Genomic DNA, 57,671 nt, shown 5'->3' on the forward strand with positions numbered 1-57,671 from the left:
CCAAGGTCGCACTCGCCAAGGTGCTGTTGTGCCCGCTCGATAGCAATCTGGTTCACAAGCTCCAGCATTGAAGACGATGCAAGGACGATAAGCCCCCGAGGCTCATCTCATCGGCTCTTGCGCCAGACTTTACTGGTTGGTGGCGACGCTGCCCGACATTCTGAAGGCGTAGCGCGTAGCATTATGCGCTACCCAGGATGAGCGATCCGGCAGGTGCCGCGTTGACGCTGATCCGACGCCGACAGCCAGAGGCACGCATGCCGCGCACCATCGCCCTTGAGGAGCACGTCCAGTTCCAGGCGCTCATCAAGCGGATCGGCCGGGAGCGGATCGAGGCGCAAGGCGTGCCGTCCGGCGGCACCGGCCGCGAGCGCGAGTTGCGGGACATCGGGGCCGAGCGTCTGGCTGCGATGGACGCGGCCGGCATCGACGTGCAGGTCCTGTCCTGCTCCCCGCCCGGCGCCGACCTCGTCGACGGCGAGGAGGGCGTCGCGCTCGCCCGCGACATGAATGATGCGCTCGCCAGTGCCGTGCGCGAGCACCCGAACCGCTTCGCTGCCTTCGCCCACCTGCCCATGCGGGAGCCGAAGGCCGCCGCGGACGAACTGGCGCGCGCGGTGAACGAGCTCGGCTTCCGCGGCGCGATGGTCAACGGCACGACGCGGGACCGCTTCCTGGACGACCCCGCCTTCGCGCCGATCCTGACGCGGGCCGAGGAGCTCGACCTCCCCATCTACCTGCACCCCAGCATGCCCCCAGCCGCGGTGCACCGGACCTACTACGACGGGCTGCCCGGCAAGGCGGGAGCCCTGCTCGCCAGCGCCGCGTTCGGCTGGCATGCCGAGACGGCCATCCACGTCCTGCGGCTGGCGATGGCAGGCACCTTCGAGCGCCACCCGCAGCTTAAGCTCATCATCGGCCATATGGGCGAGATGCTGCCGGTCATGCTCGCCCGCGTCGACGACTTGGCGCGCTCGGATATCGGGCTCGGCCGGTCGCTCGCCGACGTAATCCTCCGGCACGTCCACATCACCACGAGCGGCGTGTTCACCCAGCCGCCCTTCATGGCAGCGCTCATGACCTTCGGCGTCGAGCGCATCCTGTTCAGCGTCGACTATCCCTACAGCGAGAACACAAAGGGCCGCCGGTTCCTGGACGCGCTCGTCGCCTCGCCGGAGGACAAGGCCAAGATCGCGCACGGCAACGCGGAGCGGCTGCTGAAACTCGGCTGTTGAGCCCGGCGGCCTGCTCCGGGATGGTGGTCCTTGGTTTGCGCGGCTTGGCGGTCGCCGAGGGAGGCTCTCGGTCGCCGTGGCCCGCCCGCAGGCGATCCGACACGACCAGTCACGCCGCCCGGGACCGACGCGTCGCCCTAGCGCGCTCCAGCGAGGCAGCCTTGCGGCGTTCCTCCCGAAGCACCTCGATGGTCGGCTGCCACCAACCGCGCGCGGTCTCGGCCGGACCCGCTTCCCCCCGTGCGGACCAAGCCCGGACCAGCTCGTCATGCGTCGGCCTGCGCCGGGTCGCCCAGACCAGCGTCCCTGCCTCGGCCACGATACCCAAGTAGAAGCGTCCGGCGACCGCAGGGTCGACGACCTCGCCGGTGACCGCCTCGAACACCGTGCATCCCTGGTGGGTCTGCAGCACGCGCCCGAGCGGCGGCAGCGCGTCCTCGGGAACGGGGTAGCGGTTGCGGCGGCGCTCGGCGGCCTCGGCCCGCCTGTCCGCATGCTCGGGGGAGGCCCTGCGGCTCGCCTCGCGCTTACGCCGCTCCTCGGGCTCCGCCTGACGGGCGGCATCCTCGATGGCGGGCCAGCGTTGGCGCAGCTCCTCCAGCGACCGGAACGGCACGCGCCATGCCTTCGACTTCGGGTCCCACCTCGCCCAAGGCACCATCCGCAACTCGGCGACGACGGCGCGGGAATACGGCGTCCGGACCACCAAGTCGTCCGCGGCCACCAGGTAGGGGCTCGCGAGCGGCTCGAACGCGAAGGCGTCGCGACCGCGTTCGTCGGCATGGGCCAGGACGCCCGTCCACTCGCGGCCGGACCAGGCGTTCAGGCGCCGCTCCGCCGTGACGCCCGGCACGAACCAGGCGCCTAGGTCGTCGCGCCACCGCGCCCGAGGGAACGCCGCGCGGAACCGCTCCACGGTCATGCGGTCGTAGGGGAAGGCCGCTGTCGCTCCCGGCGGGCCGTCGCCGGCGTCCTGCTGCATCGCGCTGAACTGCACCGCCTCTCCGGCCACCGCTCGACCTCTGTCGTTCCTCGCGCCCGAGCTGTCGTCCCGGACGGATAGTGTGCAAGTTCGAGCATTGGAAAGCGGTTCCCGCACCGACAGCCGCTCGGCAGCCGGCCGTCCCGGAAGGGCGCCGAGCCGGGCATGCGGTTCGTGCCCGGTCTCCTCAGGCCCGACACCCGCGGCGACGCCTGAGACCACAGCCGCGAGGACCGGGCATCCAGGAGCCGGTCTCGCTGCTGCGGTCGGCATGCGCGAGGCGGTAGCGGCGAGCGCCGCAATCCTACGAAAACGGCAAACCCGTCGTTAGGCACGATGCGGTTGAGGGGCCTGTACGACGCCGGGCGAAAGAGCCTGTAAGGGCTTCGGTCGTTAGCAACCGAGCAACGACAACGCTTGGGAGTGCCCGCCGATGGCCCTGCCGCGCCCGCTCGCGCGACGCCTCCGCTCCGCCCGCACCTGGATCGCGCTCGGCGTGCTGGCCCCCGTCGGCATGCTCGTCGTGTCAGGGCTGATGCTGCTCGACTTACGCCAGGATGACTGGGACAAGGCCGAGCAGACCTCGAAGAACCTGCTCCAGGTCATCGAGCGCGACATCGCCCGCAACGTCGAGATCATCGACCTCTCGCTGCAGGCCGTCGTCGAGAACCTTCGCACGCCGGGCCTCGACGCGGTCCGCCCCGAGATGCGCCAGCTCGTGCTGTTCGACCGCGCCGGCACGGCCCGCGACGTGGGCGTCACACTCGTCCTCGACGAGCACGGCGAGATCGCGGCCGATTCCGGCGCTCTGCCGGCGCGCAAGGGCAACTACGCCGATCGGGAATACTTCCGCGTCCACCGGGAGCGGGCAGACCTCGGTCTCTACGTCGGCCGCCCGCTCGTCTCCCGCCTGACCGGCGAACGCATGCTCCCCTTCAGCCGCCGCATCGACAAGCCTGACGGCAGCTTTGGTGGGGTCGCGCTCGGCACCCTCAAACTCGTCTACTTCAGTCGGCTGTTCGACCAACTCGGCCTCGGGCGGGACGGCGCCATAAACCTCTACCTGCGCGACGGCACGCGCATTATGCGCCACCCCTACGAGGAGGCGGACATCGGCGTGAACATCGCCGGCGCACCGACCTTCCGGCGGTTCGTGGGCGCGCGTTCCGGCACCTTCGTCGGCACCTCAGTGCGCGACGGGGTCGAGCGGCACTACGCCTTCACCCAGGTCGGCGACCTGCCGCTGGTGCTCAACGTCGCCCTCTCGACCGCCGACATCGAGGCCGGCTGGCGCGCCAAGGCGTTTGTCATCGGCATGGTCGTGCTCCTGCTGTGCGGCCTGACCGTGTTCCTGTCGTTGTTGTACGGGCGCGACCTGCGCAGGCGTTCCGCGCTACAGGCCGAGCTCGCCCGGCTGTCGCGGACTGATGCCCTGACCGGGCTGGCCAACCGGCGCCAGTTCGAGGAGGAGTTCGAGCGCGCCCGGAAGGGCGCCGGGCGCACCGCCAGGCCGTTGTCGCTGCTCATCGTCGACGCCGACCACTTCAAGCGCTGCAACGACCGCTACGGCCACGCGGTCGGGGACGAGGTGCTGAAGGGCCTCGCCCGCTGTCTCAGGGCGAGCGTGCGCCGGCCCGACGACCTCGTCGCACGCATCGGCGGCGAGGAATTCGCGGTGTTGCTGCCGGAAACCGACGAGGACGGGGCGACGCGCGTCGCCCAGGCCATCCATCGCGCCGTGGCAAAGCTTGCGGTACCAGCGTCTGGCCTCGGCGTCGGCGCCGTCACGGTCAGCGTCGGCCTCGCTGTCGATGCTGCGGGCGAGCTGGGCGACCTTTATCGCCGTGCGGACGCGGCGCTCTACGAGGCCAAGGCTTCCGGGCGGAACAGGACGCAATGCGCGTCGGCCCCGGCGAACCGGACGCGGCGGCGAAGGGCAGCCGCTTAACCGTCCATGCAGGTGCCGGCGACCGGACGCCTCAGGGATGAGAGCCGTCGGGGTCGCATTCGGCAGCCAGGTCCAGCCGCACGGTGCAGAGCCGTGCGCCGCCCTCGTCGCGGACGTAGGCCACGAACGCCCGTCGCCCATCCGCGGGCGGCGCCTCCCGGCCAATGTCGGGCAGGGCCGCAATCGCCGCGTCGCGCGCGGCCTGCAGGTTCTCGTAGTCCTGGCCCTCCTCGTCCTTCAGCCACATCTCACCGTCCTGGAAGTCGAGGTAGTACCGGGGCATCGCGACGCAATGGCATAGAAAGTGGGAAGCGTACGAACCTAGAAATCCGTCGGGCGCCGATGGTTGCATGGGTTAACGCGCGTGTCGGGGAAGACCTGCCAAGCCCATGAAAATGGGCGGCCTTTCGGCGCATATGTGCACTTATGAACAGACAGTCTGTTCAGCGCCGTTGTAGAGCTTGCCGACGAGCCCATCGGACCCGAACCCGCCGCTTCTGACCCATGTCTTCCGACGTCGACGCTCACCTCAGCGGCAACCTGCTCCTCGGCGCTCTGCGCCTACCAGACCAAGCCCTGCTCAAGCCGCACCTGGAGCTGCGGGAGTACCGGCGCGGCGACGTGCTCTTCGACGCGGGCGAGGACGTCGGCCACATCACCTTTCCGCTCGGCCAGTGCGTGGCGGCCCTCCTCATCGGGCTGCGGGACGGACGCGCCGTGGAGACGGCCACGGTCGGGCGCGAGGGCGCAGTCGGCGGCGTGGTGAGCCAGGGCTCCCTGCCGGCCTTCAGCCGGGCCGTGGTGCAGATCCCCGGCTCGGTGCTGCGCATCGAGGCTGCAGTGCTGCAGCAGATCAAGCAGACCTCGCCGGGCCTGCGCAACATGATTACCCGATACTCCGACTGCCTGCTCGCCCAGGTTCTGCAGTCGGTGGCCTGCAACGCCAGCCACACCATCGAGGCGCGCTGCGCCCGCTGGCTGCTCGGCCTGCAGGACCGTCTCGGCAGCGACGTCCTGCCGGTCACCCACGAGGTGCTGGCCGAGCTCCTGGGCGTGCAGCGCTCGTACCTGACGCGCACGCTGCGGACCCTGCAGCAGCAGGGCCTGATCCAGGTCCGGCGCGGGCGCATCATCATCCAGAGCCGCTCCGCGGTGGAGGCGGCGGCCTGTGAGTGCCACGGCGCGGTCAAGCGCCACTTCGAGACCGTGCTGGGCGCGGTGTATAACTCGTCCGGTACGCTGGTGTCCCTGCGACCTACGCCGGCAGGCGACAAGCAGATGTGCCAGGCCGTCTGAGAGGGCGCCGCGCAGATGGAACGGAAAGCGGTTCCCGGGCGACACCCTGCCATGGGGCGGCCCAGCCAAACGACCATCGAGTTCGCGCGCCTGCGGGCGCTTGCCGGCTACGACATCCTCGACACGCCGCGCGAGCGGGAGTTCGACGACGTCGCCGAGTTGGCGGCCGAGATCTGCGGCACGCCCATCGCGGTCGTGAACTTCATCGGGGACGGGCGGCAGTTCTTCAAGGCCGAGGTGGGCCTCAGGGTGCGAGAGACCTCGCCGGAGACCTCGTTCCGCCGCCAGGCCATCCTGCAGAGCGACTTCCTCTACGTGCCCGACGCGGCGCGGGACCCGCGCTTCGCCGGCAACCCGCTCGTGACTGGCGAGCCCGGCCTGCGCTTCTACGCGGGCGCCCTGCTCAGGACCGAGGATGGGTACCCGGTTGGCACCGTCTGCGTGATCCACCTCCCGGCGCGCAAGCCGCTTCCCCCCGCCGTTCGCCGACCCAGAGCCTGATGACCCGCTATCTCGTCACGCGCGCCAACCTCCTGGTCTTCGGCGTTCTCGTCGTCATCCTGGCGCTGGTCGGCGCGGTGACCTGGGAGCGGCTCAACGCGTCGCGTGCAGCTCGCGAGTGGTCGCAGCACAGCTACCGCGTGCTCGGAACCACGAAGGACCTTGCCATCGCCCTGCGCGACGCCGAGCGCGGCCAGCGCGGCTACCTGCTCACCGGCCGGGACGAGTACCTCGGACCCTACAACGCCGCGCGCGACCGCATCGGCCTGCTCCAGGGCGAGCTTCAGAAGCTGACCGCCGACAACGGCGCCCAGCAGGAGCGACTGCGTGCGCTGGCGCCGCTCCTTCAGCACAAGCTGGAGGAGCTCGCCCAGACCGTGCAGGCGCGTCGCGACAGCGGCCTGGAGACGGCCTTGCGCATCGTCAACACCGACACCGGCCGCAACGACATGCGCGAGGCGGAAAACGTGCTCGCCGCCATGCTCGCCGACGAGCAGCGGCTGCTCGACGCCCGCCTCGCCCAGAACGACGCCCGCGCCTGGTGGGTGCACTGGCTCGTCATCGGCGGCTCGGCGCTGGCCGTCTTGACCTTGCTGTGGGCGGCGCGCCTCCTGAACCAGGCTTGGTCGCGCTCCTACCGCACCGAGGCGGAGCAGCGGGCTCTGGCGCTGCGCCTGCGCACCACGCTGGACAGCCTCAGCCAGGGCGTCGCGGTGTTCGGCCCGGACCGCAAGCTCGCGAGCTGGAACGAGTGCTTCCAGGTCCTGCTCGACCTGCCGAAGGCGATGCTCCGGCCAAGCACCACCTACGCCGCCTTCGTCGAGCACACGGGCGAGCCGGGCCGCCCGGCCCTGGAAACCGAGGATCAGATCCGGCACGGCAGCCGCAACCCGCGCGAGGCGGTCACCTACGAGCGCGAGCGCGCCGACGGGCACCACTTGGAGATCCGCCGGACCCCGATGCCGGACGGCGGCTTCGTCCTGACCATCTCCGACATGACCAAGCGCGCCCAGGCCGAGGGCGTGCTGCGCGAGGCCCAGAAGATGCAGGCCATCGGGCAGCTGACCGGCGGCATCGCGCACGACTTCAACAACCTTCTGCAGGTCATCCTCGGGAACCTGGAGTTCGTCCGGGCCAAGCTCGACGGCGACGCCAAGCTGCAGCAGCGGGTCGAGCGCGCGGCCTGGGCGGCCCAGCGCGGTGCGACGCTGACCGGCCAGCTCCTCGCCTTCGCCCGCAAGCAGCCGTTGGCGCCAGCCGCCATCGACCTCGCCGAGACCATGCCGGACCTGATCCCGCTGCTGCGGCGCACGCTCGGCGAGCACATCGAGGTGCGCTACGTGGAGACCGTAGCGCTGTGGCCCGCGATGGCCGACCCGGCGCAGTTGGAAAGCGCGGTCCTGAACCTGGCGCTCAACGCGCGCGACGCCATGCCGGGCGGCGGACGCCTCACCATCGAGCTCGGCAACAAGGTGCTCGACGAGGAGTACGCGCGGCACCACGCCGAGGTCGCGCCCGGCGACTACGCCATGGTGGCGGTCTCCGACACCGGACACGGCATGACGCCGGAGGTGGTCGCGCGCGTGTTCGAGCCGTTCTTCACGACCAAGCCCGACGGCAAGGGCACGGGGCTCGGCCTCGCCATGGTGTTCGGCTTCGTGAAGCAATCGGGCGGACACGTGAAGATCTACTCGGAGCCCGGCGAGGGCACGACGGTGAAGCTCTACCTGCCACGCGCGGTCAGGGCGGCTACCGCCCATCAGCGCACCGGTTCGCCGGTCGAGCTGCCGCGCGGCTCGGGCACGGTTCTGGTCGTCGAGGACGAGGCGACGGTGCGCGAGATCGCCTGCGCAACCCTCTCCGACCTCGGTTACCGCGTCCTTGAGGCTGCCGATGGCGAGGAGGCGCTGCGCGTCTTCGGGCAGAACACGAGCGCTATCGACCTGCTGCTCACCGACGTGGTGCTTCCCGGGCGTGTGCGCGGCCGGGAGCTTTCCGAGCGCGTGCGGGCTGTCCGGCCGGAGGTGCGGGTGCTGTTCATGTCGGGCTACACCGAGAACTCCATCGTGCACCACGGGCGCCTCGACGACGGCGTGCAGCTCATCGGCAAGCCGTTCAAGCGCGAGCAACTCGCCCGCAGGGTCGCCGAGGTGCTCGGCGTTCCTGCCGAGACGAGGGAGCCCGGCAAGGTGGTGGAGCTCAGGCCGAGACGAGACGCCTGACAGGGGTACCGGTGCCGGGCGTCGGCGCCCGGACTGCAACCAGCTAGCCCGGCTGACCCGCCTTCCCCTCAACCTTGGCGAAATACGCCTCGTGCTGGCACTGGAGGTCCCCGAAGGTGCCGAAGAGCGCCTAGACCGGCAGGCCGGTCGCGCGGAGCCGGGTCACGAGCGCGCGTTACTTGGCCACATGCTCGGCACCCTGCCGGACATGTCGCCTGACCATTTCGAGCTCGGTTTCCCTTGCTTCCATCCGGCCAGACTACACGCTTCTAGGTCGGAGGGCGCTAGTGGGCGCCTCGGACAGAAGTCGAAGCGGACGGCCCGTCGGTACGGGCCCGACGCGGCAAACCGACTAGGAACATCGCGCGCGAGGTCGTGTTGCCAGGAGGCGACAAACGGGAGCCATCCATGTCAGCACCGAGCAGCCTCAAGGAAGTCTATCTCGACGAGATGAAGGATCTTTGGTCGGCCAACGACCAGATGATCAAGACCGTGAAGGAACTTGGCGGTCACGCCGGCGACCCGAAGCTCAAGCAGATGCTGGAGCACTCCGTCGGCGGCATCCAGAAGCACACCGACATCCTCAAGGACCTGATCCAGCAGAACGGCGGCGAGGCCGAGCCCGAGTATTGCAAGGGCATGGAAGGATTGGTCACTGAGGCCAAAAAGCATGGCATCCAAGAGGCGCCCAGCGACGCCAAGCTGCGCGACGTTGAGATCATCGCCCAGTACCAGCGCATGTCGCACTACGGACTCGCCGGCTTCGGCTCAGCGGCTGCCTACGCCAAGGCCCTCGGTCGCACCGAGGACGAGCAGAAGCTGAAGCAGGCGGTCGCGGAGATCTACAAGGGCGACGAAATCGCGAGCCAGCTCGCCGAGAGCCTGGAGCAGGTCGCGGCCTGAGCCGTCACGACCGCGGCGAGGCGGACGGCACCGTGAGCGGATACGTTCCTACCCGTCTGCCTCGGTTAGGTGCATGCCGCGGAACGTCGGTCGCCGGCGTTCCGTTGTCGTCCGCTCGGCCCCGACTGGGGCCAGGAACTTGGAGGACTGAATGAGCATCTTCGGGTCGATCATGTCGAAGATCTTCGGCGGCAGCGCGAGCGCCCAGGCTGCGGCCCCGCACGCCTCCGAGACACCGAGCGTGTCGGCCGCGGCGCAGGGCCAGGACGGTCCGACCGGCTCGGCCAGCAGCGCCGCCGCTCCCTCGATGAGCGGGGCGCCGTCGCCGGTCGCGCCCGGACCGTCCGGGGCGGGCCAAGCGAACGTCGACGTCGGCCAGGTGCTCGCCGACCTCGCCTCGAAGAAGGGCCAGAGCCTCGACTACAAGCGCTCCATCGTCGACCTCCTGAAGCTGCTCGACCTCGACAGCAGCCTGCAGGCGCGCAAGCAGCTCGCCGATGAGTTGCACTACACGGGCGACAAGGAGGATTCGGCCTCCATGAACGTCTGGCTGCACAAGCAGGTCGTCCAGAAGCTCGCCGAGAACGGCGGCAAGGTCCCGGACGATCTCAAGCACGCCTGACGGCGCATGGGCGCCGGGCACTCGCCATGGCGCCCCAACAAGCCGGATGCCGCTCAGGGCCGCATGATGCGGGCGACCGGGCGCCCGGGTCCTTCTCGGGACCGCGAGCGGTGCCCGGCACGAAACGCATCAGCAGGACCGCCAGATCATGCTATACAGGACCCTCGTAGCCTTCGCGTTCGCGACCTCTGGCCTCGTCGCGGCACAGGCCGCACCTGCGATGGACCGGGAGACATTGAAGGCGCGCTGCAGCGGCGACTACGCGACGTACTGCGGCGACCTTGCGCCGGATGGCGAGGAGGTCCAAGCCTGCTTCCGCAAGAACATGGCAAACCTCTCGCCGGCCTGCCGCACGGAGATCGACAGGCACGAGAAGGGCGGCAGGAAGGGCTGAGCCTCGCGCTTGCGTGTCCAGCGCCCTTCAGGGGCGTGACGGCGGCAGGGGCATGCGGACGGACACCCGCAGGCCGTCCGAGGCGAAGTTCACGTCCACCTCGGCGCCCGTCTGCGCGGCCAGGACCTTGTTCAGGAGGCGGTGGCCGAAGCCCTCCCGAGTGGGGTACGGGGCGGGCGGCCCGTCGTGCTCCGCCCAATCCCACCGCAGAGCGCGGCCGGCCGAGCCCTCCTCGACCCACCAGGTCACCTGCAGCCGTCCGTTCGGGTCGGCGAGCGACCCGTGCCGTAGTGCGTTCGTGGTCAGCTCGTGCAGGGCCATGCCCACCGGCACGGCGGCCTCCGACGGCAGCGTGACCCGAGGCCCCTCCAGCGATAGGCGCCCACGCTCGTCGTAGGGGCTCAGCTCGGCCCGCAACAGGCCGTCGAATGAGGCGGCCTGGGCGATGTCCTCGGTGATCAGCGCGTGCGTGCGCGCCAGCGAGGCGATGCGGCCCGACAAGGCCCGGGTGAACTCCGGGATGGTGAGCGAGGACCGCACGGTCGCGTTCAGCACGGCCTGGACGGTGGCGAGCGTGTTCTTCACCCGGTGGTGCAGCTCACGCACCAACAAGGCCTGCCGGTCCTCGTAGGCGCGCCGCTCAGTGACGTCGCGCTGGGTCGAGACCCAGTGCGCGATGCGCCCGTCCCCATCGCACACCGGCGTGATCACCCACTCGACCCGGTAGGTCGAGCCGTCCTTGCGGTAGTTGAGCACTTCGTCCCGCACGGCCTCGCCCGCTTTGAGTGCGGCACGCACCCGGTCGAGGGCCGCACGCTCCGTTTCCGCCCCCTGCAGGAGGCGCGGCGAGCGCCCGACGACCTCGTCGAATTCGTAGCCGGTCATGCGGCTGAAGGCCGGGTTTGCGTACTCGATACGCGGGCCCGGCTCGTCGAGCTCGGCGGAGGTGATCAGGATGGCCTCGCCGGACGCCTCGACCGCCGCGCGAAGCAGCCTGAGGTCGACCCGCCCGACCCTCGTCTCGTCCAAGCCCGGCAACGCACCCTCCACCCACGACCGTCATCCGCCCGGCCTGCACGCCCGATGGCGGCCGGGCGTACGCTGCTTAACCTACGACGGTGTGCCGGGTTGCCGCGGACGGCGGCCAGGGCTGCGCCGCATCGTCCCAGGCGGGCCGGTTCGAGAGGATTTGGCGTCCGGTCGCGCGGGTAGGTCGGAACGCAGAGGCCTTCGCTGGTTTGCCGTTCGAAACACAGGAGGCGAGCATGACCGAGAAGAAGGGCCACGGCAGCGCGACGGCCAAGAAGGCGAACGCCAAGGCGAGCCGCGAGGGCAAGTCCAATCCCCGCACCTCGTCGTCGGCCCAGGCCGAGCTCGGCAAGAAGGGCGGCAAGAGCAAGTGAGTGCAGGCCGCGCCCGTCGCGGCGACCCGCAGGCTGTGGGTAAGCCGCTCCGGCCGGCCGCGACACGGAACGCTGCGAAGGCGGCGTCGTTGCCCGAGGCCGCGCCACTTGGTGCGGTTTCGTGGCCATTCGTGTGACATGCGTGCCGAGCTCCGATGCAACTGCCCCGAGATGACACCAGCCATCCCCGAGCCGAAGCCTTCCGAGCCTTCATCCGCGACGCCGGCTTCCCATGCGTCGGCGCCAAGTCGGCCCTGACCAAGGGCCAGATGCGCGTCCTGGTCGCCCGCGACATCACCTCGGCCTGGGACGACATGCGCATCTACCCGGCGCTGATGGCTTTCGCGGCGCGCTATCGGAGGCGGCCCGAGCTCTTCCAGAGCTTCGCCGTCATCTTCGAAGGGCCCGGCGACCTGAACGAAGAGGGCTTCGAGCGACACCTCTGGGACCGCGTGCAATCGCTCGCCGACAAGGACGCTTGGCTCGGGCATCCATGGGACGGGCGCGTCGCCCAGGAGCCGGACAGCCCGCACTTTTCGCTCAGCTTCGCTGGCGAGGCGTTTTTCGTGGTCGGCCTGCACCCGAATGCCAGCCGGCCAGCGCGGCGGTTCTCCTCGCCCGCCTTGGTGTTCAACCTGCACGCTCAGTTCGAGCAACTGCGTGAGGTGGGCCGCTATGAGAAGCTGCGCGCCTCCATCCTGGACCGCGACGAGGCGCTGGCCGGCTCAGCGAACCCGATGCTGACGCGCCACGGCGAAGCGTCCGAGGCGCGTCAGTACAGCGGCCGAGTTGTCGGCGAAGAGTGGCGCTGCCCCTTCCGCCCGCGCGGGGCGAACCCGGATACCCGGATCGGCTCCTGAAGGGAGCGTGGCGGTTCTCGCGGCTTGCACGAACGTCAGCTCGACCTCCTGGCGGCGCGTGCGGCCTTCGCTTGGGCCTTCGCGTCCGCCGCGTCCGCGGCCATCCTCGCATCTTCCAGACGCTCGGTCGGGCGCGGGTCTCCCGGCGCCGCCGAAGCTCGTCGAGTTCCTCTTCTGTGAGGTGCTCGATGCCGATGTAGCGGTTTCGGGCCGCGCTCGTCCGGATGAGCACGTCGAGCTTGGCCTGGATGGCCGCCCCGTCCCGGTTCTGCGAATTCTGGATCAGGAACACCATCAGTAACCGGCTAGGAGAAGGGCGAGCAAGGTCATCGTGGGTGGCCGTAGTCGGGGCCCACTCAACGGCCGGCGGCCAAGGTTCGTCTCCAGACCGGTAGTCTCGGCTGTTGGCACTCGGCAGCTGGCGGAACGCTCCTGGCCATAAGCGGCTTTTGCCCCCGGACCCGTTAGCTGGTCGGGTCGCGCGTGGAGGCATGATGGCGGCCGATCCAAAGCCACTGAAGCTGTGGGACCGCGACAGGGGCAAGACGGTCGAGGAGTTCATGCCCGACCACCAAACCACCTACGAGACGCGCCCGCTGCGGGCACCGGGCCAGTGGCTTCGCGCAACTCCGCTCTTCGACAAGCTCTACGCGCTCTACCAGGACGCGCCTTGGACGCGGCGCAGCATCGAGCCGTTCGTGCGCGAGTACCACATCGACATGAGCGAGTTCGAGCAGCGCCGCTACCGCTCCTATGCCGACTGGTTCGTGCGGGAGTTCAAGCCGGGCAGGCGGCGCTTCCCCGAAGATCCGAGGCAGATGGGTGCTCCCGCCGAGGCGCGCTACTTCGGCTGGGAGCGGTTCGGGCCGGAGCAGCGCATCCCCGTGAAGGGCCAGTCCCTCGCAGCCCCGGACATCCTGGGCAATGCCGAGCGTGCCAAGCCCTTCCTGGGCGGACCGGTCCTGCTCATGCGGCTCTCGCCCGTGGACTACCATCACGTGCACTACCCGGACGACGGGCGGACGTTGGACCACGAGCGACTCGGACGCAGCATCTGGACCGTCGCGTGGACAGCCGTGCAGAACAAGCCGGACATCTACATCCGCAACGAGCGGCAGGTGAACATCCTGGAGACGGAGCACTTCGGGCAGCTCGGCTTCGTGGAGTTCGGTGCCCTCACGGTCGGACGCATCGTGCAGCGCCACTCGCTCGACCAGCCCTTCGTGCGCGGCGCGCAGAAGTCGGTGTTCAAGTTCGGCGGCTCGGCCGTCGCCATCTTCGGCGAGCCGGGTGCCTGGCGCCCGGCCGACGACATCCTGGCACACACGCCGCAAGGCATGGAAACCATCGTGCGCCTAGGCGAGCCGGTCGCTACCAGCCTCCGCGGTGCGTAGGTCGATTGCTGCATCCCGCCTCGTTGGACTTCGTCGCGTATGTCCCTGTCGAAAAAGGTGAAGGTCGGCCTCGACGAGACCCGCATCCTCATCCTTGGCTCGCAGATCCTACTGGGCTTCCAGTTCCAGGGCGCTTTCCGCCCGGCGTTCGAGACGCTGCCCTACCGCGCCGCATTGTCTGGGCGGTGGCGCTCGGCCTGATTACCCTCACCATCGCGCTCCTCATCACGCCCTCGGTCCAGCACCGGATGGTGGAGGGCGGCCGAGATACAAAGCGGCTGCTCGGCGTGATCGGCCACTATGCCGGGCTGTCGCTGGCGCCGTTCGCACTGGCGCTCGGGGCCGACCTATTCCTGGCTGTCGAGCCGGTTCTGGGGCTCGGCCCCGGCTTGGCCGCCGGCATCCTCTTCTGCGGTCTCGCGCTTCTGTTCTGGTACGGACTGGAGGCGCTGAAGGCACGTCGCGTTGGACAAGGGGAGCGCACGATGACCAGCCGGGAGCCTGAGCACGAGCACACCCCTCTTGAGATCAAGATCGAGCAGATGCTGACCGAGGCGCGCGTGGTGCTGCCCGGCGCCCAAGCACTTCTCGGCTTCCAGCTCGTGATCACCTTCTCCGAGGCGTTCGAGAAGTTGGCCCTCGTTTCGAAAGTCGTCCACCTCGTGGCACTCGGCTTTCTGGCTCTCACGGTGGTGTGGCTGATGGCGCCGGCCGCCTTCCATCGCATTGTCTACGCGGGCGAGGATACGCTGGAGTTCCATACTCTGGGCAGCCGCTTCCTGCTCGCGGCGAGTGTAACGCTCGCGCTCGGCATCTCGGCCGATCTCGGCGTCGTCGTCGCAAAGGTCGTCGGGTCGGACGCGGCCGGGATTGTCGCGGCCATCGTGTGTCTCGCCTTGCTTGTCGGGCTCTGGCACGTGCACCCGGCGCTGCTGCGGAGGCGACGCCTGTCGGGCCCAGCCAGTTCTCGGTGAAACGGCCGACTAGCAACGACGGCGTCCGGTTCCCGAGCGCTCAGCTGTCACTGGAACCAGCGGGCCATATCACGGTGCCGGCGCTTCAGGTGCAATTCGATCAGCTCGAACAGGCCGCCCCTATTGTGCGCGCGGTGCACGGGAAGGGCGAGTTCGTGAAGCAGTGCATCCATCGCGGCCCGGCGCGCTCGATAGCCCTGGAACTTGTCTAGGTAGGCGTCCACGACCCGCTCGGCCTTGATGATGGTGCCGGGCTTGTAGGTAGCCGCGAGGGCAAGGATCGAGCGCACGGTGTCGTCGAGCGTATCCATGCAGTAGTAGCAGCGCGTGATCCCCTGCGGTTCCGGTCTGCACACTGCGGGCCAGGCATCCGGCGGAGTACGAACGTCCCGCCGGCTCTGCTCAACACCAAGCGTCTCCCCCCGATAGCCGTGAGGCTCACCGGTGCAGGCATCCACGTCGTGACAAACCTGCCCGACACCGCCTGCTTCGTGCGGGCCGACCGCAGCTTGTTCGAGACCGCGCTCGTCAACATGGCGGTCAACACCCGCGACGCTATGGACGGCGAGGGCACGCTGACCCTGCGGCTGGCCTGCGGGGTTGGCAAGCCCGCCATCCGCGGACACGCCCCTGCACCTGGTCCCTTCGCCGCCGTGTCCCTGACGGACACCGGGTCCGGCATCCCGCCGGAGGTTGTCGGGCGCATCTTCGAGCCGCTCTTCACCACCGAGGACATCGGCAAGGGAACCAGCCTCAGCCTCAGCCAAGTGTTCGGCTTCACCAAGCAGTCGGGCGGCGACGTCGATGTCGTGAGCGCGCCCGGGCGCGGCTCGACCTTCACCCTTTACCTGCCCCAGGCCGGCCCCTGCGCCGCCGAGGAGCCCAGGCCCGCCGGGCCGGAGGCCGCCTCCGGCGGGACGGGTCAGCGCGTCCTGGTCGTCGAGGACAACGTCGAGGTGGGGCGCTTCGCCACTCAGATCCTGGAGGATCTCGGTTACGAGACGACGTGGGCGGCCAACGCGGGGGAGGCGCTTGCGCATCTCGGCTCCGCCGGCTCCGGCTTCGACGCGGTGTTCTCGGACGTGGTGATGCCCGGCATGAACGGTGCCGAGCTCGCGCGAGATCCTGCGCCACTTTCCGGCCTGCCGGTAGTGTTGGCCTCCGGCTACAGCCACGTGCTGGCGAGGAGGGCGGCAGCCACGTGCTGGCGCAGGAGGGCGGCCATGGCTTCGAGCTCCTGCACAAGCCTTACTCGGCTGGGCAGCTCTCGCGCATCCTCCAGCGCCTGCCCCGGGGACTGGGCGGCCCGTGACGGCAGGACCCGAACTCGCCGCCCCCGCCGCGCGGGGCGCCGCAAACTCGCCACCACCACGTATCATGGCCCGCATCGAATCCTCGGCCGGGGAGGAAACCGTTCCGGCCGCCGCGTTCCCAATCCAGGCCCCGCCGCAGAGCATGTCCGAGCCCGTCACGTCCTTGACCGTCGCCTTCCTCTCGGGGGCGGGCAGATGGGCGCGCGCATGCGCGCCCACGACTGGTCGGCCTCGCCGCTCGGACTGCCGGAAACCTGGCCGCAGGCCCTGCGCTCGGTCGCGAGCCTGATGCTCGGTTCCCGGTTCCCCATGTTCGCCGCCTGGGGGCCGGATCTCGCCTTCGTCTACAACGACGCCTACGCGGAGATCCTGGGCGACAAGCACCCGGCCGCCCTCGGGCGCCGCTTCCGCGAGATCTGGCCCGAGATCTGGTCGGACATCGCACCGCTCATCGACAAGGCCTTGGCCGGCGAGGCGACCTGGGCCGAGAATTTACCGCTCACGATGAACCGGCACGGCTACGACGAGCAAACCTGGTTCACCTTCTCCTACTCGCCGATCCGTGACGATGACGGCACGGTCGGCGGCATGTTCTGCTCCTGCACCGAAACCACCGCCAGGGTGAGGGCCGAGGAGGCGCTGCGTGCCAGTGAGGCGCGGGCCTCAGGCGTGCTGGAGGGCATGGGCGAGGGCTTCATGCTCCTCGACCGCGACTTCCGCATCCTGCAGATGAACGCCGAGGGCTTCCGGCTGGAGGAGAGACCGCCGGATCAGGTCGTCGGCCGCTCGCACTGGGAGGTCTACCCGGGCTCCGAGGCCATGCCCATCGGCCAGATGTACCTGCGCGTGATGCGGGATCGCGTCTCCCAGACTCTGGAGCACCGCTACGTCTGGCCGGACGGGCACGCCGCCTGGCTGGAGGTGCGCGCTTACCCGCACCCGGAAGGGCTGGCGCTTTTCTACCGCGACGTGACCGAGCGTCGGGAGCGCGAGGACGCCCTGCGCGAGGCCGAGGCGCGGTTCCAGACCATCGCCAATTCCATCGACCAGATGGTCTGGTCGACGAAGGCCGACGGTTACCACGACTACTACAATCAGCGCTGGTACGACTTCACCGGCGTGTGGGCGGGCTCGACGGACGGCGCGGAGTGGGAGGGCATCGTCCATCCCGACGACAGGGAACGGACCTGGGAGGTGTGGAGCGCGTCCCTCGCCAGCGGCGAGCCCTACCGGATCGAGTACCGGCTGCGCCACCATACCGGGCAGTACCGCTGGACGCTCGGTCGCGCCTTGCCGATGCGCGACGCGACAGGGCAGGTCACGCGCTGGTTCGGCACCTGCACCGACATTCAGGACATCGTCGAGGCGCGGGACGTGCTTGCGCGCTCGCGCGAGGAGCTCGAAGGCCTTGTGGCCGAGCGCACCGCCGACCGCGACCGCATGTGGCGGCTCTCCACCGACGTCATGCTGGTCGCGCGCTACGACGCTGTCATCGAGGCGGTGAACCCAGCGTGGACGACGCTGCTCGGCTGGGGCGAGCGCGACCTCGTCGGCGGCGCCTTCATGGACCTCGTCCATCCGGACGACGTCGCGCCGACGCTGGCCGAGGTCGGCAAGCTCTCGGAGGGCCTGACCACCCTGCGCTTCGAGAACCGCTACCGGCACAGGGACGGCGGCTACCGCTGGCTCTCCTGGACGGCCGTTCCGGCCGAGGATCTCATCCACGCGGTCGGCCGTGACGTCACGGCCGAGAAGGAAGCGGCGCAGGCGCTCGCCGAGACCGAGGAGGCGCTGCGCCAGTCGCAGAAGATGGAGGCCGTTGGCCAACTCACCGGCGGGCTCGCCCACGACTTCAACAACCTGCTCACCGGCATCTCGGGCAGCTTGGAGCTCCTGCAGACGCGGATGAGCCAGGGCCGCCTGACCGAGATCGACCGCTACATGACGGCGGCGCAGGGGGCGGCCAAGCGCGCCGCCGCGCTGACCCACCGGCTGCTCGCCTTCTCGCGGCGGCAGACGCTTGATCCCAAGCCGACGGACGTGAACGCCCTGATCCACGGCATGGAGGAGCTGATCCGCCGGACCGTGGGACCGTCCGTCCATATCGAGGTGGTCGGCGCGGGCGGGCTTTGGCCGGCGCTGGTGGACCCCGGCCAGCTTGAGAACGCGCTCCTGAACCTGAGCATCAACGCCCGCGACGCCATGCCGGACGGAGGCCGCATCACGGTCGAGACCGCCAACCGCTGGCTCGACCATCGCGCCGCCCGCGAGCGCGACCTGCCGCCGGGACAGTACCTGTCGCTCTGCGTCTCGGACACCGGCACGGGCATGACCCCCGACGTCATCGCCAAGGCGTTCGACCCGTTCTTCACGACGAAGCCCATCGGCCAGGGCACGGGCTTGGGCCTCAGCATGATCTATGGGTTCGCCAAGCAATCGGGCGGACAGGTGCGCATCTACTCGGAGGTCAGCCAGGGCACGACCGTGTGCCTGTACCTGCCGCGCCACCACGGCGACGTCTCCGCCACCGGAGACCTTCCGGACCTTGCCGATGCGCCCCGGGCCGAGCCCGGGGAGACGGTGCTCGTCGTCGACGACGAGCCGTCCGTGCGCATGCTCGTGGCCGAAGTGCTGGAGGACCTGGGCTACGCCGCCATTGAGGCGGCGGACGGCCCGTCGGGCTTGAGGGTTCTGCAGTCGGACGCGCGCGTCGACCTGCTAATCACCGACGTCGGCCTGCCCGGCGGCATGAACGGTCGCCAAGTGGCAGATGCGGCCCGGGTGACCCGGCCCGGGCTGAAGGTGCTCTTCATCACCGGTTATGTCGAGAACGCGGCGGTCGGAAACGGCTACCTGGAGCCCGGCATGCAGGTGCTCACGAAGCCGTTCGTCATGGAGGCCTTGGCGTCGCGCATCCGGGACATGATCGAGGCGTGACCCATATTCGTCGGTTGCGACAAGGCGCGAGGGGGAGGGGTCGTGTGGCGGCCATAATCGAGGCACCGGCGGGAATGGGCAGCGCCGACGAGGGTGCGGGACGATGACCCTTGCCGGCGTCGCGGCGGGCACGCTGTTCCGTGGCCAGGGGGAGGTCCAAGCTCTCGCGCGCGACCTCGACTGGTCGCGCACGCCGCTCGGTCCGGTGGCCGGCTGGCCGCAGAGCCTGCGCTCGACGGTGCGCACGCTGCTGTCCTCGCAGTACCCGATGATCCTGACCTGGGGCTCCGAGTTCACCCAAGTCTACAACGACGCCTACGCCAAGCTCATCGGCGCCGGGCACCCGGACGCGCTCGGCGGCGACATCCGCGTCACCCTGGCCGCGGGGTGGGACACCCTCGGTCCGATGATCGCCCGCGTCATGCGGACCGGCGAGGCCAACTGGACGCCGGCCCTGCCGCTGCTGATGGAGCGGGCCGGCTACAGGGAGGAAGCTTACTTCAGTGTCTCGCACGCGCCGGCCGAGGACGACGACGGTCGCATCGTCGGCATGCTGGCGGTGTGCAGCGAGGTCACCGCCCAGGTCGTGGGCGAGCGTCGGCTCGGCCTGCTGCGCGACCTGGCGGCCAAGGCGGGCGAGACCCGCAGCGTCGAGGCGACCTGCGCCGACGTCGCGAGCGCGCTGTCCGGCGAGAGGCTCGACGTGTCCTTCGCGTTGGTCTTCCTGCGCGAGCCCGACGGCAGCCTGTGTCGGGGCGCGGCCGTGGGCATCGATGCCGACCATCGCCTGGCCTCGCCGGAGGCCAGCGCGATCTGGCCCTTCGACCGGGCGCTTGCGGGCGAGACCGTGGCGGTGGGGGACCTCGGCCCGGCCCTCGGCATGGCGGGCGGGCTGTGGGGCGACCCTGTGGAGGACGCTCTGGTCCTGCCGCTCGTGGGCGAGGCCGGTGCGGAGCCGCTCGGCGTGCTGATCCTCGGCGTCAGCCCGAGCCGTGCGCTCGACACCGGCTACCGCGGCTTCCTCGACCTCGTGGCCGGGCAGGTCTCCACGGCCCTGCGCAACGCGCGCGCCTACGAGGAGGAGCGGCGACGCGCAGAGGCGCTGGCCGAGCTCGACCGCGCCAAGACGCAGTTCTTCTCCAACGTCAGCCATGAGTTCCGCACGCCGCTGACCTTGATGCTCGGCCCGCTGGAGGAGGCGTTGCAGGCCGGCGGCCTGGAGCCTCGGACCCGAGCCGAGCTTGAGGTGGCGCACCGCAACGCGCTGCGGCTGCTGCGCCTGGTCAACACGCTGCTCGACTTCTCGCGCGTCGAGGCCGGTCGCGCGCAGGCCACTTTCGCGCCGGTCGATCTCGCGGCCCTAACGACCGACTTCGCCAGCACCTTCCGCTCGGCGGTGGAGCGCGGCGGCCTCGCGCTCCGCGTCGATTGCCCGCCGCTGCCCGGGCCCGTCCACGTCGACCGGGACATGTGGGAGAAGGTCGTCCTCAACCTGATCTCGAACGCCTTCAAGTTCACGTTCGAGGGTGGCATCGACGTACGGCTGGAGCCGGTCCCGGGCGCCGTCCGCCTCACCGTCGCCGACACCGGCGTCGGCATCCCGCCCGCGGCGCTGCCGCACCTCTTCGAACGCTTCCACCGCATCGAGGGCGGCCGCAGCCGCTCGCACGAGGGCTCGGGCATCGGCCTCGCGCTGGTGCACGAGCTGGTAGGCATGCACGGCGGAACCGTCGAGGTCAGCAGTAAGGTCGGGACTGGCACAGCCTTCACCGTGACCATACCGACCGGCACGGCGCACCTGCCGCGGGAACGGCTGGTCGAGGTCCCCTCGGACCCAGAGGCCAGTGGGTCCGCGCAGGCCTACGTCGAGGAGGCGCTGCGCTGGTTGCCCGACGCGCCTGCGGCCACGAACGTCGTGCCCCTGCACGCCGCGCCGGAACCCGCCGCGACGGAGGGCAAGCGCGCCCGCATCGTGCTGGCCGACGACAACGCGGACATGCGGGCCTACGTCGAGCGCCTGCTCGGCCAGGATCACGAAGTCGTCGCGGTCGCGAACGGCGCGGCGGCGTTGCAGGCGCTCCGAGTCGGGCCGGCGGACCTGCTGCTGACCGACGTGATGATGCCGGTGCTGGACGGCATCGGACTGACCCGGGCCGTGCGCGCCGACCCCGCGCTCTGCACCGTCCCGGTGATCATGCTGTCAGCCCGGGCGGGCGTCGAGGCCGGCGTTGAGGGTCTGGAGGCCGGGGCCGACGACTACCTCGTGAAGCCGTTCTCGGCGCGCGAGCTCCGGGCGCGCGTCAGGGCGAACCTTGAGCTCGCGCGCCTGCGGGTGGAGGCGCAGGAGCAGGCTCTACAGGCCCGCAAGATGGAGGCGATCGAGCAGTTGACCGCGGGCGTCGCGCACGACTTCAACAACCTTCTGGCCGCCGTGATGGGCTCGGTCGAGCTGGCCGAGCGCAAGGTCGAGGACGAGCGCGCACTGCGTCTCCTGCGCAACGCCATGCAGGCCGCGCAGCGCGGGGCCAAGCTCACGGAGCAGCTCCTCGCCTTCTCGCGCAAGCAGCGCCTCGACGCGCGCCCGGCCGACCTGAACCTCTGCTCTCCGGGATGGCCGAGCAACTCCACCGGACGCTCGGTAGCGGCACCGCGGTAGTAACCCGTCTCGCTGCCGACCTGTGGCCGGCAGTCGCCGACGAGCGCCGCGTCGAACTCGCCGTGCTCAATCTCGCGACGAACGCGCGCGACGCGCTCCACGGCGGCGGCGAGGTCCGGATTGCGACTGAGAACCTGCCGGCCGGGGCGCCGCGGCCGGCGACGGTGCCGGCGGGTGACCTCGTAGTGCTCACCCTGGCCGACACGGGCGAGGGTATGCCCCCGGAGGTGATCGCCCGCGCGTTCGAGCCGTTCTTCACGACGAGGCCGCAGGGCAAGGGCACCGGCCTTGGGCTCGCGCAAGTTTACGGGACCGCCCGGCAGCTCGGCGGCGCCGTCACCATCCGCAGCCGTCCCGGCGAAGGCACAAGCGTATCGCTGTACCTGCCGCGTGCCGAGCCGGCAGCCAAGGACGGGCCGACCGGCGGGAAGCTTGAGACGCCTGGCTTGAACGAGGCGGCACGCATCCTCGTGGTCGACGACGACCCGCAGGTCCGCGCGATGGCCGTCGCCTTGCTGGAGGAGCTCGGCTACGTGGTCGACGAAGTCTTCGACGGGGCGGAGGCGCTTCGCCTGCTGCGGGCGGGCCGCCGGTTCGACCTGCTGCTGACCGACTACGCCATGCCGGGGATGACCGGGACCGAACTCGCGGGCCGGGCCCGGGTCGCGGCTCCCGGCCTAGGTGTCCTCCTCATGACGGGTTATGCCGACGCGGCTGCCGTGCCGGCCGGAACCCTGCCGGTGCTGCGCAAGCCCTTCGCGCTCGGCGACCTGCGGACAGCCGTCGAGCGGCTCCTGGAGGGCCGACCCGGCCGCATCCTCCCGTTCCGGCGGACGGACGACGGCGGCGGGGACGGGCGCGCCGGTTGAACGGCGGGGGGCGGCCGAGACGTCTCTCCGTTCAACGCCGCGCGGGGGAAGCTGGCTCGCTCCGAACAGATCCGGCCTCACACTGGGGCGGCCGCCCCGATTGCCTCCCGCGACATGCTGATTTCTTGACCCATTAAGCAGGCGGGGCGTCGTTGCTGGGAGGTGCCTGACACTTAGCGTTTGCTGGGACCGCTCCCGACCTCAAGCAGACCGTCCCTCTGTGTGGAATAATCGTCCGCTGCCGGACGTACTCCAGTTCTGTCCCTAGGAGGTCGACAGCATCGGTCTAGCCTTGTGTCAGAAATGCCTGGACCCAGACCATGTTGGCCCGTTCCTATTAGAGCTGAGGGGCTGCCTTGAAGCGGAGCTATTGATCCTTATTGACGTGCATACTCAGAGGCCAGACTGTCAAACGGAAGAAATTCCTGCCTGTGCGTCAATGCCAGCCTATAATGTCCGTGCCCTCGGTCGGATCGAAGTCATCTTCGTCAACATACAGCCGATCAAGCTCATCCTTCATCGACGTTGTGAAAATGAACTCTTCGACGTCAAAAGTGCTTCTTTTGCCAAGAGAGGAATGCTCTGCCCACCCTCCTGGGTCGCAACCGAGTTGGTCGAGCATCTCTTGTTTTATGTATTCCACAGAAACGGTTTTCTCGCTAAGGCCGTTAGCAAACAGCCTCAGCGGACACAGTTGGCCGCTGATAATAAATTCCGCTTCGTAGATCCTGATTTGCCTGAGATCAAAAAACGCTTGTAGGTGTCTTAACATAAAGCGCCAATCTAATTTTTCACCTTTTGCGAGCCTCCCGCGTTCTGATACGAACACCTCCTTGAACCAGCGGGGGACACCTTGAACGGCTCCCAGTGGTGAATGAGGCAAGACAAGTCCGAGAAGGCCGCGGGGTGGATCGTGCGGTTCGTTCAGATCACGGTACTCGAATGGGCCTCCGCCGAGTTCGCCACTATCTGCCTCGGACAAAGCCGAATGCGTCTCCCAGCCGCCAGGATCACGGCCCAATGACGCGACCATCCTTGCTTTCACCTCGGACACGTCGATGACGGTTTGGGATAACTGATCGACGAACATCCGCACCGCCTCGTCCCGGGATGCGACTTCCGTCTCATAGATCTCGATGCCTGTTATGCGAAACCAGCACGCTAGGTTCGGCAGCACATGCTTGGAGCCGCTACGCTGAAACTCACCAGCCCGAATACCCATTTCGGACCCATCGGAAACCCGGCGGAAAACGCCCTGAAAGCCCTCGATTTGTCCCCTCTGGAGCAGTTTTGCCCCGTTTAGTCTGGCGAGTTCCCCTCTGAGGCCGTCACTCAATTCATCCGTCCTATGAACCCTGGGAGGGTGGATGGATAAACCATTGGGCCTTTCCGCCGAGCCGCTCGCATCAGCCAATTTCTCCCCGGTCGATGCGACTCGGTCTCCCACTCCTGCTTTATCTACAGCGTTGTTTTTTTGCAGTGTTTCGGTGGCTGCACCGGGTTCCTGCAACTGAGCGATGTCAGGAGCTGGGCATGCTGGCGAAGGCGTTGAGAGCCGTATGTCTGCCTCGGGAACTTCGTAGCTGGCGGAAACAGACTTGGCGGAAACATGGCGGAAGAGCGCGCCTCCGGACTCCTTGTCCAGCCACATCATGTAGTGAACTACGGCCTCCGCGCCGTCTCGCAGAAAGCCTTGATGGAACAGCCCATAACCCTCGTGAACCTGTGACTTAGGCTTGTGTCCCAGCCATACAAGTCTTTGCTCATCTGGAACATCCTTTCCACCGAAGAAGGCGAATGCGCATTGCATCAGTGCCTTGCAGAAATCGCGAAAGCTCGATGGGACCAACTCAGGCATGCCGAGCTTGTCCGCGGCGCGGCTGACATGATTTTGGACCGTGTTGTATGTTAGATTCACCCAGGGCCCTTCTCCCCAGGTCATGAGTTCCTGATAAATAGGGTCAGGAATTGGAAGTTGGGGGTGCCGCTTGATGTACGACGCAAATGAACTGAAGAAGCCCTTAATCTTAAGGTTTGCATCGGTCGCCGTCTCTCTTCTTCTTCTTGTATCCAGTCTATGCTGACCGAATTGTGTTGAGACCATCCTCGAATTGACTTCTAGGATGTGGGTGGGGCGCAATGCCGTGTAGAGGGCTAGGAATGCCCACCTGCGAATGGCTTCATGCGAAGCGAGCTCCCTCAATACCAAGGCCATTCCTGCGGGATCAGGATGCCAGTTCCGCACTTCGGGATCGTCGAGATCAAGTAGCTCGCAGATCGTAGCCTTTGACGTCACAATGCGAGGTCTGGCAAAAGAAAATACATTTCCGGAATGATCTTCTTCGCAAGCAAGATTCACTGCAGACGCGACCCCCACCATGCAGGTTTTTGCGGAATTTACTTCCCACCTCGAAGCCATCTTGACGATCAATTCGTGCTGCATTCCTGTGGTCAGCTCTGACATCTTGATGCCTGGGTGGTGCTCATCAAGAAGCTCTCTGAACCACTTAAGTTGGCTGCGGTACGCAGCACCACGCTTGCCTTCGGGGAGTGATTGGACAAAGCGGCTGACCACCACGGATACGAGAGGGTCGCGACTTTGATTGACGGTGTCGTAACCGAGCCAACGCACAAATGACTCAACCAAAAACTCAGCTTCGCTTTGATTGTCTGTCCCAAGCGTTACGTGCTCAACATCTGGCTTGCCCGGAAAGTGCCAGTACATTCTAAAAATTTCACCCTCAGCACAATGTCTTACATAAAAACCCCTGTATTCATAAGCCCTGCTTTCCATACTAGCCTGCGACTTACGCCGCTTCCGACCGTTTTCGCATACTCGGATCAAGACATCGAGATTTGGATAGCCCTTCTTTCTGACGCGCTTTTGTAACTCCACTAGGGGAGAAGCTTGAGGACCCTTTGCAGACGATTCGGGCTGTCCGAGGATGGGACCTTCGTCCGCTGGACTCGACCGCCCGCAGACGCGCGCTGGTGCGCCCGGCGAAGCGGCCACGACCGACGATGCTGACGCTCTCGATTGTCCCAACGAGGAGGGCAGAGGTGCTGACAGCATGCCCAGCTTCGTGCCTAGCTACCGCCAATTGCACGGCCGGGGAGCGGGTCTCGGGCGGGGCGACCCTCGCCACGAGGTCGGCGATGACCATCGGGCGCCGCTCGGCCAGGGCGGCGCTCCGGGCGCCCTTCACCCAGGAGGCTGTCTCGGCGCCGGTCGCGCCCCCGCCGACGATGGCGAGCGGCATCAAGTCCGCGCCCGGGAGGTCATCCCCGAGGTGTTGGCGCATGATGCCGGCGATGCCGTGGGCGTCCAGCGGGGGGATGGGGATGACCCGGTTCAGGCGCCCTGGCCTGATCAACGCCTCGTCAAGCCGCTCGGGATAATTAGTTGCACCGATAACAATCAGGCTCGAAGTCTCTCCTGACACTGCGGAGTCCAGGGCCAGCAAAACCCTGGAAACAAGAGTGTTGAAATACTCGGCGTTGCGACCGTCCAGGGATGCACGATTGGGGATCGTGTCAATTTCGTCTAGGAACAGGACAGCAGGCGCAACCGCGATGGCCTGCGCGATGACGGTCTCGAACTGTCGGATAACCTGGTCGAGGTAGCCGCCGGACGAGAACCACGACGCAACCGAGGTGGAGACCAACGGCATCTTGAGGGTCTTGGCGAGACTTCGGGCCCAGGATGACTTGCCGCATCCTGCCGGGCCTGAAACTACGGCACACCGTTCAGGCAAGTCCTTCCACGCGCGCCCGCCCTGCCTCCAGTCCTCGACGCCAGCGGCGAGGGCGAGGCCCCACTCAACCGCCGGCGCCATCCCTTGCAGGCGGTCGAGGGTGGGCACGTCGTCCAGCCCGGGGTCGCCGCGGAACTTGGCCTTCGAGGCGGCCGCGAGCCTGCGGAGGCAGGCGGAAGGCTTGGTGCCCCGACGCAAGCAGGCCGCGACCTCGTCGAAGGCGAGCCCGCGCGCTGCATCGTCCGGCACCCGCCCACAGCGCATGCCGGTCACGAGCTCGATAACGGCGCGCAGCACGCGGGGGCCCGGCGGCTGCAGGTCAATGCAGATGTCCGCCGTGGCGCTAAGGGAGGCGGGCAGGTAGCGGGCCGGCTCGTGCGATACGCCGAGGGCGTTCAGGCCGTTTCCGAGGACGTTGGCGGTCTCGTCGGAGCCGGTATCCGGCTTCTCGGCCATCTTGCCGCCCTTGCGCCGGAAGGTGATGCCCCAGCGCCCGATGCGGGTCAGGGCCTGGGCGATAGGCTCGACCCAGTCCGGACCAGGCACGGAGACCACCATCGCGGTGCCGGAGGGTTGCGCGATCCGCTCGCGCTCAGCCGCCGTCAGGGCGTCCTGGACGAGCGTCATGGCCAGGATCATGCGGACGCAGCTATTAGCGAGGTCCTCGGCGAGGTTCGGTGGCGCCGAGACGAACTCGTCGAGCGCCACTAAGTCTTCGTGGTAGACGGGATGAGCCTTGAGGGTCTCCTTGGGGGTCTTGGTCACGGCGGCCTCCATCGCGAGGCGGCCGGGCGCGCTCAGGCGCCGGGGCAAGCCTCGGGGATGCGGGAAAGGGATGGCGGGAGGACGCGCGAGGCCCTTTCGGGACGCGCGGGGGCCGGGCCGCGGGAATGCGGCCGGCCGCGCCGAGATATCGGCGGTGGGCGATGGCTCATTTTCGGGGCTCCATGCTCGACCGATGGCGAGGGGCGACAGCCTCAGTCCGCGATGTCGAACCCGTCGGGGTCGCCCGTCCGCCGGGCGTGGGCAGTGACCCGGACCTCGGTGGCCCGGGGAGCAGTGCGCTCGGCCAGCGCCCTGGCGCGGCGCTCACCCTCCTCGTGGGCGGCGCGCCCGAGGGCGACGAGCACGGCGCTTACCACCCGGTCGAAGGCGTCCTCGTTCAACGATTTCATGGCGGACAAGCGGCGGAACACCTCGCCGACCTGACGGTCGGGGTCGTGCGATAGGTTGGGGTCGTGCAGGTTCATGGCGGCCTCGCGCGCGTGCCGCCGGCCGTAATGCCGGTCAGGCCGCGCTGAACGCGTGATGGGGAAGCGCGGCGCCGCCCGAGGGCAGCGGTCGTGCGTCCGGTATGAGGCGGCCGGGGAGGTACACGATTCGGCTCCGAATGATGGGCAACGGCCCAGAAGCGCACGTGAACATAAGGGAAACCACGACGCTGGCGTCAACGCGCCCAGGGTCGATTTCCCAGGTCCATCCGCAGTTTGCCGCAAACGACATGTGGATCCCCAGGAAAGGGCCAGGGATTCCGCCGTCCCGCCGGGAAAGCCTGGGCGCCGACTTTGGGCAAGCGCGGGAGCGAGCCGGGGCCGTGTCCGGGACGCCGATCCAGCGTGACTCCGCCGAACGCGTAACGCAGGACGCTATCCGTTACGCCCGTTTCGGCTGCCCGGGCAGGTTCCGAGGGACGTTTCCAGACCGCGGCAATGGCCATGCGTCGACGCCAAGCCAAGCCCGAGGACGAGTCCCAAAACCTGTTGGCTGGGCTATGATCGCCTGGACCAGGGTACGAGGACGCCATGCCGGTCGAAGTGCACGAGAAATGGGGGTTCGGTATGGCCCCGCCCAAGCCGGCGACGATGGCCGAACGTCGAGCCGCCGCACGGCTTGTCTTGGACCTTCTACAGGTACGTCTCCCACCTGAGCCCTCTGCCGTGGCGCTCGATGCGGTGAGCACCACGAAGGGAATGTTCACGCGGATCTTCAAGGAGGACCAGTGGGACTGGTTCACCGTGATGGGGCAGCTTGGATACCCGTCGCGTGGACTGGCGGAGGCCATCTCGAAGGAGTTGACCTTTCTCAGGTCCGCCATCCGCGATGCCGACGCGACTGGCTTCCTGACGGCCCTGATCAACTTGCATCGGCTCTCCCTTCGGCAGTGCCTCAAGGTGTTTCTGGGCGAACTTACGATCAAGGAGGAGCCGGGCGCGGGCTGGCTCTACGTTCTCTCGACGCGCGAATGGCCGGACCTGCTCAAGGTCGGGAAGACCGAGAGGACGCTCCAGGAGCGGGCTGCGGAGATCAACAGGGCGACCGGCGTGCCCATTCCCTTCGGCGTGAGGCGCTGCTGGCGCGTCATGAACCCTGCGCTCGTCGAACGACGGGCGCACGAGTGCCTGGCTGACTTCCGGTTGCGTGGCGACCGGGAGTTCTTCCGCATCGGTTTCCACGAGGCCGCCCGTCGGCTCGGCGACATGATAAGGGCCGACGGGCACGAGATCAGGACCCTCGGCAACTTGTCCCACCTCGCCGCCTGAACCCAGACCGAGTATCCTACGTGTACGGAGCGGGGCCACTTTCCCCGGCGTGTCAACGCGTCGCCGGACGGGCGAACGGACCCCAGCAAGGGGGAAGCAAGGCGATCAAGCCGGCTGCTGGCGGATGCCTTCCTTGAGGGAAGGCGCGAACTTCCGCGCGTGCCATGCGTCGTCATGGGTGCACGTTGTGGGCGACGTGCATAACCGATAGAGCGACGCCGCCACACGCTTGTCCCATACCTAGCGCCATGCTTGACTTAACGTTGGGCGATTCCGGCGGAAGGGCCGTCTCTTGATGCCGACGACGTTCACGGCGGACCCCGAGTTCGCCCATCACTTCCGGCGCCTGCACCAGGTCTTCATGTACGTGACAGACCGGTGCAACCTGGAATGCGAGCAGTGCATCTATAAGCCGAGCATCTCGCACTTCATCAACGAGGAGATCCCTCTCGACGACGCGCTTGGGCTGCTCGCGACCTTCCGCAAGCTCGGCGCCGGCAAGGTGACGTTCCTGGGGGGCGAGCCGACGCTTTACGGCCATAGGCAGGGCGGGCGTCCGCTGCTCGACCTGATCGAAGGGACACGTGCGCTCGGCTACGAGTACGTGCGGATCGACACGAACGGACAGCGCGTCTCGTCGCTGCTCGAACAGCCGTCGTTCGCGCGTCTAGACGAAGTCGCGTTCAGCCTCGACGGCTTCTCGGCGCAGACCAACGACCCGCTCCGCGGCAAGGGAACGTTCGTCCGGGCCGTCGACGCGATCCGCAAGGCCGTTGGCCTGGGTTACTTCGTGACCGTTACGTGCTGCGTGCAGAAGCTATTCCTGGACCGCGACGAGGCCGGGATGCTCAACCTCGAACGGATGATCCGGTTCGTGGAGGGGCTCGGCGTCCACCAGGTCAACTTCCACGACCTGTTCAAGGTCGGCATCCCGATGGATACCTGGACGGGGAACTTCGCGCCCCGCCCGCAGGACTGGGTGCCGGTCTACGAGGAGCTCTCGGCCAAGGCCCGGTCCGGGGCGTTCGGCATCAAGGTCCGGCTGCCCCAATGCTTCGTGACGAAGGCGGAGTTCGCGCGTGCGCCGGACTACTACGGGTATTGCCCGGTCAAGCTCGGTGAGCGGGTTATGGTCCACCCGAACGGCACGATCCGGATCTGCTCGAACCTCATCTGCACGGCCTTTGGGGTGGCGACCTGGGGTGAGGGCAGGATCGGCTGGGAATGGTCGCATGCCAACGAGTTGGCGGGGCACGACCTTGACCGGATGACGCCGTGCACCAACCGCAGCCGTCACAAGAAGTACGGCGACCTCGTCCCGGTGTGCTTCTCGTTCAAACCGGGTCAGGACGAGTACGTGTGGAACCATAGGCTCGGCTGGGACGCCTCGAAGCCGGGTTTGGCCGAGGCCGCCGCGTCATGACGAGGAAGGCGGCCACCGAGAAGGACCTGCTCGTCGAGACGCTCGTCGAGGCGGGCATCTCTCGCACCGTCGCGCGCAAGGCCGAGATCCTGAGTTGGTCGAAGGACAACCTTCATGACAACGTCCGGGTCCACAACGCGACCAATACCCTGCTTCTCGACCTGCTGCGAAAGGACGAGATCGGGAACTGCATCCATGTGACCGGCGGCGCGCGGGCCTTAACCGATCCGTTTCACCGGCAAATCTGCGAGGCCATGCTGAATGGCGATCGCGGTCCGTTCAAGGTGCTGTACCACGTTCCGGAGGACGTATCGCCGAACGACTGGAGCGTCGTGAAGTGGAACCTCAACAGATGGGGCGAGACGGGGTTCTCCGACTGGAAGCAGAAACTTCGTACGCTCAGGATGATCGGCAACAAGGCCGTGGATCTGAAGGCTTACGACGAGCGTCGAAACATTCAATATTCCGTATTCGGAAATAGGTACGTCCAGGTACAAGGCGAGCACAACGACGGGGCCATCGCGAAATATGTTTGGCTCATACGGTCCGAGAACGTGAACGAAATGCTTTCGGCAAATGCAGAGGGCGACCTTTCGAATTCCACCGACGTCGACGAGAATGCCTTTGCCGAGGTGGTGTCGAAGATTTTCTCGAATTCGGCTCGTGCCATTCTCAAGAAGGTTTCGTCTTCCAAATCAATAAGCAGAGAAGATCTGCTGTCCAATAAGATCTTCAGCATGATCGATCCGGACCCGGGCGCCACTCTGAATGCGTTGAGCGTAATCTCTTTCGTGGTTTCGGATGAAAGCGGGAACCTGAAGCTGACAGATGACGGCGCCGAATTCTTCAAAGCCACTTGAAGGCAGCTTGCTCGATGTATGGGAGGAAGCCTGCGCGCAAATGCGGGAAGACTGCGGCTTGCCCGACAACGTGCTCGAAGGCTGGACGGTCCGGGTCAGGCATTCGAAGCAGGAACCCTTCCTGACCATCGGCCAGGGCTTCAAGGAACTCCTTCGGGCGCGCGGGGCGATCCTGCGAGATGTTCCCGACCTTGACCACGTGCTTTCGGTCAGCCACCAGCAGGAGAGGCTCGACGCCATCGATTCTTACCTAATGGTCGCGGGGACCACGAACGTGTCCGCCGAGGCCATGGAACTCGCCCACGAGCGTTGCTCTAGCGGGGCCTGGTTCAGCGCGCGGACCGTAGTCACGATGCCGAAGGGCCACGGCGAGGGCTTCATCCGCAAGCGCCTCGCGTTCCACGGCGTCGTGACCGAGCTTTACGAGGATTTCGAAGTCGAGGATGGGACGCTGTGCGTGCGCACTTTGGACCACATCATCTCAAGAAAGCGTGAGGCTGAAGTGCTCGCGAAGAAGAAGAACCCCAGGCTGGGCATCCTGACCGCGCTGACGGTCGAGATGGAGGCGTTCACCTCATTGCTCAATGACGTCGAGGAGGATGTCACTAGGGTGGACGGGGTTCTGCGAAACTACGTCCATGGGACGCTGCCCGCGCGCAACGGCGGCAAGCACGAGATCGTCGTTGTAAGGACCAGCGCTGGGAACGCTGTCTCGGCGGCTCTGGCCGAGAGGTTGTTCGCGGATTTCGGGTTGGACGAGGTAATGATGGTCGGCATCGCGGGCGGCATCCCGCGGGTTGCGCCGAAGCATGACGACGTAAGGCTGGGGGATATCGTTGTCTCCGGTCGCAAGGGGGTGATCCAGTACGATCACGTCAAGGAACGCGTGACCGGGCCGCAGCCGGCCCATCAGCCAATGGCTCCCGTCCGGGCATTCGTCGACTTGGCGGAAACCATCTCCGGCAGCGAGACCGCGATGGCGGCCTTCAACACCCGCCTCGCGGAGGCCACCCGGGAGGATGGCCCCTACAAGCGGCCGCATGCCCGGACCGACGTCCTGCGCGACGACAGGGACCCCGACAATCCCGTGACTATCCGGCGGAAGAAGGATGAGCGGCGGGCACGCCATGCGTCGCTTGCTTTCACGGGTGCCGTGGGAAGCGCAACCAAAGTGGTCAAAAGCCACGAGGAACGCGAGCGCGTGCGCGAAGACTACGGTGTGATCGCGGTGGAGATGGAGGGCGCGGGCGTCGCCGAAGCGGCGATGTCAAACGGCAAGGGCTTCTTCGTCGTAAGAGGAATCTGCGACTACGCCAACGACGGCAAAAACGATGGATGGCACCGATATGCCTCCATGGCTGCTGCCGTCTTTGCTGTGCATTTGATTGAGAGCATGCCTCTTTCGACAACGAAAACCGTCTAACGATACCCGACTGGGAACACCATGGCGGGCGGGTCGTGCGCATAACCACCTGGAACGTGAACGGCTTGCGGGCGACCGTCCGCAACGACTTTGAGGCCTGGCTGCGCCGGGCCGCGAACGACGTCGTCTGCCTCCAGGAAGTGAAAGTGCAGGAGGACCTGCTCACCACCAACTGGTTCGAGGGCTACGTCGCCTTCTGGAACTCGGCCGAGCGGGGCGGCTACAGCGGCGTCGCGACCTTGGTCCGCGAGGGTCTGAAGGTGCACGGCGTGGCGCGGGGCATCGGCCATTCCTCCGACGTCGAGGGCCGGGTCCTGACCGTAGACTTCGAGACGTTCAGCCTCGTCAACGTCTACGCGCCTCACAGCCACCGCGAGCTGACGCGGGTCGCCGAGAAGGTCTCGTTCCTCGAAGCGCTCGACGCTTTCATCGCCGAGAAACGGGCGGCCGGCCGGCCGCTTGTCCTGGTCGGCGACTTCAACGTCGCCCATACCGAGATCGACCTGGCGAACCCGGCCCCTAACCGCGGCAACGCCGGGTTCCTGCCCGAGGAGCGCTCCTGGGTCGACCGGCTGCTGGCGTCGGGGTTCGTCGACGCCTTCAGGCAGTTCGAGCCCGGCGGCGGCCACTACACGTGGTGGAGCATGCGCTCGACCGTACGGGAGCGGAACATCGGCTGGCGGCTCGACTACGTCTTCGTCGAGGAGACGCTGCGAGGGGACCTCGTCGCCTGCCGCCACCTGCCTGACAGGACCGGTTCCGACCACTGCCCGGTCGAGGTCGAATTGAACGTCCTAGAGCCGGCGGACGAGGCGGATGGCATCCCGGGGCAACCGACGCCCTACCACCTCACCGGCCGATCCGCCGGGGCCGGCCTCGCCGTCTGACGATCGGGCCGGCGCATCGGCCGTTAGACCGCCGCGACGCGATGAGGCGCGCCACTCACATGTAGAACCGATACCGCGGGTCGGGCACCTGACCCTCCGCGACGTGCTTGAGGATCTCGCCGACCTGCCGGGCCGCCCGCATCGTGATGGGCAGCGCCCCGTCGAACTGAGTGTTATTCCAGTTCATCTTGGTCAGCGCCATAGTCTCCTTCAGGAGCATGTCCCAGTCGGAGCGGTCGCGCCGGTGCGCCCTCATCATGAGGGGGTTCGGGACGTAGAGCCCGGGATAGGTCGCGAAGAAGTCCACGCTTCCGCGCGTGTAGAGGAGCGCCGCCTCCCGGTCGAGCCGCATCGCCGTGCCGCGCAGCGGCGGGTAATCGCCGTCCCGCACGAGGCGCACGGGCGAACGCCGGGGTAACCAGATCAGGTCGACTTGGTCGATGCCGAGTTCGTCGATGGCGGCCTCAAAGCCGGCGGTCTCCTCCCGATGGAAAGGGGAGCTCTTGTGGACGACCAGGCGCGCCGGGTAGGTGCCCCATTCGCGCTTGTAGGTTGTCAGCGAGTTCTTGGTCAGCGCGTAGGCGTCCTCCTCGGCGAGATAGGGGTGGCGGTCGGTCTTGTCGCGCAGCGCCCGGCCGCCCTTGAGGATCAGGCCTTCGCCGCGCTCGTCGAAGAGCTGCGCCGAGCTCGTCCGCAGGGTCGTGCGTCCGAGGTCCTCGAAGAAGCTGATCCCGAGGAAGGTGGCGGAGAACTCGTCGCGTTCGCGCACCATGCGCCAGGGCGTGCCGCCCGCCTTATAGTAGAGCGCGCAGAACAGGTTCCAGGCCCGCGTGGCCTCGTCCTGGACCCTGCGCGTCGAGAGTTTCGCCAGCTTGCGCCGGATCACCGCACGCTCGTCGTAGGTGGACGGCCAGACGATCTGGATCGGCACCTTGTAGGCCAGCGTGGCGGCCTTCAGGGCTCCCCGGAAATCCTCGTAGAGGCGGGCGTTCCGCTCGTCCTCGCCGTCCTGGTCCTCGCCCTCTTCCGACGCCTCCTCCGTCGGTGAGCGCTCCGATTCCTCTGGCGTCCGAAGGTTCTTCACCCGTTCGATCAGCTCGACTGGCAAGGCGCAGACGACGACCTGGGGCGGACGGTCGAGCTCCGACAGGTCGCGGATCTCCCCCTCGAAGAGCTCGACGGCCATCCGGATGGCGAGGTCGTCGCGTTCCTCGCCGTTGACCTTGGAGAGGCTGGCCGGCCGCAGGACGCGCTGGTGGTGACCGTCGATCTCGAACCAGCAGCGGAAGGGCCCGTTGATGCCGCTGCCCGGAAAGGCGGGGAAGAGGTTGGGCTGCCGGCTCGGCTTGGCGGGGATCTCACCCTCGCACCGTGCGAACCATTCCCGGAACCCGTCGACGGTCTCGGAGGACCCAATCACCCCGACGCGGACGGTCCGCGTCGCCTGCATGGAGAAGTCGACCGGGCCATGATCGATCAGGCCGAAGCGTACGTCCGGGTGGCGTGCGCCGCCGCCGAACTCCAGCAAGGGCTCGTGGACGTGCTGGAGCCTAAAGGTCGAGTTCACGCTGACCTGCCTTTCGAGCCTTGCTCATCTCGGGGTCCTCGCGGTCCGACCAGAGGTCGTCCGGGACGCCGTACTGGTGCGTCAGCGGTTCGAGCGCCTCGAAGCTGAGGAACGGGTACTCGGAGCGCAGCATGTCGCCGCGTTCGGTGAGGAGGGCGCGCCACATGCGCAGGTGTCCCCGCACGTTGGAGTTACGCTCGATCTCCTTGATCTTCTTGAGGTAATCCGACGCGTAGGCGCTTTCCTCGAATCCGTCGCGGGTGAAGTGGTAGGTCGGCTCGACGGCAAGGTGCCACTCGCCGTCGAGTTCGAGGAACCGGGGGACGAAGGCGGCGTGCCTGAGGTAGGAGGCGGCGGTCTTCCCCTTATTGAGCCCGTGCTGGGAGACGACGGTGCGCTTTCCCTCCCCGCGCGCGTCGGTGAAGGTGAAGTCGCGCCTGCCCCTCCGCTGAGGGTTGCCCTTGAAGAAGTAGTATTTGCGGGCGCGGTCGAACACGAGGCGTTCACAGACACGCTCGCCCAGGCAAAGGCCGAGGAGGCGTACGAACAGCCTCTTGCTGGCTTCCCCGTCGGCCTCGGCCCAGTCCAAGGTCTCGATCAGGTCGATGCTGCCCTGGTCGCACGCGTCCTCGAAGAGAGGGTCGTCGAGGTCGCGGAAGGTCACCAGCCGGTCGCCATCCACGATCCAGTCGATGGGAGGCCGTTCGATCCTGCGCTTGAGCGCCTCCCTTACTTCCGAGGCGTTCCCTTCGATGGTGGCGATGTTGAGCCGGTGCGGGAAGCTCGCCCGGAGCAGGTTCGTCTCCAACTCCTCGTCGACCCGCATGGCGGGCGTGACCACACCAGGCCGCGCGAAGCCCGCGACGAGGGCAACCAGCTTGCCGACTGTCTGCGGCGTGAGCTCGTCCTCATGGCGGACGAACACGACCTTCCTGGAGCGCTTGCGGTCGAGGTCCTGGAAGTACGACTGGATCGACTTCCAGCAGACGAGTTCGGTCTCGGGGTTCACCACGACCAGGATGACCGGCGTGTTGGCGTTCAGCCAATACTCAAGGTCCCGCTCGTCGACCCTGAAGGAGAACGTCTCGCCGTTATCCTCGGCGAGCTTCTGGACCGTCTTGAGCTGCGCCGCGATATACTGCGCCTTGACCTCGCCCGTTTCGGGGTCCCGCAATTCGATAAAGCCGTCGATGCCCGCGTCCAGGGCGCCGGTCGGGTGGAAGGCGAGGCCGGAGTCGCCGACGCGTACCGCGAAGCGATGGACGCCGCCGTCGCCCTGCAGTTGATTCCTCGTGAGCTTCTTCAAGGACTGGCCCACCTCGCGGTCGCGAGACACGTTCAGGTCGAACGTACCGGATTTGTTCGCCGGCGGCGAGGCGCACCGCCAGGGCATCCCGGCCTTTCTGTCCCGAGAGGTAATGCGTAGCGTTCGGCGTACGCGTTCTGGCCCGGGCGGACGACCGGCGACCGTTTCTTCATGGCTCCAAGTCATCATGCCTGCCGGGGTCGGGGACGGCGGCGATGGTCACGAGGAAAGAGGTTTGCGACGCGGCAGACCGGATACGGGCCCGGGATGCGTCACCGGGCGGCGTCAAGGAACGGGTCTCGGTCCGTTCGGTCCGCAAGGAGGTCGGACGGGGCTCTTTCGGCGACATCGCGAGGGAACTCGGCCACTGGCGGAAGGACGCGAACTACCACCCGGTCATCGAGCGCGCTGATTTGCCGGAAGCGCTCCAGTCGCGGCTGACGACGCTCGGCAAGGAGTTGCTTGAGCAGGCGCGCATCGAGGCGACCAGGGAGAGGCTGGCGGATTTCGCCGACGTGGAGCGCCGTCGCGAGGAGTGCGACCGGATCGTCGCCGAGGCCGCGGACCGGGTCGACGCCCTAGAGGAGAGGGTCACGCGCCTACAGTCCGAGCTCGACCGTTCGGGTGGCGTCCGAGCTTCGGTGACCGGGATGCCGGCGGCGCCCGGACTTGCAGACCCCCCGGTCGGACCGCGGACGCAAATGGGTGTGTTCGTCGACACGTTGTACGGCCTCAAGTTGGCTCAGGAGGCGGAGGACTACTGGAACCGGGTGCGGGAGGCGGTCAAGGCCACGCTGGTCCGACGCGGGCCCCTGGCGGTCCATCCATTGCTCAAGGCGCTCCCGACTTCCCTGAAGGCGGAGGGCGAGCGAGTGGGTTTCCCGCTGACCGAGGCGTGGCTTCGCTACCGCCTCGTGCAGATGTCCAGGGACGGCGAGGGATTGACGCTGGTCGACCATCGTTTCGGTGTGGTCGAGGCCCAGGGGGAAGAGGCCGAGCTGGCCGGGCTTGAGGGAAGCCCCGAGGAACAGGCGGCGGCGATGGGCCGCCGGGCCTTCTGGGTTCAGTTCCTGCGGCAGGTGCACGACCTCCTGGTCGAGAAGGGGGCCTTGGGCAGCGAGGACATCCTTTCCGGGCTCGACGGGGATCTGGTCCGAGCGACGCGCGCCTTTCAGGAGATCACGCCCCGCCTGCTTCGGAAGAAGCTTCGTCAGCGCATCGGCGACGGCAGGCCGTTCGCGGAGGTGGGAGACGAGCTCTTCGAGGCCGTCGTTGGAGACGGTCCCTGGGACGGGGAAAGCCCGACTTCAGTTTACGCGCCCCAGCCCGGACGGCGTTCCGCCTGACGGTGGCGGCGTGCCTCCCGCGCCTAGTCGGCCATCGACCTAAGCGAGGACCCAGGGCAATGGCCAGGGTTGCCTCGGGCCTCGGGGAACCCGGCAGGAAGCAAGAAGCCCCGGACGGTAGCAGCTCGACTCCGTCGAGGACGCGTAGCGGGTAACGTGCCCCCTTATGCGTTACGGCCTCGGGACGCCGACGACGGCGCTGGCGTTAATGAGGATGTAAGCGGCCCGGGACGCCCAGGACTAGGCTCGACGCCCGTAGTTGCCACGACCGACGAAGCAGCCGGACGGCGCGCGGGCGCAGGGATCTCAGGCGCTCCGGGGCCAATCCTGGTGCGGCTTGCTGAAGACCTGGAGCCGGCGTGCGGTCATGACCCTCAACCCTCGGCCTGAGCGTTCTCGGCGAGGCGGACGTGGACCTCGACGAGGGTGGCGGGTTGAAAGCCGAAGCAATCTACGCCGACGTCGGTGCTGGCGGCGGTGCCGGGCAGGGTGTTGTGCGAGTGGCCGAAGAAATGCAGGTCGCCGCGGTGCATGCGCGGCCAGACCCGGTGGGCGTAGTGGCTCAGCCAGACCCCCTGGGGAGCGCCGTCCGGTCCCGGGACGACCGCCCGGGCCACGTCGAAGACGCCGTCCCAGGGCAGGCGCATCGAGATGCGGTCGTGGTTGCCGCGGACGAGGAAGCGTCGCTTGCCCCGGAGGCGCCCGAAGACGGAACGGGCGTATTCCTCGCTGCAGCGGTAGCAGAAGTCGCCGAGGTGCCAGACGGTGTCGTCCGACCGCACGACCGCGTTCCAGTTCGCGATCAGCGTCTCGTCGTGCTCCTCGATGGAGGCGAACGGCCTGGGGTTCTGCATCCTCGGCGAGAGGATCGCGCGATGTCCGAAATGGGTATCCGAAATAAAGACTTGACGTGACACGGGAGCCTCGCGGGAAGCGGAGGCTTGGCATGCGGCGGCACTCCGTGGATCAGGCGGACGGGTGCTTGGCGTCGGGTATCATGGTTTCGGCTCCGTGAGGGCGGCGACCGTGACCTGGCCGGGGCGGTCGGGCAAGTGTCGCGTGCCGGGATCCACAGTGGCCGGAGCGTCGAGGTTGGCCTTCCGGCTAGGCCGCCAGCACGACCGGGATCTCATCGACCCTGGTAGTGTAGCGGGGCGAGCGCATCTCGAACTTGGTCGACCACTCACGCTTAGGGGCGAAACCGGCGGCCCCCGGGACGACCGCGCCGCGCCCGAAACGACGATTGCAGGCGTCCAGCGCCTGCATCAGCGCGGCGCCGTGCTCCCGGTCGAGTTGCCCCAGCCCCGGGAAGGCCCGCTGCGACGCCGCCAGCGGCACCAGATCGGTCGTGACGATCCCGGCCTTGGAATAGCGGTAGCCGTCCCGCCAGACCTTGCGGACGCCGAAGGTGGCGGCCTTCACCAAGACCAGGGTGTCGTTCGAGGCTTCCGGCAGGGTCACCACCGTCGAGACCGACCGCTGCGGACGGTCACGGTCGTGCTCCGAGGTGTGGAAGAAGACCGTGACGTGGTCGGTCGCCAGGCCGCCGGCTCGGAGCTTCTCCCCGAGCCTGGTGGCGTGGGCGGCGACTGCCTGCTCCATTGTGGCGAGGTCCTCGACCCGGTCGGAGAAGCTGCGGGTTACGGCACAGCCCTTCCGGGACGGGGCGACCTCCTCTAGGTCGAGGCAGGCGACCCCGCGCAGTTCCTGAACCAGCCGTTCGCCGACCACCGTCATGGCCTTGCGCGCCGCCCGGGTGTCGAGGTCGCGCACGTCGGCGACGCTCTCGCAGCCGAGCGCTTCCAGCTTGCGGGCGTTGGCCGGCCCGATCCCCCAGATGTCCCCGGGCGGGATGCGGACGATCCAGTGGTCGTACTGCACGGGATCGGTCAGGTCGCAGACCCCGCCCAATTCCGGCACCTTCTTGGCCACGTGGTTGGCGAGCTTGGCGAGGGTTTTGGTCGCGCCGATGCCGACGCAGGTTGGGATGCCCGTCCAGGCGTGCACGGTCTCGCGCATGTCACGCGCGAGCGGCACCCGGTCCGCCACCCGCAGGTCCGAGAGGTCGAGGAAACTCTCGTCGATGCTGTAGACCTCGATGCGCGGCGAGAAGCGCCGGTAGACCTCGTTCACGCGGGCGCTCATGTCGCCGTAGAGGGCGTAGTTCGAGGAGTAGACCCGCACGCCCTGGACCCGGCACATGTCGCGGATCTTGAAGAAGGGCTCGCCCATGCGGATGCCGAGCGCCTTGGCCTCGGTCGTACGGGCGATGGCGCACCCGTCGTTGTTGCTCAGCACGATGACCGGCACCCGGGCCAGGCGCGCGTCGAAGACCCGCTCGCAGGAACAGTAGAAACTGTTGCCGTCCGACAACGCGTAGGCCCGGCCGGTCATTCGGCGCGGCGCCTCGGGTTGATCGAACCCGACACCACGCCCCAGACCTCGACGACCGCGTCCGGGGGCAACCGGTACTCCGGGAAGCGCGGGTTGGCGAAGGACAGGACAACCCGCGGCCCACGCCGGGACCAGACCTTGAAGGAGCGCTCGCCGTCCACATCGACCACGACCACGTCGCCATTGCGCGGGGTAAGCGACCGGTCCACCACCGCGAGATCCCCGTCGAACAGCCGGGCCAGCAGCATGCTGTCGCCGCTGACCCTCACGATGAAGGTCGCCGGTCGGTTGGCGATCAGCAGCCGCTGGAGGTCGATCTCCTCCTCGACGAAGTCGTCGGCGGGGCTGGGGAAGCCGGCCGGCACCGCCTTGGCGAGCCGCGGGATGGGTGTGGGCAACCCAATGGCGACGCCTATGACCTGCATGACCGGCCTCCGAATCCAATTTAGAACAAAGTAGGAACACGAAGGTTCATCGCCTTGCAAGCGGTCAAGCTTGCGACGACGTGCCGTTGTGGATTGCCGTGGATGACGCCTCGCGGAGCTTGCCAGCGATTTCTGGTTGCCGCTGCCTTGGCGGGCCTGACGGCATCGAACGTCGGCACGCGGGGATGCACATGCGTCGGATTGGTCTCATCGTACTCGCCGTCGCGGCCCTCGACCCCGGCCATGTCAGGGCGGCCGGCGATTTCCCGTTGGCATCCTGCAAGGGGTGGAACGGCACGGTGGTCGAGCGCGACGGCATCGACACGGCGCGGGCCACCATGCGCGGTGTGATCACGAAGGCCGATTTGCAGGAGTATTGCGAGCGGGACCCCGGCGGCGAGACCAAGGCGTACGGCGGTAGGCTCACGACGGCCCAGTGCGTCGAGAAGTACCTGCGCACAGACGGCCGGGCGACCATGACCGCCGAGGCGAACTGCCGGTCCGGGACGGTGAGCTACCGCTACGACGATCGCCAGGGCGGCAAGGCCCGCTTCCCGCTCGGGCTCGACGCCGACACATCGTGCGCCTCGGGCATGCCGCCTATGGTGGAGCAATTCAAGTTGCTGTGCCCGGCGGCGGCCAAGCGGCTGAAGGTCGAATAGGCCGGGCGATCCTCGATGTCGAAGTGTGCTGCAGCCCCGCGACCGCCGCACCCAAAAGGGCGCGCCGAGGGCGAAATCCTATCGACCCTCGGTCGAGCGTGCGTTTGAACGGCTCTGCTGGCCAGGCGCGCAAATTTTACCCGCCTCTCCCAGGGCCAGATACCGACCAAGGTCCAGACCCGTAAACTCCACCTTCTCGATCCAGTCGCTTTCCCACTTCTCCGGCCTCGGGTTGCCGTAGACACCGCCCATCCCCTGGGCTTGGTGGCCTACGATCTTCATCCTCACGGTGTCAGGCATGCCGGCGGCGTGACACGCCTCGATGAAGTTATGCCGAAGGCTGTAGAGAACGAACCGTTTGTTGGTGATGCCTAGTGCTCGTAGCCTGCGATTGATACGCTTGGTCAGGGCAGCGCTGTAATGGCCATGGGCATTAGGCGAGACGTCCTTGAATAGCTGGCCCTTCTCATTGCCGCGGAGTTCGGCTCGTCGGCGGTTGAACAGGTCGAGCAGACCCATTCGAACCAGCATGGGGTGGATGGGGATCAGGCGTCTGCCCGCGCTGGTCTTCACGCGGCGACCGTCCTCCTGCGGCTTCCGCGCGGACTCGTGGTCGGGCTCCTCATCCTCATCGTCGTTCAGGCACAGGACATTGAGATGCGGGCGCTCGTTGTATTCTTCGCGAAGGTCTTCCACATTAAGCTGGCACAACTCGCCGGGACGAGCGCCGCTATACAGCATAATGAGTGGCACCCAGTAAGTTGCGGTCATGACCGGCTGCTTCACGGTGTCCGCGAAGAGCATGTCGATATGGGCCGGCTTCAGCGGAAGTCGCTTCGACTTGGCACTCTCGGTTTCTTTCTGCTGGGATCGGATGCCATCGAGCGGGTTTGAGCCAAGCAAATTTTCTTTGACGATGAAATCGAACAATCGATTGACAGGACCAATGTATTTTAGGTCGACCGTGACTTTTGAGATCGGCGAGTAAGGTCGGTTGAGGCGCTTGTTGGCCGCAATTGCCTCGCTGATGTCGTTCGTCTTGAAGCGCAACGTGAAACGGTCAGGGGCCTGATCGAGCAGGTCCCGGTAAGCCTTCAAGTCGTCCCGCGATACGTCGCGGATCGGCTTGTCGCCCACGGCTCGCAGGAACGACGCCAACCGACGCGGCACATCTTCCTGGTGTTTGGCCCCCCCGCGATTGCAGACTTCCTCCACCTCGAACTTCTGGATTGCCTCCGAGAGGAGCATGCCTGACCAGCGCTCGGTCTCGGCTTGCGCGACGCCATCCCGGATCTCCGACTTGATCAAATCCCTCAGGGCTTGGGCGTCGAGCGCAGGGGCTTGCACGGGCGCCAGGTGGGCGGCGAGCAACGACCTGAGCGCTTCGATGGGGAATGCCCCTCGCTCGGGGTTTGCCCCTTCCCTGAGAGCCGCCAGGGCCGAAAGCGCGGCGTCCAGGTCCCGCGTGCCCCCGGCGGTTTCCCTCAGGCGCCCACGGGTCATCCTCGCAACCGCTTCGAGGATGGCGATGGCGATCCTGTTCTCCTCACCGTGAGGCCGCTCGCCTCGAAGCACGTGCAGAACCTCGTCGGGGGTAACGACGGTCTCGGCCGATCCATCATCGTCGAGACCGAGGCCATCGAGCCGAACTTCGCCGACCGACATGTCGCCGTCGCCTGTTCGGCGCAGGACACCGCGCGCGCTCCTGAGCAACCGGTCGTTCTGGGAGAAGGACTCGGGCGTGCCCAAGTTCGTATCGAGGGCGCGTTCCAGCAGGGCCAGCGCGACGTCCCTGGCCGGACGGAAGGGCCGTTCGGACCTGAGGACCGCGTAGACGTCCTCGACCCTGACCAGCACCTCCAGAGCCCTCCGACGCGCCTCGCGAGCGCTGCGTGTCCGCAACGACCGGCGGATCTCGGCCATGCCGAGCACGTCGACGAGGTCTACGGGTACGGTCTTACGAAACCACCAACGGTCGCCGCGCCTGACGACGTACATGGGCACCCCGAATCGGAGCCGAGACCCTGGCCTCGACTGTGACGGGGCGCTGTGCCGTCCCGGAGTTTTCCGGGAAACAAAAAGCTCAATGAAATCAATGACTTAGAGTGGCGGAGACGGAGGGATTCGAACCCTCGATACCCTTATTAGGGGTATGCTCATTTAGCAAACGAGTGCCTTCAGCCTCTCGGCCACGTCTCCCCGCCGCTTGGCTGTAGAAGCTCCGGGGCGGCGGGTCAACCCGGTCGGCGCGGGGTTGTAACGCGGCGCTCGTAATGCTTGGCCACGCGCAGGTGGCGGGAGATCGCGTAATTCATCGCCGTGAGGAAACCGTAGGCGCCGCGCACGAAGTGGCGGCGGCCGAGATAGGCCTTCAGGAAGTTGCCCGGCAGCTCCACGTAGAGGCGCCAGGCCGGGATCGTGACGCCGCGCGCGTCGAGGTCGTCGGCCTGCTGGTCGGAGTAGCGGTTGAGCTTGTCGAGCTGGTCGCCGAGCGAACGCACCGAGAAGTGGTGGATGCGTCCCTTGATCTGACCGACGGTAACATTCGGCCCCAGCACCACCCGGTCATGAACCGGCGAGGTCGAGTAGGTGCTCAAGTCCCGCCGGTAGAGCCGCACCGGAGTCAGCACGTAGGCCCAGGGATGGGGGCGCGTCTCGCCCGGAAAAATCTCGGCGATGGCGATGCTCCAGGCGGCGTGTGCCGGCTCGCCGTTGGCGAAGACCGCGCGGATCTGTTCGGCCAGATCGGGGGGCACCACTTCGTCGGCGTCGAGGTTGAGAACCCAGTCGTGGCGGCACTGCCCTTCAGCGAAGCGCTTCTGCCGGCCGTAGCCCGGCCAGTCGTTGTGGATGACCCGGGCGCCCAGCGACGCCGCGAGCGCCTGCGTCCCGTCGGTCGAGCCGGAATCGACCACGACGATGTCGTCGGCGAGGTCCCGCACCGCCGCGAGACTTGCGCCGAGGCGATCGGCCTCATTCTTGACGATGATGAAGACGGAAATCGGGAGCGGGGCCATGGGTCTCGTCGCGCGCGGCACCCCGCTCTACCGGCCCGATTCCTCTCGAACAAGCACGGCTCTCAGTCTTTGCTCGGCCGTGCTTTCTGACGATGAACCGGCACCCACTCCGCTGGAAAGCGCGCTATTCGGCGGCCTCAGCAAGGCGTTTGCGCTGGACCTTGCCGTTGGCGGTGCGCGGCAGCGCATCGAGGAAGCGGATCGCGCGGGGCGCCTTGTAGGCGGCCAAGCGCGCGACGCACCACGCCGTCAGGGCGTCCGCGTCAGGCTCGGCGCCGGGGCGGAGAACCACGAAGGCGGCGATGACCCGCAGATCGGGGCGCACGGCCAGCTCCGTCACGCCGACTTCGGCGATGTCGGGATGGCCGGCGAGCACGCCCTCCACCTCGACGGGCGAGACGCGGTAGCCCATGGCGTTCATCAGGTCGTCGTTGCGGCCGTGGAACCAGAGGTAGCCGTCCGCATCGAAGCTCGCGAGGTCGCCGCCGGCGAACCACGCGCCGCGCATCACGGCCGCCTCTTCCTCCGGCCGCTGCCAGTAGCCGAGCATCAGACCCGGATCGGAGCGGTGGACCGCCAGGAGGCCGGTCTCGCCTGCCGGGAGCGGCTCGGGCGGGCCGTCGGGCGGCAGGATCGCGACGCGGCGGCCCGGCTGTGGCCGGCCGGGCGAGCCGGGGCGCACGGGGATGGTCGGGCCGCTCGACACGTAGGTTGAGATCTCGCTCATGCCGAGTGCCTCGTAGAGGGGCTTGCCCGTCGCTTGTGTCCAGGTTTCGAGGAGATCGGCCGAGAGCGCCTCGCCCGCGGTGACGCCGTGGCGCAGGCGCGAGAGATCGTGCGCGGCGAGGTCGGCGTATTTGAGGATCTGGCGGTAGACGCTCGGCACCGCCGCGAAGATCGTCGCGCCCTGCTCGGCGATCAGGCGGGGCCAGATCCCGCGGTCGCGCGGGCCGTTGTAGAGCACCGTCGTCGCGCCGCAGGCCCAGGGATCGGTGATGCCGACGCCGAGCGTGTAGGTCCAGTTCATGGTTCCGGCATGCAGCATCACGTCGGCTTCGCTGAGGCCGAGCCAGTGGGCATGCATCGGCCGGCGGCCCCAGATGGCGCGGTGGGCGTGGAGAACGCCCTTCGGGCGGCTCGTGGTGCCGGAGGTGTAGACAAGCGTCGCCGGATCGTCGGCGGCGGTGTCGGCGTAGTCGGAGAGCGGCTCGCCCGCCTTCATCGCCGCGATCTTTTCCGAGTCGAGCCGGATGCAGCCCGCGGGACCACCGTCGTCGGATTTGGAGAAGCCGTCGCCGGTCACCACAGCGGCGACGGCAGCATTCTCCATCAGGAAGGCGGCCTCGTCGGCCGTCAGTTGCGGCGAGGAGGGCAGGGCGACGAGGCCGGCGGCGAGCGCGCCGAAATAGACGAGCACGTAGTCGGTCTCGTTGCCCATGCGGATCATCACCCGGTCGCCGGCCTTCAGCCCGAGGCCGAGCAGGCCCGCCGCGATGCCGCGCACCGCCCGGTCGGCTTGCGCATAGGTGAGGCGGCTGACGGTGCCGCCCTCGCCGACCATGATGAGGGCGGTCTTGTCGCCGCGCAGCCGGGCATTCTCAGCGAGGCAGTAGCGGGCCGCATTGAAACGAGGCGGGAATTGGCGGTCGTCGCTGGTCGGCACGGCGGGCGTTTCCGTTGATCTTTGTCTTTGCCCTGGTGTCCGATCCTCGCTTCCGGCGGTCAAGCGGTGCCCGGCATCCTATCCGCGCGGCGGGCGGATCGTGCCGGAAAGGCCGGTGCTCGCCCCGTCCCTGAGTTCGAGCCAGAGGAAGCGCCCCGGATCGACCGGCCCCGGCAGGGCGAGGCGGCCGGGGGGAACCGGCTTGAAGCCGAAGCGGGCGTAGTAGGGCGCGTCGCCCACCAGAACGACGAGGCCGTGTCCGGCGGCGCGGGCGGCATCAAGGCTCGCCTGCATCAGGCGCGTGCCGATGCCGCGGTCCGAAAAACTCGGATCGACGGTGAGCGGACCGAGCACGAGGAGCGATCCGCCCTCGGCCTCGGCCGGGCCGATTCGCACCGAACCGACGAGATAGGTGCCCACCAGCGCGGTCAGGCAGAGATCGGGCAGGGGCGTGGCGCCCTCGCGCAGGCGATAGGCGGTGCGGGCGAAACGGCCGGGGCCGAAGGCGCGGGCGTGAAGGCGCTCGATCGCCGGGGCGTCGTCCGGATGTTCGGGTCGGATGACGAGGGGGAGGGCGGTCACGGGCGGCGTCCGGCGGCGGGTTCGCGCCGATAGCAGCCGGCTACGCAGCCGGCAAACCGAGGGCGCGCGTCAGGCCCCCCGCGAGGAGAAGTCGATGCGCGGATCGATCCAGGTGTAGGTGAGGTCGGACAGGAGGTTCACGGCCAAGCCGAGCAGGGAGAAGATGTAGAGCGTGGCGAACACCACCGGATAGTCGCGGCCGACGATGGAGGAGAAGGACAGGAGCCCGAGCCCGTCGAGCGAGAAGATCGTCTCGATCAGAAGCGAGCCAGTGAAGAAGGCCGTGATGAAGGCGCCGGGAAAGCCCGCGATCACGATCAGCATCGCGTTGCGGAAGACGTGGCCGTAGAGGACGCGGCGCTCGCTCACGCCCTTCATCCGGGCGGTGACGACGTATTGCTTGCGGATTTCGTCGAGGAACGAGTTCTTGGTGAGAAGCGTCGAGGTGGCGAAGGCGCCAAGCACGAGGGCGGAGAGCGGCAGCACGAGGTGCCACGCGTAGTCCAGCGCCTTGCCCCACAGGCTCAGCGACTCGAAGTTCTCGGATGTGAGGCCGCGCAAGGGGAAGATCTGCAGGAAGGAGCCGCCCGCGAACAGGATGACGAGCAGGATGCCGAACAGGAAGCTCGGAATCGCGTAGCCGACGATGACGACGGCCGAGGTCCAGACATCGAAGCGCGAACCGTCGGCGACGGCCTTGCGGATGCCGAGCGGGATCGAAATCGCGTAGGAGATCAGCGTCATCCACAGGCCGAGCGAGATCGAGACCGGCAGCTTCTCCTTGATCAGGTCCAGCACCGAGACGTCGCGAAAATAGCTGCGGCCGAAATCGAAGCGGAGGTAGTCCCACAGCATCTTGCCGAAGCGCTCGTAGGCCGGCTTGTCGAAGCCGAACTGCGCCTCGAGCTTCTTGATGAAGGCCGGATCAAGTCCCTGCGCGCCGCGATACTTCGACGTGTCGCCGCCGCCTCCACCCCCGCTGCGAGCCGTCCCGCCGCCGAGATCGCCCTGGCCGCCGGTGATGCGCGAGAGCGAGCCTTCCTGCTGGCCCTGGAGCTGGGCCAGCACCCGCTCCACCGGGCCGCCGGGGGCGAACTGGATGATGGCGAAGGTGATGAGCATGATCCCGAAGATCGTTGGGATCATCAGCGCGATGCGGCGCAGGATGTAGGCGAGCATGGACAGTCCTCAGCCCCGGCCGATCCGGCGCGCCTTCTGTTCGTCGTACCACCACAGGGCCGGCACGCCGAGCCCGTAGGTCGGCAGCTTCGCCGGGCGGCCGAACATGTCCCACAGGGCAAGGCGGTACTCGGGCGAGTACCACATCGGGATCCAGTAGCGGCCGGTCCGCAGCACCCGGTCGAGGGCGCGGCAGGCGACCGTGAGGCTCGCACGCGAATCCGCGTTGGCGATGCGGTCGAGCAGGGCGTCGATCACCGGGTCATTGATGCCGGCGAGATTGTTCGAGCCGGGGATCTCTGCCGCGCGCGAGCCGTAGGCCTCGCGCAGTTCGGGGCCCGGCGTCGCGTCGCCCGAGGCGGCGCGGGCGGTGATATCGAAATCGAAGTCGCGAAGGCGTGCCTGGTACTGTGCGGCATCCACCACCCGCTGTCGCGCCTTGATGCCGATGAGCCCGAGATTGCGGATGAAGGGCTGGACGATGGGCTCCCACACGGAGTCGGAATCGAGGAACTCGAACTCGATCGGCTTGCCGCCCGGCAGGCGCAAGGCTCCACCCTCGCGGGTGCAGCCGGCCTCCTTGAGCAACGCCACCGCGCGGGCGAGCAGCGCCCGGTCCTGGCCCGATCCATCCGGGACCGGGGGCGTCCAGGCCTCGCCGAAGACCTCGGCCGGCACCTGCCCGCTGACGGGTTCGAGCAGGGCCAGCTCCTCCGGAGAGGGCTTGCCCGTGGCCATCAGGTCGGTCTTCTGAAAGAACGAGACAGTGCGCTCGTAAGCGCCGAACATCGCCGTGCGGTTGGTCCAAGGGAAGTCGAAGCAGAGGCCGATCGCCTCGCGCACGCGGGGGTCCTTGAACACCTCGCGGCGGGTGTTGAAGAACCAGCCTTGGATGGCGGCGGGCGAGGTGTCGGGCAGGGTCTCGCGCTTGACGCGTCCCTCGCGCACGGCGGGAAAATCGTAGCCCGTCGCCCAGATCCGCGAGGTGAATTCCTGGCGGTAGGTATAGGCGCCGCCCTTGAACGCTTCGAAGGCGACCTGCCGATCGCGGAAATACTCGTAGCGGATCTGGTCGAAATTGTTCTGCCCGACCATGACGGGCAGGTCCGCCGCCCAGTAATCGCTCACGCGCTCCAGCTCGATGAAACGGCCGATATCGATCCGCCCGACCTGATACGGTCCGGAGCCGAGCAGCGGCTGAAGCGTCTGGGCCTCGAAGTCGCGGCCCTCAAGGAACTTGGCCGAGAAAATCGGGAGACCGGCGACGATCAGCGGCAGGTCGCGGCTGCGGCCGGGGGCGAAGCGGACCAGCAGGGTCTCGTTGCCTTCCGCCGTCGCCTCGGCGACGTCGCGGATCACCTGCGCGATCGTCGGGTGGCCCTTCTCCTTGAGGAGGGTGAGGGAGAAGGCGGCGTCCCGCGCGGTCAGGGGCGAGCCGTCGTGGAAGCGCGCCTGGGGACGCAGGGCGAAACGGTAGTTCAGGCCATCGGCGCTGGTCTCCACCGAGCGTGCGACGAGGCCATAGAGCGCGTCCGGCTCATCGAGCGCGCGCACCATCAGGCTGTCGAAGGTGAGATTGATGCCCGCCGCGCCGGTGCCGCGGAAGACGTAGGGGTTGAGCGTGTCGAAGGTGTCGAACGCCTGATTGCCGAAGGTCTGGACGATCTGGGTCGCGAAGCGCCCGCCGCGCGGGGCCATCGGGTTCACGTAGTCGAAATTCGCGAAATCGGGCGCGTATTTCAGCTCGCCGAAGCTCGACAAGCCATGAGCCTTGCCGTGCGCCTTGCTGGGAACGGGGCGGCTCTCCTCGGCGTGGGGCGAGCGCGGCAGCGAGCTCGCAAGGGCGAGCGCCCCTGTCCCGAGGACGATGCTCCGGCGGGTCGCGCCCGCGCTCACCGTGGTGCTCCCGTCTTGGCGGCGAGCGCCTCGTCGTACCACCACGTGGTCGGGAAGCCCGAGGAACCGTATTTCGGCAGCACCGCCGGACGACCGAAGCGGTTCCAGCGCAGTGTCCGCGTCACGGCCGACGACCATTGCGGCACCACGAAGTTGTGGGCCAGCAGCGTCCGGTCGAGGGCATGCGTCGCGGCGACCAGGGTCTCGCGGTCCTGGGCGAAGATCACCTTCTCGATCAGCGCGTCGATGCCGGCATCCTTGATCCCGGCGATGTTGCGCGAGCCCGGCTTGTCGGCGGCGGCCGAGCCCCAGAACTCGCGCTGCTCGTTGCCGGGCGAGAGCGATTCCGGCCAATTGGAGGTGGTGATGTCGAAGTCGAAGCTGCGCAGGCGGTTCTGGTACTGCGCCTGATCGATCACACGGATCGAGGACTCGATGCCGATCAGCTTGAGCTGTGCGGCATAGGGCAGGATCACCCGCTCGAACACGTTCTGGAATTCGAGGAACTCGACGATCAGCGGCTCGCCGGTGGCTTTCGCCACCATCTTGCCGCCCTTCAACTCGTAGCCGGCCTCGCGCAACAGGCCGACCGCCTTGCGCAGGTTGGCGCGCCCGGCCTCCGGCGTGTCGTTGACGGGGTTGGTGTAGGTCTCGGTGAAGACGCTGCCCGGAAGCTTGTCCTTGACGCTTTCCAGGATCACCTTCTCAAGTCCGTCGGGCAGGCCGGACGAGGCCAATTCCGAGCCGTAGAAGTAGGAATCGATCCGGCTGTAGAGGCCGTAGAAGAGCTGCCGGTTCATCTCCTCGAAGTTCAGGGCGAGGTTGAAGGCGCGGCGCACCCGCTCGTCCTTGAACTTGTCCCGGCGCAGGTTGAACACGAAGGCCTGCATGATGCCGGTGCCGCGGCCGGGGAACTCCTCCTTGATTAGGCGCCCTTCTTTCACCGCGGGGAAGTCATCGTAGGCGGTGGCCCAGTTACGAGCGATGTTCTCGCTGCGGAAGTCATAGAGGTCGCCCTTCAGCGCCTCCAGCAGCACCGACCCATCGCGAAAATACTCGAAGCGGACCGTGCCGAAATTGTTGCGGCCGCGGTTGACCGGCAGGTCCTTGCCCCAGTAATCGGCCACGCGCTCGTAGACGGCGGAGCGGCCGGCATCGATCTTGGCGAGCCGGTAGGGGCCCGAGCCCAGCGGGATCTCGAGGGTCGTCTCGGTGGCGCTGCGCGGCTTGCCGTTCTTGTCGGTGCCGGTCCACCAGTGCTTGGGCAGCACCTGCATCTGGCCCAGCACCTGCGGCAGCTCACGATTGCCGGCCTCGCTGAAGCGGAAGACGACCTCGCGTTCGCTGCCCGTCTCGGCCTTCGCCACGGTGTGGTAGTAGGCGGCGTAGAACGGGCTGTTGGCCTTCAGCGTGTCGAAGGACCAGATCACGTCCTCGACGGTGACCGGCTTGCCGTCGTGCCAGCGTGCATTCGCCCGCAGGCGATACGTCACCGACTGGCCGTCCTCGGCGATCCGTACGCCCTCGGCCAGCAGGCCGTAGGAGGAGAAGGGCTCGTCGCCGGAATCCTCCATCAGCGTGTCGTAGATCTGGGTGATCCCGCCTTCGAGATCGCCCTTCAAGCCATTGACGATGAAGTTGAGGTTGTCGAAGCCGCCCTGGGCTCCGAGCCGGACCAAGCCGCCGACCGGCGCCTTCGGGTCGGCATAGTCGAAGTGCTGGAAGTCCGGGCCGTATTTCGGCTCGCCGAGCAGGGTCAGCGCGTGGCGCCAACTGCCCGGTGCCTCCTGCGCCGAGACCTTCGAGGCGGATTCGGCGGGCTCCTGGGCTGAGGCGGGGCCTCGCATTCCTAGGAGAACGAGCGCTCCGGCGAGGAAGCTGCGGCGAGCGATCACGGCGTTTTCTGTCACGTTGGCGCGGTCTCCCGGTCCCGTGAGAGGACGGTCGGCGTCGTTCTAGGACGAGGCCGGGGCCGGCGCCAACCCGCCGTGACCGCGCAGAGGCGGTTGCCGAGGAACGGGACATGAAAAAGGCCGGGCTTTCGCGGCCCGGCCTTCGGAAGAGGGGGTGTCCCCGTCGCCTTACGGCTTGGGCGCGTCGGGATCGGCCTTGGCCGGCGGCTCGGTGGCCGGCGTGCTCTCGGAGCCGGGCGTGGCCTTGGTCGGGATATCGCCCGAGGGCTTGGCCTCAGGCGCCTGGGTCGGGGCGACCTCGTTGCGCTGCGGCTGGACCCCCGGCGCCGGGACCGGACGGGCGGTGTCCTTGCCGTCGCCGGACTGGGTGTCGCCCTTCGGCGCGTTGGTCTGCGGCGCCTTTTCCTTGTTGCCCGTGGCGCTCTCGACCGGCCGCTCCCCGGCCTTCTTGTCCTCGGCCTTGCCCTCCGCAGGCTTGGCGGCTTCCGCCTTCTTCTCACCCTCCGGCGCAGCCTCGGCCTTCTTCTCGGCGGCCGGCAGCGGCTTCGGGCTGTCGGAGAGCGTGCGCAGATAGGCGATGACGTTGGCGCGCTCGGCCGGCGAGCTGATGCCGGCAAACGCCATCTTGGTGCCCTTCGCGTAACCCTTCGGGCTCTCGAGGAAGTGGTCGAGATCCTCGTAGGTCCAGGTGCCGCCCTTCTCCTTCAGGCTGGCGGAATAATCGAAGCCGGCGGCATGCGCCTTCTCGCGCTCGACGATATCCCAGAGATCGGGACCGACCTTGTTGGGGCCGCCCTTCTCGAAGCTGTGGCAGGCCTGGCAGGCCTTGGTGCCGCCCTTGCCCTTGTCGGCGTCGGCACTGGCGAGCCGCACGGCGACGGGCTCAGCCTTCGGTGCCTCGGCCGCGGCGCCGCCGCTCTTCGGCTCCGGCTCCGGCAGGGGATAGCCGGCGCTTCCGGCCGGTTTCGGGTGATAGATCAGCTCCGCCACGAAGCCCGACCCGACCGCGAACAGGAGAGCACCCAGGACAGCGCCCGCAACCTTGTTCAGCTCGAAGGAATCCATGCTCGACTGCTCCGGCGCACGGGATCAGGACCCGGCGGATGAGGGCCCGACGGGCAGACGCCGGACTTTGGAGGATTTCAAGGGTGATTAGCCGCTCAGGCCCGATCTTGACAATGGGCGATACGCGCTGCGCGCTGTCGCATACCGTTATTGTCGCCGGCTCCGTGCGGGCGGGCCCCGGCCGTTGCAGCGCTGCCGCACCCTGAGCGGCGGCCGGGCGCGGCCACGAACCGGATAAGAGCCCCTCATGAGCCGGCCATGACAAGCCGGACGGCCACTGCTAGAGCCGCCCCGTCCCGTTTTCGAACGCGCGTGTCATAGCCCGAGGCCATGTCCGATCCCCTGATCCTGATTCCGGCCCGCCTCGCCGCGACCCGGCTGCCGTCGAAGCCGCTCGCCGACATCGCGGGCGCGCCGATGATCGTCCATGTCTGGCGCCGCGCGGTGGAGGCGGGAATCGGACCCGTGGTCGTCGCCACCGACACCGACGCGATCGCCGAGGCGATCGAGGCGCAGGGCGGATTGGCGGTGATGACGCGGGCCGATCACCCCTCCGGCTCCGACCGCCTCGTGGAGGCGCTGGAAATCGTCGATCCCGACGGCAACCACGACGTCGTCGTCAACGTGCAGGGTGACTTGCCGACCATCGACCCGGCGATCATCGCCGCTTCGGTGACGCCGCTCGCCGACCCGCAGGTCGATATCGCCACCCTCTGCGCGGTGATCCACCGGGCGGAAGAGATGGACGACCCGAACGTGGTCAAGATCATCGGTCATACGGTCGGGCCCAACCGCCTGCGCGCGCTGGCCTTCACCCGCGCCCGCGCGCCCTGGGGGGAGGGGCCGCTGTTCCACCATATCGGCCTCTACGCCTATCGCCGGAAGGCGCTGGCGCGGTTCAACGCCCTGCCGCAGGGCGAGTTGGAGCGGCGTGAGAAGCTGGAACAGTTGCGCGCGCTGGAGGCCGGCATGCGCATCGATGCGATGATCGTCGAGGATCTGCCGCTCGGCGTCGATACCCCCGCCGACCTGGAGCGTGCCCGCACGCTCCTCGCCGTTCGCCGCCTCAACTGAACCCACTGACGCACCGATGACCGACCGCACCATTGCCTATCAGGGCGAGCCCGGAGCCAACTCGCACATCATCTGCTCGCAGGCCTATCCCGGCTGGACCGCTCTGCCCTGCGCCACCTTCGAGGACGCCTTCGCCGCGGTGAACGAGGGCAAGGCGAGCCTCGCGATGATCCCGATCGAGAATTCGATCGCCGGCCGGGTGGCCGACATCCACCACCTGATCCCGACCTCGCGGCTGCATATCGTTGCCGAACACTTCCTGCCGATCCATTTCCAGCTCATGGTTCTGCCAGGCGTCACGGCGGAGAGCCTGACCAGCGTGCACAGCCACGTTCACGCGCTCGGCCAGTGCCGTCGGATCATCCGTCGCCTCGGACTCAAGGCGGTGGTGGCCGGCGACACCGCGGGTGCTGCCCGGGAGGTCGCGGAAGCGCAGGACCCGACCCGCGCGGCGCTCGCCCCGGCCATGGCGGCGGACGTCTACGGCCTCGACATTCTGGAGCGTGACGTCGAGGACGAGGCGCACAACACCACGCGCTTCGTGGTGTTCTCGCCCGAGCCCGTCGAGATCGAGCCGGGCAACGGCCCGACGGTGACGAGCTTCATCTTCCGGGTCCGCAACATTCCGGCGGCACTCTACAAGGCGCTCGGCGGCTTCGCGACCAACGGCGTCAACATGTCGAAGCTCGAGAGCTACATGGTCGAGGGGCAGTTCACCGCGACCCAGTTCTACGCCGAGGTCGACGGCCACCCCGAAGATGACGGCCTGCGCCGGGCTTTGGACGAACTGCGCTACTTCTCGAAGGAATTGCGCATCATCGGCACCTATCCGGCCCATCCGTTCCGCGAGACGACGCGGCAGGCGGCGGAATAGCCGGCGACCACGAAAAAGGCCGACGCAGGGGCGCCGGCCTTTTTCATGTCCGATCCAACGAAGGCGTCAGGCCGCGTCGGCCGGCTTGTCCTTGGTCGCCTCGGGCTTCGGGCCGCCCTTGGAGACGCCGACGAGCGCCGGGCGCAGCGTCCTGTCACCGATGACGTAGCCGGTCTGCACCACCTGGACCACGGTGCCGTTCGGAACCTCAGTGTTCGGCACCTCGAACATCGCCTGATGCCGGTTCGGGTCGAAGCGCTGGCCCTGCGGATCGACCACCTTCACGCCGTGGCGCTCCAGCGTCTTGGCCAGATCGCGCTCGGTCAGCTCGATGCCCTCGAACAGGGCTTTGAAGGCGCCGTCGGCGCTTGCACGGGCCTCGGCCGGCACGCTCTCGAGAGCGCGGCGGATGTTGTCGGCCGTGTTGAGCATGTCGCGGGCGAAGCTCGTCACCGCGTAGGTGCGGGCATCGGCAACCTCGCGCTCGGTGCGGCGGCGCAGGTTCTCCATCTCGGCCAGCGTCCGCAGCAGGCGGTCCTTGAACTCGTCGCGCTCGGCGATCGCGGCCGCGAGGCCCTCCGCATCCGCGCCCGCGGTGGTCGGCTGCGGCGGGACTTCCGCCTCCGTGCCGTTGTGCCGCTCCTGCTTCTCCATGTCGTCAGCCATCATCGTGCGATCGATCGGGTCTCGAAGTGTTCCGGGATGGGGCTGATATCATTCGGGCATACCGCGAAATCAAGCGAGGGCAGCGCCATCCTCGCCTACAACTCCCGCGGCGGCGGCGAATCGACCAGGGCGTCGAGCCCCTCGGCACGCAGGGCGGCGACGTCGCTGGCGAACACCTCCATCACCGCAGCACGGATCATCGCGAGCCGATCGGGCTGCACCACGCGGGTGCCGGTCAGGTCGGTGACGTAAAACACGTCGACCGCCCGCTCGCCGAAGGTCGCCACGTGGGCCGAGGTGATGTTGAGGCTCAGGCGGTTCAGCGCCGTCGTCAGTTCGTAGAGCAGGCCCGGCCGGTCGAGGCCGGTGATCTCCACGACCGTTTCGCGGCTCGACAGGGCGTTGTCGATCGACACGTCCGGTGGCACGAGGAAGGTCTTGGGCGGCTGCTTCGGGTGCTTGTCGGCGACGAGTTCCGCGATCTTGATCTCGCCCTTGAGCGCCCGCTCGATCGCGGTGGCGATGCGGCCGGCGCGGCGCAGCTCGTCCTCGTCCCGCTCGAAGGCGCGGGAGATGAAGATCGAATCGAGCGCGAAGCCGTCGGTCGTCGTGAAGATCTGCGCATCGACGATGTTGCCGCCCGCCGTCGCGCAGGCACCGGTAATGATGGCGAGCAGGCGCGGGTGGTCGGGCGAGTAGACCGTCAGCTCGGTCACACCGCGCACCGGGTCGGTCTCGTAGGTGGTGGCGCTGGTGCGGCCCTCCTCCATCACGGTGCGCAGGAAGCGGGCGTTCTTGTAGTGGCGGGTCGAGTCCACCTTGAGCCAGTAGGCTTGGTTGTGGCGCGCGGCGTAGGCGTCGAAGGTGTCGGTGTGCCAGTCCGAGAGCTGCTCGCGCAGGGCCATCTGGATCAGACGTACCCGGTCGGTGCGGGCGATCTCGGAATGACCGCCGGAGAGCAACACCTCGGTCTCGTCGTAGAGGGTGCGTAGCAGCGTGCCCTTCCACGCCGTCCACACGCCGGGCCCCACCGCCTTGATGTCGGCCACGGTCAGGATCGCCAGCAGCTTCAGCCGCTCCAGGCTCTGCACCTCGCTGGCGAACTTCTCGATCGTCCGGTGGTCGGAGAGATCGCGGCTCTGCGCCGTCATCGACATCAGCAGGTGGTGCTCGACGAGCCAGGACACCGTCTCGGTCTCGGCTTGGCTGAGGCCGAACCGCGGCCCGAGCTTGCGGGCGATGGCGGCGCCGGCGATGGAATGGTCTTCGGGCCGTCCCTTGGCGATGTCGTGCAGCAGGATCGCGACGTACAGGGCGCGTCGGTTGTGGATCGTGTCGATCAGGCGCGAGGCCAGCGGATGCTCCTCGCGCACCCGGCCGGAATCGATCGCCGCGAGCACGCCGATCGAGCGCAGCAGGTGCTCGTCCACCGTGTAGTGATGGTACATGTTGAACTGCATCATCGCGACGATGCGACCGAATTCCGGGATGAAGCGGCCGAGCACGCCGGCCTCGTTCATCGACCGCAGGATCGTCTCCGGTGCGTTCTTCGAGGTCAGCATGTCGAGGAAGAGGCGGTTGGCCTCCACGTCGATCCGCACCGCGTGGGTGATGAGCCGGAGCGAACGGTTGGCCAGCCGGGCGGCGTCCGGATGAATCGGCAGGTTGTGCCGGTCGGCGAGCCAGAACAGGCGGATGAGGTTGACCGGATCGCGCTCGAACGCGTCCTCGCCGCGGATGTTGACGCGGCCGTTGTCGATCCAGAAATCCTCCGCCTCGATCGAGGTGGCGCGGAAGCGGTCGCGGAAGCGGCCGATCCAGCGATCAAGCACCGGCGTCCGCTTGGCGTGACGCGCTTCGAGCTCCGCACAGACGATGGCGGTGAGGTCGCCGACATCCTTGGCGATGAGGAAGTAGGCCTTCATGAAGCGCTCGACGCCGGACAGGCCGCCGCGGGCGCCGAAGCCGAGTCGCTCGGCGATCTTGGGCTGAAGCCCGAAGGACAGCCGCTCCTCAGCGCGTCCGGTCACGAAGTGGATGTGGCAGCGCACCCGCCACAAAAACTCCTCGCAGCGCTCGAACAGCTTATACTCGTCGGGCGTGAACAGGCCGGCATGGACAAGCTCGACCTGATTGCGCACGCGGTAGGTGTATTTGGCGATCCAGAACAAGGTGTTGAGGTCGCGCAGGCCTCCCTTGCCGTCCTTGACGTTGGGCTCGACGAGGTAGCGCGAGGCGCCCGCCTTGGCGACGCGGGCGTCGCGCTCGCGCAGCTTGGCATCGACGAATTCCGAGGCCGAGCCGATCACGAGTTCCGTGTCGAAGCGCGTGACCATCTCCTCGAAGAGGTGGCGGGAGCCGAACAGGAAGCGGGATTCGAGCAGCGCGGTGCGGATCGTCATGTCCGCTCGGCCCTCGCGCAGGCATTCCTCGACGGAGCGCGTCGCGTGACCGACCTTCAACTTCAGATCCCATAGCACGTAGAGCATCGCCTCGACGACGCTCTCGGACCACGCGGTCTGCTTGTAGGGCAGCAGGAACAGCAGATCGATGTCCGAGCCCGGTGCCATCGTTCCGCGGCCGTAGCCGCCAGTGGCGACGATCGCCAGCTGCTCGCCCGTGGACGGGTTGTCGTTCGGGTAGAG

The 57,671-nt window shown here is 67.7% G+C and carries 47 protein-coding genes, 1 tRNA gene and 2 pseudogenes (2 of these 50 running past the window's edge); 26 read left to right on the forward strand and 24 right to left on the reverse strand.

What is annotated here, in order from left to right; all coding sequences use genetic code 11:
• Both MFF24_RS07230 and MFF24_RS07235 read left to right on the forward strand, forming a co-directional pair.
• On the forward strand, window positions 1-71 hold the 3' portion of the coding sequence (locus tag MFF24_RS07230) for a hypothetical protein (RefSeq protein WP_238223557.1). Its footprint begins 76 nt before the window's first position; the window shows 71 of its 147 coding nt (coding positions 77-147); the start codon falls outside the window, past its left edge; its stop codon occupies window positions 69-71.
• A 186-nt stretch (window positions 72-257) separates the two neighbouring features.
• Window positions 258-1,235 (forward strand): amidohydrolase family protein, encoded by a 978-nt coding sequence (locus MFF24_RS07235; RefSeq protein WP_238223558.1) that lies wholly within the window; start codon window positions 258-260, stop codon window positions 1,233-1,235.
• 109 nt (window positions 1,236-1,344) lie between these two features.
• On the opposite strand, the gene MFF24_RS07240 is transcribed toward MFF24_RS07235, so the two are convergent.
• Window positions 1,345-2,247 (reverse strand): hypothetical protein, encoded by a 903-nt coding sequence (locus MFF24_RS07240; protein WP_425543219.1) that lies wholly within the window; start codon window positions 2,245-2,247, stop codon window positions 1,345-1,347.
• 403 nt (window positions 2,248-2,650) lie between these two features.
• Here MFF24_RS07240 and MFF24_RS07245 point away from each other — a divergent pair, with 403 nt between their 5' ends.
• The gene (locus MFF24_RS07245) at window positions 2,651-4,165 is read left to right on the forward strand and encodes a sensor domain-containing diguanylate cyclase (RefSeq protein ID WP_238223559.1); all 1,515 of its coding nucleotides are present in this window, start codon (window positions 2,651-2,653) and stop codon (window positions 4,163-4,165) included.
• Window positions 4,166-4,196: 31 nt separating this feature from the next.
• On the opposite strand, the gene MFF24_RS07250 is transcribed toward MFF24_RS07245, so the two are convergent.
• On the reverse strand, window positions 4,197-4,448 hold the full coding sequence (locus MFF24_RS07250; protein WP_238223560.1) for a DUF6894 family protein: 252 nt from the start codon (window positions 4,446-4,448) through the stop codon (window positions 4,197-4,199).
• A 221-nt stretch (window positions 4,449-4,669) separates the two neighbouring features.
• On the opposite strand from MFF24_RS07250, the gene MFF24_RS07255 reads away from it, so the two are divergent.
• The 6 genes and pseudogenes from MFF24_RS07255 (at window position 4,670) to MFF24_RS07280 (ending at window position 10,103) form a co-directional block, all read left to right on the forward strand.
• Window positions 4,670-5,461 carry a Crp/Fnr family transcriptional regulator gene (locus tag MFF24_RS07255; RefSeq protein WP_238223561.1) on the forward strand — a complete coding sequence of 264 codons (792 nt, stop codon included), beginning with the start codon at window positions 4,670-4,672 and terminating at the stop codon, window positions 5,459-5,461.
• Window positions 5,462-5,512: 51 nt separating this feature from the next.
• A pseudogene (locus MFF24_RS07260) lies at window positions 5,513-5,926 on the forward strand (GAF domain-containing protein); the annotation flags it as partial.
• Window positions 5,927-5,961: 35 nt separating this feature from the next.
• Complete coding sequence (locus MFF24_RS07265; protein WP_238223562.1) at window positions 5,962-8,184, forward strand: CHASE3 domain-containing protein; 2,223 nt, start codon at window positions 5,962-5,964, stop codon at window positions 8,182-8,184.
• Window positions 8,185-8,592: 408 nt separating this feature from the next.
• Window positions 8,593-9,087 carry a ferritin-like domain-containing protein gene (locus MFF24_RS07270; protein ID WP_238223563.1) on the forward strand — a complete coding sequence of 165 codons (495 nt, stop codon included), beginning with the start codon at window positions 8,593-8,595 and terminating at the stop codon, window positions 9,085-9,087.
• Between the two features lie 151 nt (window positions 9,088-9,238).
• On the forward strand, window positions 9,239-9,709 hold the full coding sequence (locus tag MFF24_RS07275) for a DUF3597 domain-containing protein (RefSeq protein WP_238223564.1): 471 nt from the start codon (window positions 9,239-9,241) through the stop codon (window positions 9,707-9,709).
• A gap of 148 nt (window positions 9,710-9,857) precedes the next feature.
• Window positions 9,858-10,103: a hypothetical protein gene (locus MFF24_RS07280; protein ID WP_238223565.1), complete on the forward strand. Its 246-nt coding sequence runs from the start codon at window positions 9,858-9,860 to the stop codon at window positions 10,101-10,103.
• A 27-nt stretch (window positions 10,104-10,130) separates the two neighbouring features.
• Here the strand turns inward: MFF24_RS07280 and MFF24_RS07285 are convergent, their stop codons facing one another.
• Entirely contained in the window at window positions 10,131-11,132 is a 1,002-nt protein-coding gene (locus MFF24_RS07285) for an HWE histidine kinase domain-containing protein (RefSeq protein WP_238223567.1), read from the reverse strand.
• Window positions 11,133-11,368: 236 nt separating this feature from the next.
• Between MFF24_RS07285 and MFF24_RS07290 the strand changes: the two genes are divergently transcribed.
• Both MFF24_RS07290 and gntA read left to right on the forward strand, forming a co-directional pair.
• Window positions 11,369-11,506 (forward strand): hypothetical protein, encoded by a 138-nt coding sequence (locus MFF24_RS07290; RefSeq protein ID WP_238223568.1) that lies wholly within the window; start codon window positions 11,369-11,371, stop codon window positions 11,504-11,506.
• 155 nt (window positions 11,507-11,661) lie between these two features.
• On the forward strand, window positions 11,662-12,366 hold the full coding sequence (gene gntA / locus MFF24_RS07295) for a guanitoxin biosynthesis heme-dependent pre-guanitoxin N-hydroxylase GntA (protein WP_238223570.1): 705 nt from the start codon (window positions 11,662-11,664) through the stop codon (window positions 12,364-12,366).
• 35 nt (window positions 12,367-12,401) lie between these two features.
• Here the strand turns inward: gntA and MFF24_RS07300 are convergent.
• Window positions 12,402-12,664, reverse strand: a pseudogene (locus MFF24_RS07300) (low affinity iron permease family protein); the annotation flags it as partial.
• 196 nt (window positions 12,665-12,860) lie between these two features.
• Here MFF24_RS07300 and MFF24_RS07305 point away from each other — a divergent pair.
• The 3 genes from MFF24_RS07305 to MFF24_RS07315 are packed head-to-tail and all read left to right on the forward strand — an operon-like array spanning window position 12,861 to window position 14,734.
• Window positions 12,861-13,760 (forward strand): phosphatidylserine decarboxylase, encoded by a 900-nt coding sequence (locus MFF24_RS07305; protein ID WP_238223572.1) that lies wholly within the window; start codon window positions 12,861-12,863, stop codon window positions 13,758-13,760.
• A 39-nt stretch (window positions 13,761-13,799) separates the two neighbouring features.
• On the forward strand, window positions 13,800-13,961 hold the full coding sequence (locus MFF24_RS07310) for a hypothetical protein (protein WP_238223574.1): 162 nt from the start codon (window positions 13,800-13,802) through the stop codon (window positions 13,959-13,961).
• Entirely contained in the window at window positions 13,946-14,734 is a 789-nt protein-coding gene (locus tag MFF24_RS07315) for a DUF6328 family protein (RefSeq protein ID WP_238223576.1), read from the forward strand. Before MFF24_RS07310 ends, MFF24_RS07315 begins: the two co-directional genes overlap by 16 nt.
• A gap of 47 nt (window positions 14,735-14,781) precedes the next feature.
• On the opposite strand, the gene MFF24_RS07320 is transcribed toward MFF24_RS07315, so the two are convergent.
• Entirely contained in the window at window positions 14,782-15,090 is a 309-nt protein-coding gene (locus tag MFF24_RS07320; protein ID WP_238223577.1) for a hypothetical protein, read from the reverse strand.
• A gap of 75 nt (window positions 15,091-15,165) precedes the next feature.
• Here MFF24_RS07320 and MFF24_RS07330 point away from each other — a divergent pair, with 75 nt between their 5' ends.
• The 3 genes from MFF24_RS07330 to MFF24_RS07340 all read left to right on the forward strand — a co-directional run bounded on the left by MFF24_RS07330 (window position 15,166) and on the right by MFF24_RS07340 (window position 22,509).
• The gene (locus MFF24_RS07330; RefSeq protein ID WP_431310870.1) at window positions 15,166-18,984 is read left to right on the forward strand and encodes a PAS domain S-box protein; all 3,819 of its coding nucleotides are present in this window, start codon (window positions 15,166-15,168) and stop codon (window positions 18,982-18,984) included.
• A gap of 880 nt (window positions 18,985-19,864) precedes the next feature.
• Window positions 19,865-21,640 (forward strand): ATP-binding response regulator, encoded by a 1,776-nt coding sequence (locus tag MFF24_RS07335; protein ID WP_373322673.1) that lies wholly within the window; start codon window positions 19,865-19,867, stop codon window positions 21,638-21,640.
• Window positions 21,595-22,509, forward strand: a complete 915-nt coding sequence (locus MFF24_RS07340; RefSeq protein WP_238223583.1) for an ATP-binding protein — start codon at window positions 21,595-21,597, stop codon at window positions 22,507-22,509. The genes MFF24_RS07335 and MFF24_RS07340 overlap by 46 nt, the downstream gene beginning before the upstream one ends.
• A gap of 436 nt (window positions 22,510-22,945) precedes the next feature.
• On the opposite strand, the gene MFF24_RS07345 is transcribed toward MFF24_RS07340, so the two are convergent.
• The 3 genes from MFF24_RS07345 to MFF24_RS07355 form a co-directional block, all read right to left on the reverse strand.
• On the reverse strand, window positions 22,946-25,303 hold the full coding sequence (locus MFF24_RS07345; protein WP_238223584.1) for a hypothetical protein: 2,358 nt from the start codon (window positions 25,301-25,303) through the stop codon (window positions 22,946-22,948).
• Window positions 25,304-25,316: 13 nt separating this feature from the next.
• The gene (locus MFF24_RS07350; protein ID WP_238223585.1) at window positions 25,317-27,029 is read right to left on the reverse strand and encodes an AAA family ATPase; all 1,713 of its coding nucleotides are present in this window, start codon (window positions 27,027-27,029) and stop codon (window positions 25,317-25,319) included.
• 212 nt (window positions 27,030-27,241) lie between these two features.
• Window positions 27,242-27,514 carry a hypothetical protein gene (locus tag MFF24_RS07355; RefSeq protein ID WP_238223586.1) on the reverse strand — a complete coding sequence of 91 codons (273 nt, stop codon included), beginning with the start codon at window positions 27,512-27,514 and terminating at the stop codon, window positions 27,242-27,244.
• 552 nt (window positions 27,515-28,066) lie between these two features.
• On the opposite strand from MFF24_RS07355, the gene MFF24_RS07360 reads away from it, so the two are divergent.
• From MFF24_RS07360 to MFF24_RS07380, 5 genes are all read left to right on the forward strand, one after another.
• The gene (locus tag MFF24_RS07360; RefSeq protein WP_238223587.1) at window positions 28,067-28,804 is read left to right on the forward strand and encodes a GIY-YIG nuclease family protein; all 738 of its coding nucleotides are present in this window, start codon (window positions 28,067-28,069) and stop codon (window positions 28,802-28,804) included.
• Window positions 28,805-29,099: 295 nt separating this feature from the next.
• Window positions 29,100-30,227, forward strand: coding sequence for a radical SAM protein (locus MFF24_RS07365; RefSeq protein ID WP_238223588.1), 1,128 nt, complete (start codon window positions 29,100-29,102; stop codon window positions 30,225-30,227).
• Window positions 30,224-31,087: a hypothetical protein gene (locus tag MFF24_RS07370; protein WP_238223589.1), complete on the forward strand. Its 864-nt coding sequence runs from the start codon at window positions 30,224-30,226 to the stop codon at window positions 31,085-31,087. The genes MFF24_RS07365 and MFF24_RS07370 overlap by 4 nt, the downstream gene beginning before the upstream one ends.
• Window positions 31,056-32,510 carry a 5'-methylthioadenosine/S-adenosylhomocysteine nucleosidase gene (locus tag MFF24_RS07375; RefSeq protein WP_238223590.1) on the forward strand — a complete coding sequence of 485 codons (1,455 nt, stop codon included), beginning with the start codon at window positions 31,056-31,058 and terminating at the stop codon, window positions 32,508-32,510. Before MFF24_RS07370 ends, MFF24_RS07375 begins: the two co-directional genes overlap by 32 nt.
• Before the next feature lie 35 nt (window positions 32,511-32,545).
• Complete coding sequence (locus tag MFF24_RS07380; protein WP_238223592.1) at window positions 32,546-33,397, forward strand: exodeoxyribonuclease III; 852 nt, start codon at window positions 32,546-32,548, stop codon at window positions 33,395-33,397.
• Window positions 33,398-33,452: 55 nt separating this feature from the next.
• Here MFF24_RS07380 and MFF24_RS07385 read toward each other — a convergent pair whose 3' ends face one another.
• Both MFF24_RS07385 and MFF24_RS07390 read right to left on the reverse strand, forming a co-directional pair.
• Window positions 33,453-34,964 carry an argonaute/piwi family protein gene (locus MFF24_RS07385; RefSeq protein ID WP_238223595.1) on the reverse strand — a complete coding sequence of 504 codons (1,512 nt, stop codon included), beginning with the start codon at window positions 34,962-34,964 and terminating at the stop codon, window positions 33,453-33,455.
• The gene (locus tag MFF24_RS07390) at window positions 34,948-36,357 is read right to left on the reverse strand and encodes a DUF4365 domain-containing protein (RefSeq protein WP_238223598.1); all 1,410 of its coding nucleotides are present in this window, start codon (window positions 36,355-36,357) and stop codon (window positions 34,948-34,950) included. Before MFF24_RS07390 ends, MFF24_RS07385 begins: the two co-directional genes overlap by 17 nt.
• A gap of 128 nt (window positions 36,358-36,485) precedes the next feature.
• On the opposite strand from MFF24_RS07390, the gene MFF24_RS07395 reads away from it, so the two are divergent.
• Window positions 36,486-37,616, forward strand: a complete 1,131-nt coding sequence (locus tag MFF24_RS07395) for a DNA-binding protein (RefSeq protein ID WP_238223599.1) — start codon at window positions 36,486-36,488, stop codon at window positions 37,614-37,616.
• Window positions 37,617-37,990: 374 nt separating this feature from the next.
• Here MFF24_RS07395 and MFF24_RS07400 read toward each other — a convergent pair whose 3' ends face one another.
• The 3 genes from MFF24_RS07400 to MFF24_RS07410 all read right to left on the reverse strand — a co-directional run bounded on the left by MFF24_RS07400 (window position 37,991) and on the right by MFF24_RS07410 (window position 40,435).
• The gene (locus tag MFF24_RS07400; protein ID WP_283214483.1) at window positions 37,991-38,515 is read right to left on the reverse strand and encodes a metallophosphoesterase; all 525 of its coding nucleotides are present in this window, start codon (window positions 38,513-38,515) and stop codon (window positions 37,991-37,993) included.
• Between the two features lie 205 nt (window positions 38,516-38,720).
• Complete coding sequence (locus tag MFF24_RS07405; RefSeq protein ID WP_238223603.1) at window positions 38,721-40,010, reverse strand: Y-family DNA polymerase; 1,290 nt, start codon at window positions 40,008-40,010, stop codon at window positions 38,721-38,723.
• Complete coding sequence (locus MFF24_RS07410) at window positions 40,007-40,435, reverse strand: LexA family protein (protein WP_238223605.1); 429 nt, start codon at window positions 40,433-40,435, stop codon at window positions 40,007-40,009. The genes MFF24_RS07405 and MFF24_RS07410 overlap by 4 nt, the downstream gene beginning before the upstream one ends.
• Before the next feature lie 191 nt (window positions 40,436-40,626).
• Here MFF24_RS07410 and MFF24_RS07415 point away from each other — a divergent pair, with 191 nt between their 5' ends.
• A complete protein-coding gene (locus MFF24_RS07415) occupies window positions 40,627-41,097 on the forward strand; it encodes a hypothetical protein (RefSeq protein WP_238223607.1) in 471 nt (156 codons plus the stop codon).
• 78 nt (window positions 41,098-41,175) lie between these two features.
• Here the strand turns inward: MFF24_RS07415 and MFF24_RS07420 are convergent, their stop codons facing one another.
• The 9 genes from MFF24_RS07420 to MFF24_RS07460 all read right to left on the reverse strand — a co-directional run bounded on the left by MFF24_RS07420 (window position 41,176) and on the right by MFF24_RS07460 (window position 52,412).
• Entirely contained in the window at window positions 41,176-43,095 is a 1,920-nt protein-coding gene (locus tag MFF24_RS07420; protein WP_238223609.1) for a site-specific integrase, read from the reverse strand.
• Between the two features lie 108 nt (window positions 43,096-43,203).
• A tRNA-Ser gene (locus tag MFF24_RS07425) sits at window positions 43,204-43,296 on the reverse strand.
• Window positions 43,297-43,331: 35 nt separating this feature from the next.
• Entirely contained in the window at window positions 43,332-44,114 is a 783-nt protein-coding gene (locus MFF24_RS07430) for a glycosyltransferase family 2 protein (RefSeq protein ID WP_238223611.1), read from the reverse strand.
• 124 nt (window positions 44,115-44,238) lie between these two features.
• A complete protein-coding gene (locus MFF24_RS07435) occupies window positions 44,239-45,777 on the reverse strand; it encodes an acetate--CoA ligase (protein WP_238223613.1) in 1,539 nt (512 codons plus the stop codon).
• Between the two features lie 78 nt (window positions 45,778-45,855).
• Entirely contained in the window at window positions 45,856-46,359 is a 504-nt protein-coding gene (locus MFF24_RS07440) for a GNAT family N-acetyltransferase (RefSeq protein WP_108938499.1), read from the reverse strand.
• Between the two features lie 69 nt (window positions 46,360-46,428).
• A complete protein-coding gene (locus MFF24_RS07445) occupies window positions 46,429-47,538 on the reverse strand; it encodes a microcin C ABC transporter permease YejB (RefSeq protein WP_238223616.1) in 1,110 nt (369 codons plus the stop codon).
• A 9-nt stretch (window positions 47,539-47,547) separates the two neighbouring features.
• Complete coding sequence (locus tag MFF24_RS07450; protein WP_238223619.1) at window positions 47,548-49,434, reverse strand: extracellular solute-binding protein; 1,887 nt, start codon at window positions 49,432-49,434, stop codon at window positions 47,548-47,550.
• A complete protein-coding gene (locus MFF24_RS07455) occupies window positions 49,431-51,344 on the reverse strand; it encodes an extracellular solute-binding protein (RefSeq protein WP_238223621.1) in 1,914 nt (637 codons plus the stop codon). The genes MFF24_RS07450 and MFF24_RS07455 overlap by 4 nt, the downstream gene beginning before the upstream one ends.
• A gap of 171 nt (window positions 51,345-51,515) precedes the next feature.
• Window positions 51,516-52,412: a c-type cytochrome gene (locus MFF24_RS07460; RefSeq protein WP_133089761.1), complete on the reverse strand. Its 897-nt coding sequence runs from the start codon at window positions 52,410-52,412 to the stop codon at window positions 51,516-51,518.
• A 330-nt stretch (window positions 52,413-52,742) separates the two neighbouring features.
• On the opposite strand from MFF24_RS07460, the gene MFF24_RS07465 reads away from it, so the two are divergent.
• Both MFF24_RS07465 and MFF24_RS07470 read left to right on the forward strand, forming a co-directional pair.
• Window positions 52,743-53,486: a 3-deoxy-manno-octulosonate cytidylyltransferase gene (locus MFF24_RS07465; protein WP_108938494.1), complete on the forward strand. Its 744-nt coding sequence runs from the start codon at window positions 52,743-52,745 to the stop codon at window positions 53,484-53,486.
• A 16-nt stretch (window positions 53,487-53,502) separates the two neighbouring features.
• The gene (locus MFF24_RS07470) at window positions 53,503-54,360 is read left to right on the forward strand and encodes a prephenate dehydratase (RefSeq protein WP_108938493.1); all 858 of its coding nucleotides are present in this window, start codon (window positions 53,503-53,505) and stop codon (window positions 54,358-54,360) included.
• 66 nt (window positions 54,361-54,426) lie between these two features.
• Here MFF24_RS07470 and grpE read toward each other — a convergent pair whose 3' ends face one another.
• On the reverse strand, window positions 54,427-55,029 hold the full coding sequence (gene grpE / locus MFF24_RS07475) for a nucleotide exchange factor GrpE (RefSeq protein WP_238223623.1): 603 nt from the start codon (window positions 55,027-55,029) through the stop codon (window positions 54,427-54,429).
• 92 nt (window positions 55,030-55,121) lie between these two features.
• Window positions 55,122-57,671: the 3' portion of a [protein-PII] uridylyltransferase gene (locus MFF24_RS07480; protein WP_238223625.1), read on the reverse strand. 237 nt of this gene lie beyond the right edge of the window; 2,550 of the gene's 2,787 nt are visible here — the last part of the coding sequence; its start codon lies off the right edge, out of view; its stop codon occupies window positions 55,122-55,124.

Source organism: Methylorubrum aminovorans, from assembly GCF_022179725.1.
In the GTDB taxonomy this organism is placed as follows: domain Bacteria; phylum Pseudomonadota; class Alphaproteobacteria; order Rhizobiales; family Beijerinckiaceae; genus Methylobacterium; species Methylobacterium aminovorans.

Coding starts and splice junctions, on each gene's coding strand:
- MFF24_RS07235 (WP_238223558.1), top strand. CDS start 258: ATGCCGCGCACCATCGCCCTTGAGGAGCACGTCCAGTTCCAGGCGCTC.
- MFF24_RS07245 (WP_238223559.1), top strand. CDS start 2,651: ATGGCCCTGCCGCGCCCGCTCGCGCGACGCCTCCGCTCCGCCCGCACC.
- MFF24_RS07250 (WP_238223560.1), bottom strand. CDS start 4,448: ATGCCCCGGTACTACCTCGACTTCCAGGACGGTGAGATGTGGCTGAAG.
- MFF24_RS07255 (WP_238223561.1), top strand. CDS start 4,670: ATGTCTTCCGACGTCGACGCTCACCTCAGCGGCAACCTGCTCCTCGGC.
- MFF24_RS07265 (WP_238223562.1), top strand. CDS start 5,962: ATGACCCGCTATCTCGTCACGCGCGCCAACCTCCTGGTCTTCGGCGTT.
- MFF24_RS07270 (WP_238223563.1), top strand. CDS start 8,593: ATGTCAGCACCGAGCAGCCTCAAGGAAGTCTATCTCGACGAGATGAAG.
- MFF24_RS07275 (WP_238223564.1), top strand. CDS start 9,239: ATGAGCATCTTCGGGTCGATCATGTCGAAGATCTTCGGCGGCAGCGCG.
- MFF24_RS07280 (WP_238223565.1), top strand. CDS start 9,858: ATGCTATACAGGACCCTCGTAGCCTTCGCGTTCGCGACCTCTGGCCTC.
- MFF24_RS07290 (WP_238223568.1), top strand. CDS start 11,369: ATGACCGAGAAGAAGGGCCACGGCAGCGCGACGGCCAAGAAGGCGAAC.
- gntA (WP_238223570.1), top strand. CDS start 11,662: ATGCAACTGCCCCGAGATGACACCAGCCATCCCCGAGCCGAAGCCTTC.
- MFF24_RS07305 (WP_238223572.1), top strand. CDS start 12,861: ATGGCGGCCGATCCAAAGCCACTGAAGCTGTGGGACCGCGACAGGGGC.
- MFF24_RS07310 (WP_238223574.1), top strand. CDS start 13,800: ATGTCCCTGTCGAAAAAGGTGAAGGTCGGCCTCGACGAGACCCGCATC.
- MFF24_RS07335 (WP_373322673.1), top strand. CDS start 19,865: ATGGCGGGCGGGCTGTGGGGCGACCCTGTGGAGGACGCTCTGGTCCTG.
- MFF24_RS07340 (WP_238223583.1), top strand. CDS start 21,595: ATGGCCGAGCAACTCCACCGGACGCTCGGTAGCGGCACCGCGGTAGTA.
- MFF24_RS07345 (WP_238223584.1), bottom strand. CDS start 25,303: ATGGAAAGCAGGGCTTATGAATACAGGGGTTTTTATGTAAGACATTGT.
- MFF24_RS07355 (WP_238223586.1), bottom strand. CDS start 27,514: ATGAACCTGCACGACCCCAACCTATCGCACGACCCCGACCGTCAGGTC.
- MFF24_RS07360 (WP_238223587.1), top strand. CDS start 28,067: ATGCCGGTCGAAGTGCACGAGAAATGGGGGTTCGGTATGGCCCCGCCC.
- MFF24_RS07365 (WP_238223588.1), top strand. CDS start 29,100: ATGCCGACGACGTTCACGGCGGACCCCGAGTTCGCCCATCACTTCCGG.
- MFF24_RS07370 (WP_238223589.1), top strand. CDS start 30,224: ATGACGAGGAAGGCGGCCACCGAGAAGGACCTGCTCGTCGAGACGCTC.
- MFF24_RS07375 (WP_238223590.1), top strand. CDS start 31,056: ATGACGGCGCCGAATTCTTCAAAGCCACTTGAAGGCAGCTTGCTCGAT.
- MFF24_RS07390 (WP_238223598.1), bottom strand. CDS start 36,357: ATGCCCTGGCGGTGCGCCTCGCCGCCGGCGAACAAATCCGGTACGTTC.
- MFF24_RS07395 (WP_238223599.1), top strand. CDS start 36,486: ATGGTCACGAGGAAAGAGGTTTGCGACGCGGCAGACCGGATACGGGCC.
- MFF24_RS07405 (WP_238223603.1), bottom strand. CDS start 40,010: ATGACCGGCCGGGCCTACGCGTTGTCGGACGGCAACAGTTTCTACTGT.
- MFF24_RS07410 (WP_238223605.1), bottom strand. CDS start 40,435: ATGCAGGTCATAGGCGTCGCCATTGGGTTGCCCACACCCATCCCGCGG.
- MFF24_RS07415 (WP_238223607.1), top strand. CDS start 40,627: ATGCGTCGGATTGGTCTCATCGTACTCGCCGTCGCGGCCCTCGACCCC.
- MFF24_RS07420 (WP_238223609.1), bottom strand. CDS start 43,095: ATGTACGTCGTCAGGCGCGGCGACCGTTGGTGGTTTCGTAAGACCGTA.
- MFF24_RS07430 (WP_238223611.1), bottom strand. CDS start 44,114: ATGGCCCCGCTCCCGATTTCCGTCTTCATCATCGTCAAGAATGAGGCC.
- MFF24_RS07445 (WP_238223616.1), bottom strand. CDS start 47,538: ATGCTCGCCTACATCCTGCGCCGCATCGCGCTGATGATCCCAACGATC.
- MFF24_RS07460 (WP_133089761.1), bottom strand. CDS start 52,412: ATGGATTCCTTCGAGCTGAACAAGGTTGCGGGCGCTGTCCTGGGTGCT.
- MFF24_RS07465 (WP_108938494.1), top strand. CDS start 52,743: ATGTCCGATCCCCTGATCCTGATTCCGGCCCGCCTCGCCGCGACCCGG.
- MFF24_RS07470 (WP_108938493.1), top strand. CDS start 53,503: ATGACCGACCGCACCATTGCCTATCAGGGCGAGCCCGGAGCCAACTCG.
- grpE (WP_238223623.1), bottom strand. CDS start 55,029: ATGATGGCTGACGACATGGAGAAGCAGGAGCGGCACAACGGCACGGAG.